The organism is Leptospira kmetyi serovar Malaysia str. Bejo-Iso9 (genome assembly GCF_000243735.2).
GTDB classification, from domain to species: Bacteria; Spirochaetota; Leptospiria; order Leptospirales; family Leptospiraceae; genus Leptospira; species Leptospira kmetyi.
In genome coordinates, this window is record NZ_AHMP02000001.1 from 371030 (window position 1) to 428200 (window position 57171).

General features: G+C 45.6%; 55 protein-coding genes and 1 pseudogene (1 of these 56 running past the window's edge). 19 read left to right on the forward strand and 37 right to left on the reverse strand.

The window, feature by feature from the left end:
- Window positions 1–17: 17 nt before the first annotated feature.
- The 9 genes and pseudogenes from LEP1GSC052_RS01695 to LEP1GSC052_RS01735 form a co-directional block, all read right to left on the reverse strand.
- Entirely contained in the window at window positions 18–638 is a 621-nt protein-coding gene (locus LEP1GSC052_RS01695; protein ID WP_010572226.1) for an LIC20036 family protein, read from the reverse strand.
- Window positions 639–815: 177 nt separating this feature from the next.
- Window positions 816–2135, reverse strand: a complete 1320-nt coding sequence (locus tag LEP1GSC052_RS01700; RefSeq protein ID WP_010572225.1) for an LIC20035 family adhesin — start codon at window positions 2133–2135, stop codon at window positions 816–818.
- Window positions 2136–2235: 100 nt separating this feature from the next.
- The gene (locus LEP1GSC052_RS01705; RefSeq protein WP_020985385.1) at window positions 2236–3303 is read right to left on the reverse strand and encodes a DUF1574 domain-containing protein; all 1068 of its coding nucleotides are present in this window, start codon (window positions 3301–3303) and stop codon (window positions 2236–2238) included.
- 91 nt (window positions 3304–3394) lie between these two features.
- Entirely contained in the window at window positions 3395–3763 is a 369-nt protein-coding gene (locus LEP1GSC052_RS01710; RefSeq protein ID WP_010572223.1) for a hypothetical protein, read from the reverse strand.
- Between the two features lie 59 nt (window positions 3764–3822).
- Complete coding sequence (locus tag LEP1GSC052_RS01715; protein WP_010572222.1) at window positions 3823–4245, reverse strand: SRPBCC family protein; 423 nt, start codon at window positions 4243–4245, stop codon at window positions 3823–3825.
- Between the two features lie 9 nt (window positions 4246–4254).
- Window positions 4255–5069 (reverse strand): annotated as a pseudogene (locus tag LEP1GSC052_RS01720) (SDR family NAD(P)-dependent oxidoreductase).
- A 142-nt stretch (window positions 5070–5211) separates the two neighbouring features.
- Window positions 5212–6489, reverse strand: a complete 1278-nt coding sequence (locus LEP1GSC052_RS01725; protein ID WP_020985456.1) for an NAD(P)/FAD-dependent oxidoreductase — start codon at window positions 6487–6489, stop codon at window positions 5212–5214.
- Window positions 6490–6513: 24 nt separating this feature from the next.
- A complete protein-coding gene (locus LEP1GSC052_RS01730) occupies window positions 6514–7065 on the reverse strand; it encodes a low molecular weight protein-tyrosine-phosphatase (protein WP_010572219.1) in 552 nt (183 codons plus the stop codon).
- A complete protein-coding gene (locus LEP1GSC052_RS01735) occupies window positions 7041–7787 on the reverse strand; it encodes an SDR family oxidoreductase (RefSeq protein ID WP_010572218.1) in 747 nt (248 codons plus the stop codon). Before LEP1GSC052_RS01735 ends, LEP1GSC052_RS01730 begins: the two co-directional genes overlap by 25 nt.
- 152 nt (window positions 7788–7939) lie before the next feature.
- Here LEP1GSC052_RS01735 and LEP1GSC052_RS01740 point away from each other — a divergent pair, with 152 nt between their 5' ends.
- Entirely contained in the window at window positions 7940–8956 is a 1017-nt protein-coding gene (locus tag LEP1GSC052_RS01740; protein WP_010572217.1) for a GGDEF domain-containing protein, read from the forward strand.
- A 165-nt stretch (window positions 8957–9121) separates the two neighbouring features.
- Here LEP1GSC052_RS01740 and LEP1GSC052_RS01745 read toward each other — a convergent pair whose 3' ends face one another.
- A complete protein-coding gene (locus LEP1GSC052_RS01745; RefSeq protein ID WP_010572216.1) occupies window positions 9122–9517 on the reverse strand; it encodes a cyclic nucleotide-binding domain-containing protein in 396 nt (131 codons plus the stop codon).
- A gap of 93 nt (window positions 9518–9610) precedes the next feature.
- Here LEP1GSC052_RS01745 and LEP1GSC052_RS01750 point away from each other — a divergent pair, with 93 nt between their 5' ends.
- Window positions 9611–10792, forward strand: a complete 1182-nt coding sequence (locus tag LEP1GSC052_RS01750) for an acyltransferase (protein ID WP_020985356.1) — start codon at window positions 9611–9613, stop codon at window positions 10790–10792.
- Between the two features lie 105 nt (window positions 10793–10897).
- Here the strand turns inward: LEP1GSC052_RS01750 and LEP1GSC052_RS01755 are convergent, their stop codons facing one another.
- Genes LEP1GSC052_RS01755 through LEP1GSC052_RS01765 form a run of 3 tightly spaced genes read right to left on the reverse strand, consistent with a single transcriptional unit; the run spans window position 10898 to window position 13144 of the window.
- Window positions 10898–11500, reverse strand: a complete 603-nt coding sequence (locus tag LEP1GSC052_RS01755) for an NADPH-dependent FMN reductase (RefSeq protein WP_010572214.1) — start codon at window positions 11498–11500, stop codon at window positions 10898–10900.
- Window positions 11501–11526: 26 nt separating this feature from the next.
- Entirely contained in the window at window positions 11527–12234 is a 708-nt protein-coding gene (locus tag LEP1GSC052_RS01760) for a ParB/RepB/Spo0J family partition protein (RefSeq protein WP_010572213.1), read from the reverse strand.
- A complete protein-coding gene (locus LEP1GSC052_RS01765; protein WP_010572212.1) occupies window positions 12227–13144 on the reverse strand; it encodes a ParA family protein in 918 nt (305 codons plus the stop codon). The genes LEP1GSC052_RS01760 and LEP1GSC052_RS01765 overlap by 8 nt, the downstream gene beginning before the upstream one ends.
- Before the next feature lie 205 nt (window positions 13145–13349).
- Here LEP1GSC052_RS01765 and LEP1GSC052_RS01770 point away from each other — a divergent pair, with 205 nt between their 5' ends.
- A complete protein-coding gene (locus tag LEP1GSC052_RS01770; protein WP_010572211.1) occupies window positions 13350–14459 on the forward strand; it encodes a putative porin in 1110 nt (369 codons plus the stop codon).
- Window positions 14460–14475: 16 nt separating this feature from the next.
- A complete protein-coding gene (gene hemH, locus LEP1GSC052_RS01775; protein WP_020985369.1) occupies window positions 14476–15576 on the forward strand; it encodes a ferrochelatase in 1101 nt (366 codons plus the stop codon).
- 55 nt (window positions 15577–15631) lie between these two features.
- Here hemH and hemG read toward each other — a convergent pair whose 3' ends face one another.
- The 10 genes from hemG to LEP1GSC052_RS01825 form a co-directional block, all read right to left on the reverse strand.
- Window positions 15632–16933, reverse strand: coding sequence for a protoporphyrinogen oxidase (hemG, locus tag LEP1GSC052_RS01780; RefSeq protein ID WP_010572209.1), 1302 nt, complete (start codon window positions 16931–16933; stop codon window positions 15632–15634).
- 48 nt (window positions 16934–16981) lie between these two features.
- Window positions 16982–17956 carry an LA_0442/LA_0875 N-terminal domain-containing protein gene (locus LEP1GSC052_RS01785; protein ID WP_040912642.1) on the reverse strand — a complete coding sequence of 325 codons (975 nt, stop codon included), beginning with the start codon at window positions 17954–17956 and terminating at the stop codon, window positions 16982–16984.
- 92 nt (window positions 17957–18048) lie between these two features.
- Window positions 18049–19398, reverse strand: coding sequence for an oxygen-independent coproporphyrinogen III oxidase (gene hemN / locus LEP1GSC052_RS01790; RefSeq protein WP_010572208.1), 1350 nt, complete (start codon window positions 19396–19398; stop codon window positions 18049–18051).
- The gene (locus LEP1GSC052_RS01795; protein WP_010572207.1) at window positions 19395–20417 is read right to left on the reverse strand and encodes a uroporphyrinogen decarboxylase family protein; all 1023 of its coding nucleotides are present in this window, start codon (window positions 20415–20417) and stop codon (window positions 19395–19397) included. The genes hemN and LEP1GSC052_RS01795 overlap by 4 nt, the downstream gene beginning before the upstream one ends.
- The gene (locus LEP1GSC052_RS01800) at window positions 20407–21099 is read right to left on the reverse strand and encodes a response regulator transcription factor (protein WP_010572206.1); all 693 of its coding nucleotides are present in this window, start codon (window positions 21097–21099) and stop codon (window positions 20407–20409) included. The genes LEP1GSC052_RS01795 and LEP1GSC052_RS01800 overlap by 11 nt, the downstream gene beginning before the upstream one ends.
- Window positions 21096–22031 (reverse strand): sensor histidine kinase, encoded by a 936-nt coding sequence (locus LEP1GSC052_RS01805; RefSeq protein ID WP_010572205.1) that lies wholly within the window; start codon window positions 22029–22031, stop codon window positions 21096–21098. Before LEP1GSC052_RS01805 ends, LEP1GSC052_RS01800 begins: the two co-directional genes overlap by 4 nt.
- A complete protein-coding gene (gene hemL, locus LEP1GSC052_RS01810) occupies window positions 22031–23362 on the reverse strand; it encodes a glutamate-1-semialdehyde 2,1-aminomutase (protein WP_010572204.1) in 1332 nt (443 codons plus the stop codon). The genes LEP1GSC052_RS01805 and hemL overlap by 1 nt, the downstream gene beginning before the upstream one ends.
- Window positions 23359–24312, reverse strand: coding sequence for a porphobilinogen synthase (gene hemB / locus LEP1GSC052_RS01815; protein WP_020985489.1), 954 nt, complete (start codon window positions 24310–24312; stop codon window positions 23359–23361). The genes hemL and hemB overlap by 4 nt, the downstream gene beginning before the upstream one ends.
- On the reverse strand, window positions 24281–25909 hold the full coding sequence (locus LEP1GSC052_RS01820; protein WP_020985394.1) for a type 2 periplasmic-binding domain-containing protein: 1629 nt from the start codon (window positions 25907–25909) through the stop codon (window positions 24281–24283). Before LEP1GSC052_RS01820 ends, hemB begins: the two co-directional genes overlap by 32 nt.
- Window positions 25894–26772: a Rossmann-fold NAD(P)-binding domain-containing protein gene (locus tag LEP1GSC052_RS01825; protein WP_010572203.1), complete on the reverse strand. Its 879-nt coding sequence runs from the start codon at window positions 26770–26772 to the stop codon at window positions 25894–25896. Before LEP1GSC052_RS01825 ends, LEP1GSC052_RS01820 begins: the two co-directional genes overlap by 16 nt.
- 108 nt (window positions 26773–26880) lie before the next feature.
- On the opposite strand from LEP1GSC052_RS01825, the gene LEP1GSC052_RS20820 reads away from it, so the two are divergent.
- Entirely contained in the window at window positions 26881–27102 is a 222-nt protein-coding gene (locus tag LEP1GSC052_RS20820) for a hypothetical protein (protein WP_020985494.1), read from the forward strand.
- Here the strand turns inward: LEP1GSC052_RS20820 and LEP1GSC052_RS01830 are convergent.
- Complete coding sequence (locus LEP1GSC052_RS01830) at window positions 27073–27933, reverse strand: HAD family hydrolase (protein ID WP_040912728.1); 861 nt, start codon at window positions 27931–27933, stop codon at window positions 27073–27075. The genes LEP1GSC052_RS20820 and LEP1GSC052_RS01830 overlap by 30 nt on opposite strands.
- Before the next feature lie 375 nt (window positions 27934–28308).
- Between LEP1GSC052_RS01830 and LEP1GSC052_RS01835 the strand changes: the two genes are divergently transcribed.
- Both LEP1GSC052_RS01835 and LEP1GSC052_RS01840 read left to right on the forward strand, forming a co-directional pair.
- The gene (locus LEP1GSC052_RS01835; protein ID WP_010572201.1) at window positions 28309–28866 is read left to right on the forward strand and encodes a DUF1564 domain-containing protein; all 558 of its coding nucleotides are present in this window, start codon (window positions 28309–28311) and stop codon (window positions 28864–28866) included.
- Window positions 28867–28982: 116 nt separating this feature from the next.
- On the forward strand, window positions 28983–29807 hold the full coding sequence (locus LEP1GSC052_RS01840) for a 1,4-dihydroxy-6-naphtoate synthase (protein WP_020985419.1): 825 nt from the start codon (window positions 28983–28985) through the stop codon (window positions 29805–29807).
- A gap of 62 nt (window positions 29808–29869) precedes the next feature.
- Here LEP1GSC052_RS01840 and metF read toward each other — a convergent pair whose 3' ends face one another.
- From metF to LEP1GSC052_RS01865, 5 genes are all read right to left on the reverse strand, one after another.
- Window positions 29870–30742 carry a methylenetetrahydrofolate reductase [NAD(P)H] gene (metF, locus tag LEP1GSC052_RS01845; RefSeq protein WP_040912644.1) on the reverse strand — a complete coding sequence of 291 codons (873 nt, stop codon included), beginning with the start codon at window positions 30740–30742 and terminating at the stop codon, window positions 29870–29872.
- A 10-nt stretch (window positions 30743–30752) separates the two neighbouring features.
- A complete protein-coding gene (locus tag LEP1GSC052_RS01850; RefSeq protein ID WP_010572579.1) occupies window positions 30753–33266 on the reverse strand; it encodes a discoidin domain-containing protein in 2514 nt (837 codons plus the stop codon).
- A gap of 25 nt (window positions 33267–33291) precedes the next feature.
- Window positions 33292–34185, reverse strand: coding sequence for a helix-turn-helix domain-containing protein (locus LEP1GSC052_RS01855; protein WP_020985471.1), 894 nt, complete (start codon window positions 34183–34185; stop codon window positions 33292–33294).
- 374 nt (window positions 34186–34559) lie between these two features.
- The gene (locus tag LEP1GSC052_RS01860; RefSeq protein WP_010572578.1) at window positions 34560–35405 is read right to left on the reverse strand and encodes a ParB/RepB/Spo0J family partition protein; all 846 of its coding nucleotides are present in this window, start codon (window positions 35403–35405) and stop codon (window positions 34560–34562) included.
- On the reverse strand, window positions 35389–36141 hold the full coding sequence (locus tag LEP1GSC052_RS01865; protein WP_020985386.1) for a ParA family protein: 753 nt from the start codon (window positions 36139–36141) through the stop codon (window positions 35389–35391). The genes LEP1GSC052_RS01860 and LEP1GSC052_RS01865 overlap by 17 nt, the downstream gene beginning before the upstream one ends.
- A 249-nt stretch (window positions 36142–36390) precedes the next feature.
- On the opposite strand from LEP1GSC052_RS01865, the gene LEP1GSC052_RS01870 reads away from it, so the two are divergent.
- The 4 genes from LEP1GSC052_RS01870 (at window position 36391) to LEP1GSC052_RS01890 (ending at window position 41272) form a co-directional block, all read left to right on the forward strand.
- Window positions 36391–37764, forward strand: a complete 1374-nt coding sequence (locus LEP1GSC052_RS01870; RefSeq protein WP_020985420.1) for a helix-turn-helix domain-containing protein — start codon at window positions 36391–36393, stop codon at window positions 37762–37764.
- Window positions 37765–37766: 2 nt separating this feature from the next.
- The gene (locus tag LEP1GSC052_RS01875) at window positions 37767–38780 is read left to right on the forward strand and encodes a hypothetical protein (protein WP_020985452.1); all 1014 of its coding nucleotides are present in this window, start codon (window positions 37767–37769) and stop codon (window positions 38778–38780) included.
- Between the two features lie 1209 nt (window positions 38781–39989).
- Entirely contained in the window at window positions 39990–40370 is a 381-nt protein-coding gene (locus LEP1GSC052_RS01885) for a phosphatidylinositol phospholipase (protein ID WP_010572575.1), read from the forward strand.
- 686 nt (window positions 40371–41056) lie between these two features.
- Window positions 41057–41272, forward strand: coding sequence for a hypothetical protein (locus tag LEP1GSC052_RS01890; RefSeq protein ID WP_010572574.1), 216 nt, complete (start codon window positions 41057–41059; stop codon window positions 41270–41272).
- 57 nt (window positions 41273–41329) lie between these two features.
- Here the strand turns inward: LEP1GSC052_RS01890 and LEP1GSC052_RS01895 are convergent, their stop codons facing one another.
- Window positions 41330–42778: a PP2C family protein-serine/threonine phosphatase gene (locus LEP1GSC052_RS01895; RefSeq protein WP_020985432.1), complete on the reverse strand. Its 1449-nt coding sequence runs from the start codon at window positions 42776–42778 to the stop codon at window positions 41330–41332.
- 162 nt (window positions 42779–42940) lie between these two features.
- Between LEP1GSC052_RS01895 and LEP1GSC052_RS01900 the strand changes: the two genes are divergently transcribed.
- A complete protein-coding gene (locus LEP1GSC052_RS01900) occupies window positions 42941–44407 on the forward strand; it encodes an MBOAT family O-acyltransferase (protein ID WP_040912645.1) in 1467 nt (488 codons plus the stop codon).
- Here the strand turns inward: LEP1GSC052_RS01900 and LEP1GSC052_RS01905 are convergent.
- Entirely contained in the window at window positions 44392–45924 is a 1533-nt protein-coding gene (locus LEP1GSC052_RS01905) for a hypothetical protein (RefSeq protein WP_010572570.1), read from the reverse strand. The genes LEP1GSC052_RS01900 and LEP1GSC052_RS01905 overlap by 16 nt on opposite strands.
- 188 nt (window positions 45925–46112) lie before the next feature.
- On the opposite strand from LEP1GSC052_RS01905, the gene LEP1GSC052_RS01910 reads away from it, so the two are divergent.
- The 4 genes from LEP1GSC052_RS01910 to pyk all read left to right on the forward strand — a co-directional run bounded on the left by LEP1GSC052_RS01910 (window position 46113) and on the right by pyk (window position 52321).
- Window positions 46113–47714 (forward strand): hypothetical protein, encoded by a 1602-nt coding sequence (locus LEP1GSC052_RS01910; RefSeq protein ID WP_135608511.1) that lies wholly within the window; start codon window positions 46113–46115, stop codon window positions 47712–47714.
- Window positions 47715–47780: 66 nt separating this feature from the next.
- Window positions 47781–48830, forward strand: a complete 1050-nt coding sequence (gene asd / locus LEP1GSC052_RS01915; RefSeq protein ID WP_040912647.1) for an aspartate-semialdehyde dehydrogenase — start codon at window positions 47781–47783, stop codon at window positions 48828–48830.
- Between the two features lie 12 nt (window positions 48831–48842).
- Window positions 48843–50810: a hypothetical protein gene (locus tag LEP1GSC052_RS01920; RefSeq protein WP_040912649.1), complete on the forward strand. Its 1968-nt coding sequence runs from the start codon at window positions 48843–48845 to the stop codon at window positions 50808–50810.
- 44 nt (window positions 50811–50854) lie between these two features.
- Window positions 50855–52321, forward strand: a complete 1467-nt coding sequence (gene pyk, locus LEP1GSC052_RS01925) for a pyruvate kinase (protein WP_010572566.1) — start codon at window positions 50855–50857, stop codon at window positions 52319–52321.
- Window positions 52322–52411: 90 nt separating this feature from the next.
- Here pyk and LEP1GSC052_RS01930 read toward each other — a convergent pair whose 3' ends face one another.
- The 4 genes from LEP1GSC052_RS01930 to LEP1GSC052_RS01945 all read right to left on the reverse strand — a co-directional run bounded on the left by LEP1GSC052_RS01930 (window position 52412) and on the right by LEP1GSC052_RS01945 (window position 54575).
- Window positions 52412–53332, reverse strand: a complete 921-nt coding sequence (locus LEP1GSC052_RS01930; protein ID WP_010572565.1) for a DUF1963 domain-containing protein — start codon at window positions 53330–53332, stop codon at window positions 52412–52414.
- Between the two features lie 306 nt (window positions 53333–53638).
- Complete coding sequence (locus LEP1GSC052_RS01935) at window positions 53639–53899, reverse strand: hypothetical protein (protein ID WP_010572564.1); 261 nt, start codon at window positions 53897–53899, stop codon at window positions 53639–53641.
- Window positions 53896–54279, reverse strand: coding sequence for an LBF_4227 family protein (locus LEP1GSC052_RS01940; RefSeq protein ID WP_020985415.1), 384 nt, complete (start codon window positions 54277–54279; stop codon window positions 53896–53898). The genes LEP1GSC052_RS01935 and LEP1GSC052_RS01940 overlap by 4 nt, the downstream gene beginning before the upstream one ends.
- Before the next feature lie 17 nt (window positions 54280–54296).
- Window positions 54297–54575 (reverse strand): DUF883 family protein, encoded by a 279-nt coding sequence (locus tag LEP1GSC052_RS01945; protein ID WP_010572562.1) that lies wholly within the window; start codon window positions 54573–54575, stop codon window positions 54297–54299.
- Window positions 54576–54817: 242 nt separating this feature from the next.
- Here LEP1GSC052_RS01945 and LEP1GSC052_RS01955 point away from each other — a divergent pair, with 242 nt between their 5' ends.
- Together LEP1GSC052_RS01955 and LEP1GSC052_RS01960 are read left to right on the forward strand one after the other, a co-directional pair.
- Window positions 54818–55231: a hypothetical protein gene (locus LEP1GSC052_RS01955; RefSeq protein ID WP_010572560.1), complete on the forward strand. Its 414-nt coding sequence runs from the start codon at window positions 54818–54820 to the stop codon at window positions 55229–55231.
- Window positions 55232–55237: 6 nt separating this feature from the next.
- Entirely contained in the window at window positions 55238–55528 is a 291-nt protein-coding gene (locus tag LEP1GSC052_RS01960) for a 4a-hydroxytetrahydrobiopterin dehydratase (RefSeq protein WP_010572559.1), read from the forward strand.
- Window positions 55529–55686: 158 nt separating this feature from the next.
- Here the strand turns inward: LEP1GSC052_RS01960 and LEP1GSC052_RS01965 are convergent, their stop codons facing one another.
- Window positions 55687–56412, reverse strand: a complete 726-nt coding sequence (locus LEP1GSC052_RS01965) for a response regulator transcription factor (protein WP_010572558.1) — start codon at window positions 56410–56412, stop codon at window positions 55687–55689.
- A 238-nt stretch (window positions 56413–56650) separates the two neighbouring features.
- Here LEP1GSC052_RS01965 and LEP1GSC052_RS01970 point away from each other — a divergent pair, with 238 nt between their 5' ends.
- A complete protein-coding gene (locus LEP1GSC052_RS01970) occupies window positions 56651–57070 on the forward strand; it encodes a DUF4279 domain-containing protein (RefSeq protein ID WP_205872866.1) in 420 nt (139 codons plus the stop codon).
- Here the strand turns inward: LEP1GSC052_RS01970 and LEP1GSC052_RS01975 are convergent.
- Window positions 57059–57171, reverse strand: the final stretch of a protein-coding gene (locus tag LEP1GSC052_RS01975; protein WP_010572556.1) for an anti-sigma factor antagonist. The gene runs 214 nt beyond the window's last position; the window shows 113 of its 327 coding nt (coding positions 215–327); its start codon lies beyond the right edge, outside the window — the gene reads right to left on this strand; the stop codon is at window positions 57059–57061. The two genes, LEP1GSC052_RS01970 and LEP1GSC052_RS01975, sit on opposite strands and share 12 nt — an antisense overlap.

A 57171-nucleotide genomic window follows, 5' to 3' on the forward strand; every position in this document is an offset into this window, starting at 1 on the left:
GCCTCCGCGAATGCGCCTTAACGTTTCGCATCCCAGTTGCCCGAGCTATTGTTGCCTCGATATGTTCCGCTGATCGAACGCCCTTCCAAAACGCCCGAATATTTTTGGGAGAATGGAACGTTGCTACCGATCTCGGAACATTTCGCGCCGACACAGGAACGAACGAATTGAATCTGATTTCCTTTCGTAAAAATTCCGCCGAGCGGTTCCGCTTTTCCTTTTCCCCAATTCGAGAATTTTAGAATTCCGTAAAGTCTTCCGTTCTTCCCTCCGAAAAACTGGAGAGTTCCTTTGTGCGGACCGACGGTCAGTTGATACGTTCCCACGAAAAGTTTATCGTTTGCGGAAAGTTCGGCGGAGTCCGAAGGTTTTTCTTCTGCTAAGAATTCTATCTTTTCCACCGAGTCCGTGGGAATCTCCTGATCCGGATCGGTGATCTTTAAAATCTTACGATCCATGGAAACGAGAATCCCCTGCGTGAAAGATCCGTTATACGTCACCTTTGCCGTTCTCCCGATATCCGAACCGGGGGCGCAACTTCTCAGAAGATAACCGATGATAAAAAACAAAATCGCCGTGGGAATAAAAATGGTAAGATCGCGTTTCCAAAAGGAGCGCGGAGAATTTTCAGTGCTCATACGATATTATCGGTGAATTTCGAAAAGCATTCATACCGGAAAACAAAAAAGCGGAAGCCTTTCAGCCTCCGCTTTCGATACGGTTTTTCGTTTTAAAACAAAGATCGATCAGACATCGGTCTTTGTTTTGAACGTAGCTGAAACGAATTCAGCGAACCGCGGGAAAATTCCTCAGGATTATTTACAACCCTGCATTTCTCCCATTCTTTTGTTTTCGTTTCCGTTGATGTAATAAACCTTACCGGAACCGACCGTCCAACAACCGTTCTTCTTGTTCGTGCCGACCATGATCGGACCTTCTCCGATTTTGGAACCGTTGTCGTCGTATTCGATCGCTTTCGCGTCGCTCACGATTTCGAACTGTTTATTTCCGTTTTTGTAATACGTAAACGGAATATCGGGTTTGTAACTCGCCTTCAGCTCGTTAGTCGCTTCGTCGATGTTCATGATCGAGAATTGAAGTTTTCCTTTTCCGATCAGTTGTCCTTCCTTGTTATACGCTTCCGCGGAGGACATCATGAATTCGTTCATCATCTCGCCTTTGTACGCGGGATTTCCGTTGCTCCAGTTAAACTTCCAAACTCCTTTGCGAGTATGTTCCCTTTGACCTTCCGCGAAGACGTTTCCGTTTTTATAATATTCTTTCCAATAACCGGAACGAAGAGCCTTCTTTTCTTTCGGATCTTTTTCCTTTTCGTCCGCGGGAGCCGGTTTCGGTTTGTAACCGCCTTCCATCTGAATCGCGCCGTTATCGTAATACGTTTTCCAGATTCCGGTTTTAAGATCGTCCTTATAAGAACCTTCGCTTTGAACCGTACTTCCGTCCTTGTGATAGGAAGTTTCCGCGCCTTGTTTCAGGCCGTTCGAGTAATTGGAAACTTTTTTCTTCGCGCCGCTTTGACCCGGTTCCGCGTAGTATTCCGTCCAAAGACCGTCTTTTTGATCGTCTTTGTAAGAGCCTTCCTCGTCCATCAGACCCTCGTTGTTCTTTTTCCAATAAGGTCCGTTCTTCTTATCCGCTTTGTACACGGTGCTTTCGGTTTGAGTTCCGTCGCGTTTTAATTTTTTCTCTTCGCCTTCCTTCAAGCCGCCGACGTAAGGAGTGTCGCGAAGAACTTCTCCGGTTTCATAAAGGGTTTTCCAAGAACCTTCGCGTTTATCGTCCTTGTATTCACCGGTACGAATGAGAACGCTGATTTTCTTTTTCGTAGCGGAATCTTCCTTCTCCTGATATTCTTTCCAAGCTCCGTTCTTTTTGAACTTCTTGATCTGATCCGGTTTTAAACCGTCGAGTTGTTCGGGAGTACAGGGTTTGCCGCCGCAATCCGTAACGACCGGACCTTCCGCCTTCATGTTGAAGGTTTCCTTATATTTTTCCACACGGATATTCGGAGGGAGAATTTGAATTTCCTGATCCTTGCCCTTATTTTCCACGCCGGGAATCGTAGAACAGGAAACGGCCACGACTGCGAGAAGAGACAAGCAGAGTTGTTTCATGATTATTCCTTGTAAGTTTAAAAACTTCCCACAAACGTTAAAGAGTCGAATTCAAAAGTCAAGAAATTCCGAAGCCGAGAATCGAACGGCTCCGCGAAATTTATTTTTTATCGAGATAGTAGTGAAGCAAAATGAATCGGATGAAGGGTCTATAACAATCCAAGGAAATATGACCGCTATCCGCATACGTGTTACAAGCGTAATAAGAATCCTTGCTCATATCCACCAGAGGAATTCCCGCCTTTTCGTGAAGAGGACGAACGATTTGAAACCACGGTTCGGGAATGTTCAACTCGTTTAAGACCTTCTCCATCGGCGCCGACGCCCCCGGTTTTACGAACAGAGCGTTCCATTTTTTTTCCCGAAGCAGATCCAGAATTTTCCCGTAAAAAGAATACTGCATCTCCGAAGGAGCATACGAAGGATAAATCCAACCCACTGTTTTGCGCGCCGATTCCTGGATCTTACCGAAATCCTTTTCGACATACGCGCCCGCCGGTGAAATCGAATTTCCCTTATCGGTTTTGAGCGTTGCGATCGTCATCGACTTCAACATTTCGCCGATTTCGAAGTTCTCGTTTTTCAGACGTTTGATTACGTTTCCGATATACGGCTTGTTGTAACTCACACCGAAGAGAAAATTCGCGAAGTAATAGTTTACGTTTTCCTTACCCAAGGTCCATGCGTATTTTAGAATGAAGATCGGATCGAAGCTGTTCGCTAAATTCGATTTTTTGAATGTAGTGCTGTTCTTGTTGAATTGAAACGGATCGCTTTCGATTACTACGAGATCCGGGTTCACTCCGCCCTTGGCAAGTCCTTCCAAAAAGTAGAGATAATACGCGGGAGTCGTAACCGCGGAAGAAAGATTGTAGATATCCCAATCCGGATAAAACGCCTGAAGCTCGGAATTTTGAAAATACAACATCCGAGAAGAACCCATGAGAATCATAAGTTTCTTTTTCTTTACAGGGTTTTTGGAATATTCTCCCTCGGAACCGTATTTGGAAACGATCTCCTGAAGAAGTTCCTTTTTGACGTCGTAGTAGATATACGTGAACTCTTGTTTTACGTAGTCGCGTACCTTATCCAAAAAGAAAATTTTATCGAATAGAAAGATTGCGAAAAAGAGAAGGACTGGATACCAGAGGAAGGGCTTGGACTTCAAGAGATTCTCCCGGTCGAAGAAGTTAATATGAAAAGAGCCGGTAAAGACACCGGCTCAGGTTCTTAGAGAAGCGGCTGACTGTCAAATGAAATCAGGCGGTCACCATGTCTTTCTGAGAATGTTTGCGTTTCTTCTGAAGATCCGCGAACCATTCTTCTGCGTGCTTATGATAAGCGACAAGACGTTTCACGTAGATTCTTCTTTCGGGAATCAAAACGCGTCTCGCTTCGTGAATGATCTCTTCAACGATCTTTGCGTGAAATGTGAAGTGACTGGAAAACAGATTGAAGTATTCACGATCGGAAGTTTCCCAAGGTCTGGAAGCGATGTCCGTAAAATACTGTTCCAACTGGCCGATGTCCTGCTCGAAGTCCGATTCATAGGGAGAATTGACGACGGCGATCGTATCGGTGAGGTCTGTGAGGGTTTGAAAGTAAGTCTCTAATTCAGGTAGTTCCACAGGTAAAATCACCTTTCCTATAGGTTCCTTTTACCATCTTTTTTAGAGGCCTTGCACGTTCAAGATTTTTTAAGATAATCTCTCAAATGTTTTCCTTCTTCTTCCCATCCGTCCGACGCGGCTTCGATCCAAACGTCGTATTTATCGCCTACGGGATAACCCGAATTCGTTACTACCAACTTGGAAGAATGATCGCCCAAGGAATGGAATTCCAACTTCAATTCGATTTCACCCGCGGGATGGTCCTGCCAAAGTAGTATCAATTCTTTTAAAGGAACTATCTTTTTATAAATACCGTTGGTTGTAAGATCGCCTTCCATTCCGAGTCTCCAAGTCCACGCAAAGTTAGCGCCTTCTTTCGGACGACCGGTGACCTTATCCGCGAGCCAATGAATCAATTCCTCGTTTACGGTGACCGCGTTCCAAACCTTCATCAGAGGATAGTCGAACTGAAATTCCTTTACTATGCTTCTAGTTTCCATGCTTTCCTTCTAGTGAAAATCTTTATAAAGTTTTTTGAATAGAGTTCGCTCCAAAAACGCGGGAGCGATATTGCGTAACCATTTTAGGAAGAATCCGGAACTGTCCATGATGACGAGTCTCGATTCGGGATCTTCCACCGCTTCGATCATTTTCAGCGCGACCTCTTGCGGAGATTTTATCTTAGAACTCGAATGTTGCGCTTCGTTCAAAACGTTCCCGTCTCCGTCGAGACCGGAAGCGCGCAGTTTTGTTTTCGTATAAGGAGGACAAAAAATGATAAACGACAAACCTTCTTCGGAGAGTTCGATTCTTGCGGCTTCCAAAGCGGCGTGTAACGCGGACTTCGAGGAAGAATACGCGCTTCTTCCCGGAATTCCGTAGAGCCCGCTCACCGTGGAAGTCGCGATCACGGAACCTCGGGTCAATTTGATCTGAGGAAGAAGTCTTTGGATCAGATAGATCGGTCCGAAAAAATTGATGTCGAAGGTTTTACGAAAGGTTTCTATGCGTGTTCCGTCAAACCGGGAATGTGTGGTAACTCCCGCGTTCGCAAAAAGAACGTCGATGCCTCTGTAGTCTTTGGAAATTTTTTTAACGGTCTTATCGATTTCCTTTTCCGAACTCAAGTCGGTGGGAATATGAATCAGATCCGCCGCCGTATTTCCACTTCGTTTTAACAAAGCCGGTTCCGTTCTGGAAAGATTGATCAGCTTACAATCCAGCCTGGAAAGAGTTTCAAGAACGGCTTCTCCGATTCCCGAAGATCCTCCGGTGACTACGATGGTCTTGCCTGTCCAGCACGAGGGGTTCATTTCCAGAGCATTCTTCCCGCAAGAAGGAAGTATTCAAGAATTTTTTGTCTCTTAAAACCGCACAAACCCGACAAACCTCTTTGATTCCGGGGGAAGAAGAGTGACGTTTATCGGGTTACAAACGTATATCGATTCCAATCGATCTACGGAGAATCAGGTCGATCCGTTGTTGTCCGCGCTGATTTCGTCTTGAATCACTCTCGCTTCGGCGCGGAACGCGATGTAAGACCAAACCCAAGTGATTAAAATCGTAACCTTATTCTTAAATCCGACCTGATAGAATAAGTGAACGAACAACCAAGCGAGCCAACCGAAAAGACCTTTCATCTTCAACACGCCGACCTGAGCGACCGCGTCCGTTCTTCCGATCGTAGCCATAGAACCCTTGTCGATATAATGAAACGGTTTTCTTTTTTTTCCTTTGAGATCGTTTCGAATCAAGTCCGCGACGTATCTTCCCTGTTGCATCGCAACGGGAGAAACTCCGGGCAAAGGACGCTCCAATCCTTTGGAATAATTGGCGATATCCCCGATGACAAAAAGTTCGGGATGACCTTCCACGTTGCAGAACTCGTCCACCATCACACGACCGCCTCGATCCAATGTTGCGCCTAACGTGCTTGCGATGGCGTTCGCCTGAACGCCCGCGGCCCAGATCACGGTTTGTGTGGGAATCGTTTTCCCTTCGAGTTGAACCCCGTGCTCGTTGATGTCGATCACTCGGGTCCCCACAAGAACCTCGACTCCCCTACTCTCCAGACGTTTTTTGGTGAATTCTCCCAAAGAAGCGTCGAAGGTCATGAGCAAACGGGGAGAAGCCTCGATCAAAGTGATCTTGGACAACGCGGGATCGATGGTATGAAACTCGTCTCGGATGATCTGATGCGAAAGTTCCGCGATGGAACCCGCGAGTTCGACGCCGGTCGGTCCGCCGCCGATAATCACGTAGTTTAACAGCGATTTGACGACCTCGGGATCTCCGGATAATTCGGCTTTCTCGAAGGAGATCAAAAGTTTATGACGGATTTTAAGCGCGTCCTTGAGATTTTTCAGGCCGATCGTGTGTTTTTCCCAGTGATCGTTTCCGAAATAACTGGATTTCGCGCCTGCGGACAATATTAGATAATCATAATTTGTTGAAGTGTTTTGATAGTAAACCGTCTTTGTCGCCGGGTCGATCTTGGTCGCCTCGCCCAAAACTACGGTTACATTCTTACTTTCCCCAACCAAAGAACGGGTCGGAATCGCGATGTCCGCCGGACTTAAAACCGCGGTGGCGACTTGATACAAAAGAGGTTGGAAGAGGTGATGATTCTTTTTATCGATGACGGTGATGTCGAGGTTTTCGTTTTGGGAGAGTTTTTTAACGGCTTGTAAACCGCCGAAACCGGCGCCGATGATGACTACTTTCTTTTTCTTGGATTCGCTCATGTGTGAGGAAGTTCCTCCGAAGATTTAGGCTTTTAAATCCAGTTTTCTAGAGAGGAGAAATTCCAGAAAGTCTTCTGCGGTGTCGGAGACAATATTTTGCACTTCGTCGAAGTCCTTCAAGGTTCCGTAATACGGATCGGGAACTTCCGAATCCTTTTTGGAATCCTTCTGAAAAAAACGAAACAGCTGAACCTTCTTTCTTTCCTCGTCCGAAGAAGCGAGATACAAAACGTCCTTTTGATTCGATTTGTCCATGGTGAGAATGTAATCGAATTCTCGGAAATCTTCCTTACGAAACTGTCTCGCCTTGTGAACGAGTTCGATTCCTTTTTTCCGCGCGGCTTGTCTCGTTCTAGGATCGGGCAATTCTCCGATATGATAGCGTGACGTACCGCAGGAATCCACGAAGAATGAGGATTCTAAGTTTCGTCTTTGAATCAAATCCAAAAACGCGCCTTCCGCCGCAGGAGAACGGCAGATATTTCCGAGACAAACGAATAAAACCCGAATCGGATTTCCTCCGTGCGGGTTTTGTTTTTCAAAAGAATGATTTATTTCAGAGTGATCTTCGACCATAAAAACTCGGGAATCCGTTTCATAAGATATCCCACGAAGGCCCATGGGAACCAAGGAACTGTAGCCGATAAAACATTGTTTTCAATTCTTTTATAAATTTTTTGTGCGCCCTTCTCCACCGGAACTACGAACGGCCTCGACTTCATCTGATTGTTGATCGGCGTATCGATAAAACCCGGATGAATCACGGTCACAGAAACTCCGAAACGTTTTACTTCACCTCTCAAAGCTTCCATATACGTGGAAAGCCCCGCCTTCGAGGAAGAATAACTCGCGGAACCCGGAAGTCCTCTGAACGAAGCGACGGAAGAGATCGCGACAATCTGACCCGAGTTTTGTTTTTGAAAGATCGGAAGAACCGCTTCGACTCCGGCCATCGCTCCGATCAAATTCGTTTCGATCACCGCGCGATCGGCTTCAAAACTTCTTCCTCCGTACGAAGAAGTCGTCGAAATCCCCGCGTTTAAGACGATTAGATCCAAACCTCCGAGTTCCTTTGCGAGTTTGGGAATCACTTTAAAATTCTGATCCGTATCCGCAACGTCAAGAGGCGCGAAAAGAATCTTTCCTTTGGCGCCCGCCGCTTTCAATTCTTCCGCGATCTTCTTCAAAGAATCCTTTCTTCTCGCGGTAAGAGCCACGTTGGCGCCCGCTAACGCATACAATTTGGCCAATTCTTTGCCGATTCCGGAACTTGCACCTGTGATGATTACATTTTTCATACAGGACTACTTCATGTTAGATTATAAGATGCTTCAAACATTAATTTCAACTCAGGAATCGTTTATTTAGTTTACTGAAAAAACCTTCGAACCGTAAGTTTGTAAAAATAGCCTCTTTCGAGAGGAAGTGCGAAAAAGAAGGCGGTAAGGTTATGGACCTGGACCAGCAAAATGAAATTACCAGACTGAAAAGTTTGGTGGAACTTTACGAAAGAATTTCCAGGCTCAGCGAAAGCGAACTTTTAGAAGCCGAAAAAACTCTCGAAGCCCAAGAGAACAACGCGGGAATGGCGAGGCTCGAATTGATCAAGATGAGCGAACAGCTCCGATCCATCCGAAACATAGGTCCCGATCTCAAAACCAAGGTCATATCCTTACTCCACGATCAGGAATCGGGTCTGAAAGAATTCAAAACCCGCATCATCGAACTTTCCGCGAACAATCCGTTTTTCTATTCCGATTTTTTTAGAATCATATCGCATCTCGAAATCCAAGAGAACGACGCGCGGGAACTCTGGGACGATATCTACAACCACGGCGAGAACATGAGTTCTTCCCTGGGAAGAAGCGTGAACTTCGTCGTGTCGATGTTGGATTATATCTTCAGCAAAAAAAGAATCATCGAAAACCCGAAGATCGTGGAACTCTATTCGTTCGAAGAGATCATCCTAAACACGGTCATCGACGAGACGAGCGGGATCTACAACCGAAGATATTTCAACATCATTCTCAACAAAGAAATCAACCGAAGCGCGAGATACCAAAGGGACTTTTGTCTTTTGATCTTCGACGTGGATAATTTCAAGATCATCAACGACACATACGGACACGGTTTCGGAGACGACATTCTCCGTTTGATCGCGGGAACGATGCTTTATTCGTTTCGTCAAGAGGACATCTGTTGTAGAATCGGCGGGGAAGAATTCGCGGTGATCCTTCCGGAAACTCCGAAGGAAAACGCGCTCGTCGCGGCCAATCGTTTTCGAAATTATCTTTTGGAAGCGTCCATGAGTCAGTACGGTTTGGCGGTTACGGTTTCGGGTGGAATCTGCAGGTTTGCGGAAGACGGAAAGGATACGAACGAATTGTTTAAGAACGCGGACGCCGCTCTTTACAAAGCGAAAAAAACGGGAAAGGATAAGTTCCTCGTCTTCTCTTCGGACTTATAAGAATTTTAAAAAAGAACGGACGTTTGGATCGGAACGGTTTTGTGATTTCTTCGTCGTTCGTTCGCGACTTCCTATCGTTGTATCGTTACGTGATTTCGTTGCGGTTTTCGCTTTTGTCTTCGTCTTCGGTGCGTTTGAGACCTTCGTTACGCTTACGGACTTCGATCAATCTTCGGGAACCTTATATTCGTATTCTCCCGAATATTCTTCCAGCTTGGATATAAGAATCGCGTTCGTATTCGCCAATCGATCCGCAAGAATACGAACCATCTTGGCCGAAAAATCGGGATTGTTGATTAGAAATTTCTCAAGTTGTTGTTTGCTTTCGATCACCGCGAGTTGACAATCCAAGATCGCCTTTGCCGTTGCGGTCCTAGGCATCGCGCGAAACAAAGCCATCTCTCCGAAAAAATCCCCTTTTTTCATCACGGCGAGACGTTGTACGATGTTCTTTCTCGTAAAAAAGACTTCGACCGAGCCGGAAAGAATCACATACATCGCGTTATTCGTTTCACCTTCTTTAAAAACGATTCCGCCTGCGGGGATCTGCACCTTGTTCATTTTTTAAACCGACCTAAAATATTTGCTTCTTTACCAAAAAATCGCATATTGACAGATGAATATTAATTCTACCCCGGAAAAGTACACTCTTTTATGATTTTCAATCTTCCACTTTTTATGGATACGTTCGGACTTTGTATCCTGATTCTCGCATGTATCGTTTCCGATAAACCTTCCCGGATTCTTTTTTCATCTCCGCCCAAAAACCAAACTCCGGGAGGAAGAAGCGAATCCGTGGACTTCATCCGGGGTCTTGCGATCACCGGAATCGTTTTTATCCACGTGAATTCGTATTATCAATACTTCGGTCCGAACGAAAACGCTTCGGCTTTGACTCTTGCTCTATCCAATCTTTCCCGATTCGGAGTTCCGGCCTTTATTCTTTCCTCGGGAATTTTTTTAAAGCCCACAAACCTTAGAGACTACTGGAAACCTAAGATCCTTTCACTTTTGCTTCCATATTTCATCGTAAGTCTTCTGGCGGCCTATGTGAAACTCGGAACCCTGCCCGCTCTTGGGGATTTTTTAATCGGAATCGCCTTGGGAACCTGGTGCGCGCCCTATTATTTCGTTCCTCTTTTGGTTTCGTTTTATGTAATATTCCCTTTTTGCGCCCGATTCCTGAGCCAGTTTAACACGAAAAAGGCGGTTTTAAACTTTTTATTTATCGCGCTTATACTGAACTTCGTATCGAACCACGTCTTTCGTTATTCCGACATCGCTTGGATAAAGACGATCGAACCGATTCTTTTCACGGGTTTTATTTTCTTTTTCGCCTTCGGATTGTTAGCCGGAAAGTGGTTTAAGGAACCGAAAAGTTTTCTGATTCTTTCGGAAGAGAAATCTTCTCCCCTCACCTACTCCCTCCGGAGAATTCTTTTTTTCGGCCTTTCGATCTATCTGATCGCGGTTTTTGCCGCGGGTTATCTTTGGAAATTCGATTCCTCCAATCACCTGATCTTTTATCCGCTCGCAGCCTTTCTTTTTCTTTTCTTTTGGGCGGAAAAGGCTCAGGAACAAAAGGGACATAAAACTTTGATCTCCGTTTTCGCCTTTGTGGGGAAAAACAGTATGGGGATTTTTTTGCTGCATCCGATTTTGATTCATCTGATGCACGCCTGGAGTCCTTTTGAATGGGGTCGGAATTACGCCTGGTTTTTGATTCCGGTTGTCGGTTTCGTCAACGTCGCGATTCCGCTCGGAGCTTGGCTCGCGGTTATGAAAGTTTTGGATCTGATTTTCAAACCGGGAAAACGCGGAAACTCCGCGAGTTAGAATCTTAGGTCGATGTTTTGGTCGGAGCTCCGGCCGAAAACGCATCGGCAACGGATCAAAACGAATTACGAAGCGGCCGTTGCCGTAGTTCCGACCGTTTTCGATTTACATTCCGTTTGAGAATTCTTTTTTAACCGTTACGCCCGAATCGCGGACGGTTTTTAACGCCTCTCCGTAACTCACGAGAACCTTCAGAGCGAAGTCGATTCGATCCCGGATATAAGAATCCTCTTTGCTCGCGGATTCGGGACCGTTCAAAACGTGTTCCGCGTCCCGAACTATGATATGTTCGGGGATATAACAAAGTTTCGTGTTCTTATAACTGCTCATCCGCAATTCCGCGATCGGATACGCGCCGCCTCGGCTCGCGGAAACCGCTCCGATCAACACGGGCTTATGACCGACAACTCCGTTGTTGCAATAAAGAATGAAATTTTTTAAACCGGGAGAAGCCATCCCCGAATATTCCGGCGTAACAAAAACGTATGCGTCCGCGCTTTTCAGCTCGGCTTCGATCGGCTTCCAGATTTTATCCCATTCTTCTCCGCCGTCCCAAAAGGAATCGTCCCAAACCGGAAGTTTATGATTTCCCAAGTCGAGGACCCAAGCCTGATGACCGAAGGATTCGAGACGACTTCCCATCCATTTTGCGACCTTTGCGGACTGGGAAATTTTCCGGTGCGGACCGGCGATGATAGCGAGTTTCATATTTTCTCCGTAATAAAAGGAATCGATTAGTCTTTGATTCCGTATTTCTTTTTAAGCGTGGAAAGTTCCTTTAGAAACTTTTCCCTTTGTTGAGAATTCAGTTTGGACAACTGAACCGTCACCTTTGCAGGCGCCGTTTTCCGGGGTGAAATCATTTCACCCCCTCGGCCTTCTTTTTGTTTTAAAAGTTCTTCCAGGTTTTTAACGGAAGCGTCCTTACCGGATCGGATCAGATCGGCGACCGATTTTTGATCGAGTCTTGCAATCGAACTGAGTTGTTTTACGTATCTTTCGGTAAAACCCAAAACCTTGGAAACTTCCTCTGCGGTTTTTCGTTTTTCCTTTCTTAAAAATTGAATCGCACGACCGACTTCCCAAGGATTGAGACTTTTTCGTTTTTCGTTTTCCGCGAGGGCCATTTCGAAACATCTGTCTTCCGAGGCGGAAGTTTCGATCGCCGCGATCGAGTTCCACTTGAGAATTTTCGCGGCTTGAAATCTTCTTTCCCCGGCGACGATCTGATATTTTTTTCCGGACTTCCTGACCACGATCGGCTCGATGAGTCCGAGACGTTTCATCGATTCGACCAGATCCGAAACTTCTTCCTTACCGAAAACCCTCGGTTGCGCCGGATTCGGCGCGATGTCCGAAAGAGGAATCTCCGATTTGGAAGATTCTTTTTCGCCGAAGGCGGTAAGAAGATCCATTCCCGCAAAATCGGAACGTTTAGCCATTTGAAATCCTCTCTATCAATTCGTCCGCCAACGATGAAAACATCTGCATCGCCTTGCCGTCGTATTCGCCCAAAAGTTTTTTCTTCGCTTGGGCCTGAGGAATCGACTCCCTTCTGTAAACGACCGTTTTAAAAACTTCGAAGTATTTTCGGATCGCGTCCGCGAGACCCGCGAGCGCGCGAGCGTCCTCGTATTGGTTGAGAACCGCGCCCAAAAGATTCAGAGAAGGATTGGCCTTCTTTTTGATTTTTAGAATGGTGGAATGAAGGTCTTTCAATCCTTGAACGCTAAACGCTCTCGTTTGGATCGGAATCAAAACGTGATCGGCGGCGATGAGCGCGTTCTCCAAAATCAAACCGAGAGACGGAGGACAATCGATAATGACGTATTTATACGAGGAACGGATCGGCTTGAGCGCGTCCTTGAGAAGTTCGAAGTCGTCCCTTTCATACGGAGTCGTAAAGTTCGCGAGATGAATCGAAGAAGGAAGAAGATCCAAACCGGGCGCGAGCTGGACCAAAAGGTCCTTTACAGGGACCGGCTCATCGCCCCGATAACCGAGGGAATGAAAGACGGATCTTTCCACGGAACCGAAAAAAAGTTGGGTGATATTGGCCTGCGCGTCCCAGTCCACGAGAAGAACCGGGGCCGACTTGGAAAGAGCCTCGGCGAGACAAACCGAAACTGTTGTTTTACCTTCTCCGCCTTTTTGATTGGAAACGGCGATGATCGCCGAATCGTAAACGGCCTCGTTCGATTTCTGAAAGTATTTTTCGATCGTCTCCCGATCGTATTTGCCTTTTCCGGACGAAGGAATTTTCCATTCCTTGACCTTTGACAAAAATTCTTCCTCGGAAGAAATTTCGTACTCATCTAAAATCTGTCGGGTTGTTAGAGCTTTAGAACTCATGAAAAGAACTCTCCCGATCAGAATCGCCCGAACACACGATCGATGTCAATTCAATACTATGTCTCATGGATTTCATACCGCTAAAAAACGGAATTGCGTGAGTAGGGTAGGGCGGCGATCCTGCCTTGATCCGCTTCTGCGACTATTTGAGGGTGAAATGATTTCACCCTTCGTAAGCGGCTTAGCTCGAAAATAAAAAAGGCTTATGAATAAGAAAAAACATTTAGTCAATACGATCCTCGTCTTTATCATTCTCAATTCTTCCTTACTTCGTTCGATCCAGGCACAGACGCTTAACGCGGGCGAACCTGATTTTCTAAAACCTCACGTCGAAAAGGAAAAACCGATCGCCGAAGAGGAAACGTTTTTAAAAAAGCTAATCCGCCAGTCTTCCTTTACAATTCTCGCGGGAAGAAACGGAGGGGACAACATCTTCGAAACCGGAACCAAATACGCGAATCTTTCGGGACTCAGAGGCGGCTCGAGAATCACGTATGAAAGGGACTTCAATTACGGCGGACTCGGGTTTACGCTTCGCTGGAAAAAATGGGAAGCGGATCTAAACGTAAAAACGACCGGTAGATACGTAAACGCGGGCGAGGGGAGGGACGAAGACTTTTATCTCGGCGATCCCACCGTCGAACGCGGAACCAAAATTTCAACGCGAGAATTTTCGTATTACGACACTCCCTACACGTTTATAGGATCCCGAAATTTTGCGGACGGGAAAGGTCGTCTTTCGATGAAACAGGATCGGCAATCCCTGATCTTAAGAAGATATTTCGGCGACGGCGATCCGGATTCGAGAAAGGAAGGAAAAGGCCTTTATCTTACCGGCGGTTTTCAATATACGTTTATGAAATACGTACTCTACGACGTGTTTCAGTTTTTCGATTCGAATCCGGTCTTTTTAAACAGAATCGGATTGGGCTTAAGCCTTTCCTATTCCACGTACGAATTTCCTTTGGGACTCGGTTACAGATATTCCAACGGAGAATGGATCTGGGAAACTTCGCTTTCGGGAATTTTCTGGAGCGGCCACTTCCGCGACTTTCACTATCAAAGGGCTCTCAATTTTATCGGAGACGTTTCCGGTTTCGGAGTCGACTTCAACATGGGAGCCGGAAGAATTTTCGGCAACTACGTCCTATTCTTAAAACTCAACGAACACAGACTTTTCGGGGACGGACATTTTTCCACGAAAGGCGGACTCAGCTACAACGATATTCTTTCCCAGCACTTGGGCCAATATAAGAATTATATGAACCTCAAGGAATGGAACGTGGAACTTTCCCTGACAGGCTTTCTCTATTAAAAAAGGAAACAAGGATTTGAAAAAAAGAATTCTTCTCATCAATCTCGGCGGACCGCGCAACACTTCCGAAATCGAAAAATTTCTGATCGATCTTTTCGAAGATCCGCTCGTTTTCGATCTTCCTCTTCCGGAATTTATCCGAAAACCTTTGGCGAGATGGATCGCAAAAAAAAGAGCGCCGAAAGTCGCGCAGACCTACGAGTCGATGGGATTCGGAGGAGGTTCTCCGATCGTATCCGAAACGTCGAAACAAGCCGAAGCGATCGCAAAGGAACTTCAAAAAATCACCGAAGAAGAATGGGACGGCCAGGTCACGATGACCTGCGGTTATCCCGATATCCGCGAACTCGAACGGGAGATTCTTACTCCGTCGCCGAACAATATTCTACTTTCCTTATATCCTCATTTTTCCAGATCCACGGTTCTAAGCACCGCTAAACTCGTGGAACAAACGCTCGGCTTCTGCCCGGTAAACAAGGAAGGTTGGGTTGCGCCGTTTCATTCTTCCCCGATTTATCTGGAAGCGATTCGGGATTTGATTCTGGATTTTTTCCAAGGCAAACTCGACGCGAAAGAATTTCTACATTCGGAATCTTTCGGAAAGGTGGAGAATTGGGAAACGATCGATCTCGTTTTTAGCGCGCACGGAATTCCTCTGCGGCTGATCCGAAAGGGCGATCGTTACAGGGAAGAAATCGAAACCAATGTGGAGAATTTAAAACGACTTCTACGCGAGAAAGGTTTTAAAGGAGAATGTCATACTTCGTTTCAAAGTAGGGTAGGGCCTTCGAAATGGACGGAACCGAATACGATTCACATGCTCGAAGAGCTGGGGAAAAACGGAATCAAAAGAGTCGCCGTATATCCGATCAGTTTCGTAAGCGATCATTTGGAAACTCTGGAAGAAATCGGGGAACAACTCAAAGAAGTCGCGCATGAAAGCGGAATCCGGGAATATCATCGAATTCCCGCGCCGGGTATTTATCCGAAATTCGTTGAGGCGATGGCTAAGATCAGCCTTGAATCGATCCGCGCTCCGAAAAACGAATGTCTTTGCGCGAAGTTAGGCGGACACAAGCCGGATTTTAAATCGGGAGAATGTACGTTCCGTTCTTAATTTAGAAAACGTTTTGTTATCAAGTTTTGTTAGGCAATTTCGCTAAGAAGTTTGGTCAGTATGCTTTGCCGTTTCGCATAACGTTCCAGGCCCTTTCCAAAATCGCGCTGAGCCCGATTCCGTAACGGAAATTTCCTTCCACAAAAACACCTTCGGGAAGACTGCGATCCAACTCCCTGTTGAACTCGAGTAAGGCCGCGTCGTAAACGGGAAGGGCCGATTTCCAGATCGTAACGTAGTGATTGAGAGGCGCGTCGTTTTCCGTCGCGATTTGTGACGTGATTTTTTTGCGATCCTCTTCCAAGATAGAAACGATTTCCTGTTCTTTCAGTTTGGAAATCTCGGGATCCAAAGCTCCTCCGAAGATAAACGTCTCCGAAGAATGGCCGTTCGTAACCCTTCCCGGAAAGATCGAAGAGTTCAACAACACCCCTCTCGCTCGAAACCCGGCTTCGGGCGGAAATAAAACTCCGAATCCGGTCTTTTTACCGAGTAAGGATTTTTTTCCGAACCGGGTCGCGGTTACGACTCCGAGAGTTCTACAAACCTTTTCGTATCTTTTAAAAACGGGATCGCTTGAGGCGAGAATCTTTAAGGTGGATTCCAAGCCGCAGGCCAACGTGATTCTTGCGTTCGGATATTTTTTTCGAAGAACGGATAGGGCAGGGGATTCTTCCGACTGAAGAATTTTGGAACCCGGCGAGGATTTGACTTTCGTTTCCATCGCGTTTAAAAGTTCTCCGAGTCCTCCTCGAAAACTCACGGTTCCTTTTCTTTGTTTGGGAACTTTCGGTTCCGACTTTTTCTTTTGTATCGCCGCACGTAGATTTTTCCACAAAGTTTCGTTCGAAGAAATCCATTTGCCGATCACCAATTCGGCGGACATGTCCTTTAGATTTCCTGCATATACTCCGGCAAGCCCCGGAGTCAACACGTCTCGCACGGCGGATTCCCCCAAAACGCGAACGCCCCAATGGTGTACGGATTCCTCCCTTAACAAACCGGCGGGCAAGAAAAAGAGTCCGTATAACAGGCGTAATACGCCCGCAAAGGAAAGAGGAATTCGTTTCGGAGTTCCGTCCTTCCAGATATATCTTTTTTTGGAAGCCTTTTGTGTGGGAATAATTTCAAGATTGAGCGCGGAAGCGAGTTCTTCCAATCGATACGAATTTAAGATTCCGTTTGCCGCCGTTTCCACAAGACCGAAAGGAGTTTGAACGGATTGAATCAATCCTCCCGAACGATTTTTCTTTTCGTAGAGAAGGACCGATTCTCCCTTTAAAACGGAAAGTGTAGCGTAAAGAAGTCCGGTAAACCCGGCGCCGACGACGATATGATCCGGTTGTTGTATGGCCACGGATCTATTTTTACGGAGACCTTAAAGATTGTAAATCAGCAATCTTTTTTAAAATTGATATCGATAACCGAACGTATACTTGGATTCCAAAGTCGCCGAGGAAGTGGCGCCCGAGCTGAAGGTTCCTGCGTTGACCATTGGATTGTAATCAAAGATCAAACCCTTCGAGGTTCCGTCCGAAATTCCCACCTTGGAAGAGATTTGTCCTCCGAAGATGAACGCGTCCGCCAAATTGATCAAATAAATTCCGGCCAACACTCCGATACTCGTTTGAAGATTTTTATAAGCCTTGTCGACGGCTTCTCTTCGATCCTGATACGGGCTGAACTGTTGGTTGTAAACGTAAAGAGTCAACGGATCCGAAATCGCCGGAGCCAGTTGAGGATTCGCGATTCCGAGAGCCGCGAGTGTGATCGAATCCTGAGAATACGGATTCCCGTATCCTTCGTAATTTTTTTTTGCGACGAGATACTTGCGATTATTCTCATATACCGCGTAACCTGCGGCCAAGAAAAGAGTCGGATAGATGATTGCTGCTAATTTTCTTCCGCTCGCCCATTGTCCCCATCCGGGCAGAGCCGCGGATCTTGCGAGCGCTCCGGTTTTGGATACGGCCGGTTTCGGAGGAGGAGCGGGTGGAAGAGGTTTGTTCTTTTCGGCTTCTTCTCTTTCCTTTCTAAGACGTTCCTCTTCATCGTGTTGTTTTTGAAGTTCGACGTTTCTTTGTTTGGAAAGTTTTTCGTCTTCCATTCTTTTGATTTCGGCGTTGCGGATTCTTTCTTCCTCTTCTTCGTCGATATCCTTATAGATGACCTTTAAGATTTCTTTTTTTTGTACGACTCGTTTTCCTTCCTTGGTTTGAATCGTAATCGTCTTTTGATTTTGAGTGACTACCTTTCCGCGAAAACTTCCGCCCTCGTGCAAAAGCACGGTCTCCGAAAAAACGGAGAACGGAATGATAAAAAAGAATGCGAAAATCAAAAAAAGGTTTTTCAAGTATGAAATCAAAACTGTCCTTCCCACAATAAAGTATACGACCCTTGCCGACGGGAATCGCCACTCATTATCAATAATTTATTGGACGACTTTTTGACCGAAAACCGGGCGACTTCCGTTTAAATCGCTCTTGAAAAAACTCTCGATTCCGGGCTTTTTCTTCTCAATCTGAGATCAAGACCCGTACAGACGTTTCTAAGAAAGGGCCAGCCCTTTTCGGTCAAAGTGAGAAGATTCCCTTCCCACCTGATTAAAGTATCGTCTTCCATGGAGGCCAAATACAGCCTTACATCCCGCAAAATTTGCTCCGGTACTATAACCTTTCCGGTTGTCGATAATTGCAAAATTAACGTTCTTTGTTCCAAATCTTCGGCGTCCAGTTTATGTCCTCTTAATGTTGCGAACCCTTCTTCATGGATATGTTTCTGATATTTTTTTACGATTTTCTCGTTTTGATGAAAACAATCCCAACTGTCCGAAATCGCGGAAACCCCGAGCCCCAAAAGCATATCCGTGGTCTTCGTGGTATACCCCATAAAATTTCTGTGCAAGGTTCCGTTCTTCGCCGCCTCGGAAAGCGAATCCGTTTCCAACGCGAAATGATCCATTCCGATTTCGAGATAACCCGCTTTCAAAAACATCTCTCTGGAAACTTCGTATAACTCGCGTTTTTCGGAACCAGAAGGAAGATCCGCTTCCGTAAACAACCTTTGCGCGGCCTTGATCCAAGGGACGTGCGCGTAACTGTAGAACGCAATTCGATCGGGTCTGAGTTCGAGCGTTTTTTCCACGGTGCGTTTCATGTTTTCGAGATTTTGTTTCGGAAGTCCGTAGATCAGATCGAAGTTCACAGAAGTATAACCGATCTTTCGGGAAAGTTCCGTGATCCTTTCGGTCATCTCGAAAGGTTGGGTGCGATTGATCAGCCTTTGTACTTCCGGATCGAAATCCTGAACTCCCAAACTCACTCTTCTAAAACCGAAATCGTGAAGAATTTTGAGCTGCGTGTCTCTCGTTCTGCGCGGATCAACCTCCAAAGAAAATTCGGGCTTCGGAACTACATTCATTCTTTCTAATATAGAATTGAGTAAAAATTCCAGATTTTTTTCGGAAAGATAGGTCGGAGTTCCTCCTCCGAGATGAAGTTCTTTCAGTTCCCGTTTTCCGATTTCGGGAACTTCCTTGAGATAATTAGAGAATTCCAATAAAAGCGCCTGGATATACGGATCTTCCACGGAATGATTTTTCGTGATCGAAGTGTTGCATCCGCAAAAGGAACACAAGGTTTCGCAGAATGGAATGTGCAGATAAAGAGATAGGGAAGAATCCTCCGGCTTCAGACGATTTCTAACCTTGTCCAGCCATTCTTCCGTGGTCGGATTTTCGGACCAATAAGGCACCGTTGGATAACTCGTGTATCTCGGAGCCGGTATATCATACTTTGCAATCAGTTCTTTTGCGGTTGTCATTGAAATGTCTCTCTTACGATTTCTACGAACGTTTTCACATTTTCTTCCGGGGTTTTCGGCATCACTCCGTGTCCGAGTCCGCATACCCATCCGATTCTTTCCTCAGGCGAAAGATCGCGATAGGGTTTCAGAAAGTCTATTAGAGTTTTCTTAAATTCCGCCCTTTCCATAAACAACAGGGTCTGATCGAAATTCCCTTGGACCATTCTTCTTTCGGTTTTTAAAATCTCTTTCAAATCCCATCGATGATCGAATCCGAAACCGGCAAGGCTGGAAATCTCGCGGATCATACGGAAATGCGGAGAAGCGGTTCCCCTTCCATAATATCCGACTTTTCCGGGAAAATGATCGGCTAAGGTTTTTACTCCGGGAATCACGATCTCGCGAAAAAATTCGGGAGAAAGATCTCCTCCGGCCGTATCGAAGATCAAAATCAGTTCGGCTCCGCCTTCGAGTTGAAGTTGGATGTTCGCCTTTAGAAAAGGGACGATCTTTTCCAAAAATTCGTTTCTGACCTCTGTGAGAGTTTTCGGAAGAGAAAGATTCCCTTCGTGTTTTCCGGAAACCGCGTACGTGAACAAGGTCCAAGGTCCGCCCACAAATCCGATGACGGATTTGTTTTTGGGAATTCTTTCCCGAGTCAATTTCATCGCGTCCTTTTGAAACTGCATAAAGGAAATTGAATCTTCCACGGACTTGAGTTTTTTCAGATCCTCTTTGGATCGAATCGCAAAACTCAAACTTGGACCCGCGTCCGTATATTGAAGTCCCATTCCGAGCGCTTCCAAAGGAAAAAGAATATCGGAGAAAAGAATCGCGGTATCGAAATCGAATTCGTCCACGGGCCCGAACGCGACCTCGGCCGCGAGTTCCGGAATCTTACAAAGTTCTTCGAAAGAATGTTTTTGTCTTAAGGCTTGATAGTGTTTGTGATAACGTCCCGCCTGTCTCATCATCCAAACGGGTGGAATCTTTTGTGCGATTCCGTGGATGGCGTTTTGATACCGCTCATTCGACATTTTTAATTTCTCCAGTCCATTGATAACCGACACCTCTTACGGATCGTATGACTTTTTCTCCTTCTTCTCCGAAGGCTTGTCTGAGTCTTACGATCGAGTTGTCTATGGTTCGGTTTGTGGGGAAACTTTCTTCTCCCCAAAGTTTATCCAATATTTCGGCTCGGCTTACGGTTCGATCTCGTTCGCTTACGAGAAAGTGGAGTAGGGCACAATCCCGTTTCGACAACGGAAATTCTTCCTTTCCTTTTTTGATTTGAAATCCCTGAAAGTCCAAGACGTAGTCTTTGTAAAAGAATCTGGTTTCTTCGATCGAATGTTTATGAGATTCTAATACGTGTTTCACTCGGATCAAAAGTTCCTTGAGATGAAACGGCTTCGGTATGAATTCTTCCGCGCCGAGTTCGAAACCTCGAAGTCTTTCCGGCGCTCCCGCTTGTGCGGTTAAGAATAGAAACGGAGGACAATCCTTGGTTTCCTTCAATTCTTCGGCGAGCGTAAAACCGTCCCCGTCGGGCAGACGCACATCCAAAAGAATGAGATGCGGCCTTTCGTCCTTTACCAATTTTTTTGCGGAGACCGCGGACACGGTCCAATGGACTTCGTATCCCTCTTTTTGAAGACGTTCCTGAAGAGTTTCTCCGAGAGAACGATCGTCTTCGACTAACAGCAGTTTGGCTTTCATCCTCGGTCGACCTCCGTTTCCGCTCCGGGAAGAATCAAATCCACTCGAAAGCCGCGCCCTTCCGGAGTTTGCGGAACGATCCTCATGAAACCCTTCATCTTCTTGGTTAATTTTTTTATGATATAAAGACCGATTCCGGTTCCGCTCGTGCTTCCGTGTCTTTGAAACGGAACTCCCAAACCTTTGTGTTTTCCGTCGAATCCGATTCCGTTGTCTCTTACGCTGATTAGAACTTCGCCTTTTTGTTTTTCGGAAATCACTTCGAGCACGGTCGCCTTTCCGTGTTTGATGGAATTTTCGGCGAGATTTTTAAAGATACTTTCCAGAGCCTTTCGATCGACGCGAACGGAAACGTTTTCCAAACGAGAAAGATCGATCTTCAATTCCGGAAAATCCTCGGCGATCGAAAGGAAAAGTTCGCGCACGTTCGTTTTTTCTATATAAAGAATTTCGGATCTTGTCAAACTTGCGAGATACATCGCGCGGTTCATCTGCGATTCGATTCGTACGGAATCCATCAGCAATCTTTGAATGAGTTTACTTTCGTGACGGTTCGGAAGTTCTTCCTGCAGACTTTCCGCCTGCAAACGAAGACTTGCGAGAGGGGTTTTCATTTCATGAGTCACCGTGGAAAAAAAATCGTGAATCATTTTGTTTCTGCGGATGTCCCGATACGAAAACCAAATCAACGTCGCGCCGCCGAGAAAAAGCATCAAAAGAAAAAACGTCCCTTCCATTTTGATCATTCTGCTTTGGCGTTCGAGCACGAGAAGACTTTCCGAAGTCGCGGAAGCGTCTAACTTTGCGCTGAGGCCCGCGACCGTGGTCGTGAGTTTCAGTCCGAGTAAAAACCACCAAACTCCGAGCGAAACCGTGACTAAAAGCCAAACGATCGCAAAAAGAATTCTAGAATTTTTCCGAAGAGAAGACATTAAAGTTCTTTCAAAGCCTTGTCCGCTATCTCCAGAGTTTTTGCGATGACACCGTCGTCGTGCGCCCAGGATAAGAATCCGACTTCGTAACCGGAAGGAGCGAGATAAATTCCGTATTTGAGCAAAGCGTGAAATACTTTTGCGAATCCTTCCTTGTGACCTTCGGGGATTTGATCGATTCTTCGAACCGGGGTTTGCGTTTTTTTTCGAAACCAAAACAGGGAAGAATGGGTTACCGCCTCCCATTCCTGATCGGATTTGCGGTTCAAAAGACGAATCATTTCGGATGTTAAGATTTTGGTCCGATCGTCTAATGCCGGATAAATGGAATCCCTTTGCGCTTTTTTTAAGGTGGCGAGCCCGGCTCTCATACCGAACGGATTTCCGCTCAAGGTTCCCGCCTGATATACGGGGCCGGAAGGGGCGACCAGATCTAAAAGATCCTTCCTTCCCGCGTAACATCCCACGGGAAAACCGCCCCCGATGATCTTTCCGTACGTTACGAGATCCGGTTTGATTCCGAGCAAACCCGCCATTCCCTGAAAACCGGTGCGGAATCCCGAAATCACTTCATCAAAGACGACTAACGTGCCATGTTTTTTCGCGATCTCGACGATCTGATTCAAAAATTCTTTTCTTTGGATCAAAAGTCCGTAGTTTGCGGGAAGAGGTTCGATGATCAGAGCGGCTATATTCTTCCCTTCGGTTTCAAAAACTTTTTCGACCGCTTTCTCGTCGTCCAAAGGAAGCACGAGCGTGTTTGCGATTGCGGTCGCGGAAATTCCGGCGCTGTCCGAGGAAGATTCTCCCGCAAGTCCGGAGCCCGCTTTTACGAGAAGCGCGTCGAGATGTCCGTGATAACATCCGTCGAACTTGAGAATTTTTTCGCGTCCGGTTGCCGCGCGAGCAACGCGAAGCGCGCTCATTACGGCTTCGGTTCCCGAGTTGACGAATCGGACTTTTTCGGCCCAAGGGATTTGGCTCGTGATAAATTCGGCGAGTTCGAGAGAATAGGGCTCCGCGGCTCCGAAACTCCAAGCAAGTCCCGCCGTTTCACGAACGACTTCTTCGACTTCCGGATCGCGATGACCGAGAATCAAAGGCCCGAAGCTCAAACAATAATCGATGTATTCTTTTCCTTCAATGTCGGTTAACGTGGCTCCGTTTGCGGAAGCGAAAAAAACCGGCGTGCCTCCGACCGAACGAAACGAACGTACGGGAGAATGTACTCCGCCCGGAGAAACCTTCTTCGCTCTTTCAAAAAGCTCTTCCGAGTTTTTTCCCTTCCAGGAATCGGAAATCAATTTCGAATTGGTTGTTTGACGACTCAAGATAATATCTCCTTGCCTCTTCTTGCTGCGTAGGTAATCAGATAAGCGGCGCCCGCTCTGGAAAAAATCTGCCAGGTTTCGCGCAAGGCCGCGTCGAAATCGCAGAATCCGTTTTGTGCGAGATAATGAATCGAAGCGTATTCTCCGCTGACCTGATACGCTCCGGTGGGAAGTCCGGTCTTTTCACGAATCGGACCGATGAGATCGATCGAAGTCATTCCCGGTTTAACCATGAGGAAATCGGCGCCTTCTTCTTTATCCCGGATCGAGGAAAGAATGGAATCTTCCCGATTGCGAACGTCGATCTGATACGAGGAACGATCCCCGTGTCCCGGAGCCGAATCCGCGGCCGCACGAAACGGTCCGTAAAAATTGCTCTTGAACTTGGTGGAATAACTCATAATTGGAATATTCGAAAATCCGTATGTATCCAAGGTTTCGCGGTGACTTTTCACTCTTCCGTCCATCATATCGCTCGGCGCGATTCCGTCCGCACCCGCCTGCGCATACGTCAACGCGATCTGCGAAAGATGTTTCACCGAAGAAGGATTATCTATGCTTCCGTCCTTATGCAGAAGTCCGCAATGTCCGTGAGTCGTAAGGGAACACATACAAGTGTCGATCCACAAAAACGCGTCCGGAAATTCTTTCTTTAAGGACGAGATGGAACGTTCGTAAAAAGATTTCGGAATTTCAGTATTGGATTTGAGCTCGGGCACCAAAAAAAGAATGAATTGTTTCACGCCCGCCTTGAGATCCGATTCCACCTGTTTCAAAACGGACGTCGGCGTATCCCGAAAAACTCCCGGAAGAGAATCCATTCTCTCCTTTTCCTTCAGCCCTTCCACGACAAAGAGCGGTTGTATTAGTTTTTTTGAATTTAGACTTTCCGAAGACGCGAGATCCCGGAGCGGGGCGTTAAGACGGATTCTTCTCTGTTTGGTTTCCAAGCTCTTTTCCTTTGAATTCTTTGAGTCCGAGACTTTCCAGCCAGGACTCGTAGTGTATAAAGATGGATAGGTTTGCGGATTCTCCCAGAACTTTTCGGATATGCGAGGAAGTAATTCCCGGTCCGCAGGCGTGAAATCGGTTTCTGATCTGCGGAAAAAGAGAAAGCGCCTTGTCGAATTGGGAAGCGCTCATCCAAAAAAGATGCGTTTTTTCGGAAAGATCAGGGTGATCTTCGGTTGCCTGAGTTTGATAAGTCAAAACCCGTTCGAGACCCGAAGCGACTTCGGTCGAACCAACGTGCGTGCACTTTACGAAATCCAAAGACTTTCCAAAAATGGAATGTTTCGGAAGCTCCTCTTCACCGAGCGCGTCCAAGGAACCGTGAACCCAAATATTGCGTTCACTGAGTTGAAACCAAGTTTTTAAACCCGACGTCCAGACAAGCCCCTTGTGTTGTAAGACGGGATCCAAATTCGGATACGCGTTGCCCCGAGTCACGAGCCAATCCTTTTCGATCAATTCTTCGGGAAGAATGATCCGATCCTCTTTGCCGTCCGCGGACAACGTAAACCCATGCAAAGAATCTAATGGAGTTCTTTTTTGTTTTACGGCCTCGCCCGGAACCGGATAGGCGTTTGCGAGCGCCGCCGCAGGCGGCGCGAAATTTACGAAGAATTGTTCTTCGATCTCCAACGTTTCGCCGGAATCCGTAAGTCCTCTTTGATACAAAACTTTTCCGTACGGCTTGTGAAGAATGGAAACTCCGATCTTCTGATGACAGCCGCCGCCGAATCGTTTGAGAATTTTACGCTCTTCTTCCACTGCGGAAACGACTTCCGCGTTGCTCAAGGCTCGGATCAGATCCAACACCCAAGAATCATCGGTTCGGGCCTCCGCCGCGATCGCGCCTTGCGCGGGAGCGGTGGGGTTTAACGAAAGAGGAAAGATTTGATAGACGGATTCCGCAAGAGCGTCCCTTAAGAACTTTCGTATTTCTTGATATTCTAATTCGTCCGAATTCAAAAAGTCTTCGGACAAAAGACGATCGAGCGCGGCTTTGGCGAGAACGAGCCCGTCCGCGTCCGATTCTTTCCATTTGCGGATTCTTGTCTGAATATTCCCGCGGACGGGCATAAACGTAAGATTCGAATTTTTATAACGGAAGGGCAGGGATTTACTTAAGAATTTTTTTAAGTTATATTCTCTTCTCGGAGAAGAGGTTTGTATTTTCAGCTCTTCGGGAGAATATTTCGAAAGAGAAGACTTCTTCCAAAGAAGAACGTCCCTTTGATCCGCGCGATCCAAAACGCCCACGATCGTCGTACCGGAATGACCTTCAAGATCCAAATCCTTCCAAGAATGAATCACAAGATCCACTTTTTTTTCCACGAGATCCTTCGTAAGATCCTGAGTGAAAACGCCTCGGGTTCCCATCTTCCAAAGAGGAGTTTGCAGATCCTGATCTCCCGAAGCTTCTCTAAAATGAAGTTCGACTTGGAGGTCCGGAAATTTTTTCTTTAGTGCACCAAGTACAAGGTAGGTTTGAAGTCTTGCGAGAGCGCTTTTGCGGGAACCGATCTTCAGAACGCGGGACAAGTCAGATCTTCCCAACCGAAAATGAACTGTTGCGCTTCGAGTTCTCTCTCTTCCACGAGTTCGTCGAGAGCGGGCTGAACCCTTTCCCGAATTTGTACGGCCCTTTCTTCCGTTTCACGCAAAGAATCCAACATCTCCGCAAAAGAAACGTAGGAAACCCGATCGGGCCATTTTGCTTCCAAAGGAACTTCCCGAAAATCCACGACGACCGTTTCCGGAGAAATCGAATCCAAGTAAGAATTTAAGTCCAGAGGCGCCGCGATTACGATCGCTTCTCCTGCGGAAGGTTTCCATTCGTTTAACAATTTGATTGCGGCGCCGGATTCATTCGAAAGTTCTAATAAACGTTTTTCGTTCCGGCCCACGAGGATCACGTTTCTGTTTTTCAACCAAGGGAGAATTTTCTCCGCAAGTTGTCCCGTTCCCAAAAGTGTAACGGAGTTTTGATCCTTGAGATATTTATTGGCAAGACCGCCGTACGACTGTTCGCCGATGTTTTGAAGATAACGCGAACGGATGCTTCTCGAGTCCTGAATCAAACTGTCTCTGAACTTTGCGAGATATTCTCCGAAAGCGGAAGAGGGGAGAGAATTATTTTTAAACTTATCCCGAAACTGAGCGAGAACTTCGGTCTCGCCCAACAACCTGGAATGAAGACCGGAAATGACTTCGAGTAAAAAACGATACCCTTCGTAACCGTCATACGTTTCTAAAGTAACGGGCAGGGGAGAAGGTTCTCCGTGAATCCGACTGTCTGTGATCCAGATCGTACGCATACAGGTCATCCAGGAATAAGAACCCGGAATCTCTACATTCTCTCTATCCTTTTGAACGGAATGATAAACTCGGAGAGTGGACCACATATCGATAAAAGAACTATACCAGTTTTAAAGCTTTGATTGTCAAAGAAGTGTCACTACAGCAAAAAAGTTTCTGTTGACTTTATTGAGACTGATTTTCAATTTAGATTTATGCACTTGGAAATTCAAACACAGGATTGGATCGTATATGCGATCGTGGCCGCGACGGCGATTCGTTTGTTTTTTCCTTTGGTCTCCGTGATCCGAGAATTCTCGAGCAAACCTTCGGACAATTCCGAAGAAGACTTCGGCTGTTACAACGGCGCCTGCAAGAGCTGCGATATAGGCTCCCCAAGCTCCTCTTCAAAAAAGAACAATCCCATTCTCCACTAAAGCGAGAGCGACCCCGTCCTCTTCGTTGCTGTATCGCGTAACGTGCCTCGCGGAATTTTTGATTTCGGGGATCGCATTCTTCATCGCAAAACCCGCGCCGCTATGAAGAAGCATTTCCAGATCGTTGCGTTCGTCTCCGAAAGAAACGACGCCTTTTCCGTCCAAACCTTTGAGAGAAAGAAAACGGGAAATGCCCGACCACTTGGAAACGGAAACGTTGATGATCTCCACACAATAAGAAACGCCCGGAATTTTCGTAAGAATACAACGCAACTCCACCGCTTCCGGGAGCGCGGAAATTTTTTGAACGAGAGAATCCAAATCTTCCTTACGAAGAGATAAAAAACAAATCACCAAAATTTTTTCGAGATCCGCCGAAAGGAAATCTCCGATCGATCTCGTTCTCGAAAGATCTCCACCCGAATAGTTGTGATAGGCCCCGTCGGTGATCGGAATTTCGGTGAGCATGTCGATTCCTTCTTCGAACTTATCCACGTGAAGAATCGGAGGCGTATGAAATTCTTTTCCTAAAAGAAGAATCTTTTGAACCAAACCGAGATCCAAATAACTTTCCGCAATTCTTTCCGCGTTCGGAGATTTGCGGAGAATCTGCCCATTGTTGGACACCACGTGAACTTCTCCCTTAAACTCTTTTGCAAACGAGAATGTGGAATAAAATCTTCTTCCGGTTGCGATGACTAAATTCTTTCCCTGATCGATCGCCTTTTGAAGCACCGAATGGGTGAGCGGGGAAATCCTACTTTTTGAATTGAGAAGCGTTCCGTCCAAGTCGACGGCGATCGTGTGAATTTGGGTCGGATCAAAAGACATGATTGTTTCAGTAATTCGGATCGAGTTTTTTAGAGAATGATTTTTTTCGAGTTCCTTGATTTGCCTGTCGGTTCTTTTTTGCGGTTTTTCGCGATTCACGGGAGGTGCCTTCTTTGGTTTGTTTTGTGGACGTTGTTCATTTCGTTTTTTGTCGTTTTTATAAATTTTTTGAAATCGGAGCTCCCGCGTTTTGAGTCGGTCTGTTGTAGGTGCAATCCCTTTGGATGCTTTCTCCCTAGTTCGATGCCGTTATCGTAAGCGACTTTGATGTTGCAATGCGCGCGGCGTTTGTCCGCTTACGATCTGCTCGTTGCCGCGGCGACGTCCCTTGGAACCGTAAAGGTTGAAGTTTGAAAAAAAGAGGAGCGTCCGCACATGGGGAGAATCATTCTTTCTGAAAATCAAAAGGTAAGAACAAGGCTCTCCGTGGACGGTGTTTCGTGCGTTGAAACGTTTTTGATTCCGGAAGAATATTTGGCTCGTTTGAGTTCGGAAGGTCGCAAACAACTGCCCGAAAAGATTCGAAGGCTTTTGAGAAGATGCGGGAAACATATTATTGCGATGCATCGTTTGAATCCAAAACCGGGAAAAACGATGCATCAAAGGGATTGCGGTCGTTTGGTTCGTTTTAACGTAAGAATGGATACTGCGCTCGGTGCAATTCTCGGTTCTTTCGCGGCATCTCACGGGGTGTCCCGCTGTTTTCTTGTGAATTATCTGCTTTGGATGGATGAAGTAGGGATCGCAGATTCTATCTTTGAAACCTTGAGTGTGGGAACTCCATCCTTCCACGACGTATACAGAAATATTCTGACCCTCGACTTAGCCTCGAACACGATCACTCGCGAATTCACGTTCGAACCAAACCCGATTTACGCCCAAGATTTGGATTTCAGGAGCTATTTCCCGCCGGATTCTTACAAATTTATCTAAACGTAAGACAAGGCCGCACGGAGGACACGTGCAACGCGCAGCCGGATACGACACAAACCGAACAAAACCCAATAAGAGACTTTTCTTTTTCCCCCGACCGACAAAAAAATGTTTTTATGGAATTCAGCTTAGCGTATTCTCCCTGCCCAAACGATACGTTCTTATTTTATCATCTCGCGCACGGAAAAGCGACCGACGACTTTCAAGTCAAAGAAGAACTCCACGACGTGGAAGAACTCAACCGCGCCGCGCTTGCCGCAAAATACCAAGCCACAAAACTTTCCTTCGCGGCGTATTTCTCCGTAATGGATCGATATTCCATTTTAGATTCCGGCTCCGCACTCGGACGCAACTGCGGACCGCTCCTCGTTTTCAAAAAAGGAAACAACCCTGGAAACCCCAAGGGCAAAAAAATTCTCATCCCTGGAGAATTGACCACGGCCAATCTCCTCTTGAAACTCTTTCTAAAAAACGACTTTCAACCGACGGCGATCCGTTACGACAAAATCATACCGCAACTTCTTTCCGGCGAAGCGGACTTCGGCGTTTTGATCCACGAAGAAAGATTCACATACGAAAAACAAGGGCTCGCAAAATTTCAAGACTTGGGAGAATGGTGGGAAGAAACGACCGGCAAACACATTCCGTTAGGCGCCATCGCGTTCCGAAGAGATCTCGAAAAAGAATGGAAGGAGAATTTCGATTCTTCCCTGAAACACAGCCTCGACCTCGCTTACAAAAATCGGGAAGCGACTTACGAATACATCCTAAAACATTCTCAGGATACGACCCGCGAAGTCGTGGACGCACATATCGGTCTTTACGTGAACGAATTCACACGTTCTCTCGGAACGGAAGGAAGAGACGCGATTCTCACCCTTTATCAAAAAGGCGTAGAAGCGGGATTTCTTCCCGCCGGAAAAGAAAAGAATCTTTTTTAAAAGAGAAAGATTTCGCCGGAACACCGAAGATACTTCAGGAGTTCCGACTTCGGCCTGAGGCCTTAACCTTTCAATTCCCTCACAATATCATAACTCGCATGAGATTGATTGAGAGTATAAAGATGAATTCCCGGCGCGCCCATTTCGAGCAGCTCCCTACATTGTTTCACCGTAAAGTTTAAACTTCTACGATAGAATTCTTCGGGACGATGTTCGACTTCCTGCAGATCCTCAATGAGAGAAGAGGGGAACTCACAACCCGCCAAGGAACGAAACCGTTCGATTTGAGAAAAAGAAGTGATCGGCATAATTCCCGGAATTACCGGAATCGTAATTCCGACCTTTCTCACGAGATTTAAAAAATTCTCAAAGATGGAATTTACAAAGAAAAGCTGAGAAACCAAAAAATCCGTTCCCGCTTCCACTTTTAATTTTAGATTGCGAACGTCTTCTTCCAATGTTTTTGCGTTCGGATGTTTTTCGGGATAACAACCGCCGCCGATACAAAAGTCCATTTTCTCGGAACGGATAAACGAGATGAGTTCCGTCGCGTTTGCAAAGCCGCCCTCGGTTTTTTTGAATTCGCCTTCGCCCCTGGGAGGATCACCGCGCAGCGCCATCAGATTGACGATCCCCGCGGAACGAATTCCCTTTAACGTTTCCAGAATTTGTTCCCGATTGGCGCCCACGCAGGTAAAATGAGAAGCCGTCGGAAAAGAATAATTCTTGGAAATCTCCGACGAGATCTGCACGGTTTTATCCCTTGTCGAACCTCCCGCGCCGTATGTCACCGTTACGAAGTCCGGATTCAAACGAGACAGTTCTTTTACCGTCTCCATCAACTTAGCCTCACCGTCCGGAGTTTTCGGAGGTAAGAATTCAAACGAATACACTGGCCCTTTTGCAGAGCCGTAAATCTCAGATATTTTTTTCATAAACTCCCGATTATTGAAAACAAAGAAGAATTTGGATCTGACCTCGTCCGCCTCGAAGAGGGGTTAAAGCCTTTCCAAACAAAGACCCCGGGCGCAAGGATTCCGCCGAAATTCGAACAGCATGACCGCCGGTCAAACCGGTCACGAGCAAACTTCCCGGTTGAATCGGATATGCCGACGCATCCGCATTCACCGTAACGACACCCGAAACCGCAACGAGCCAGTGGGCCCCGTCGGACGGAGCTTCGCTTCCGAACAACAACGCCGCCGATTTCACGGCGACGCCGATCGCATGTGTCGCGTTAGCCGTCTTCGCCTTTTGCAATCTTCCGTCTTCGCCCATTACCAAAATGTCGCCTTCGCCGATTACGTCGGATGGATTGATCGGGAAGAATCGAGCGATACAATCCGAATTCTTTCCTGTCGAAATTCGAACAGTTCCCGCAAACTCGGATTCTCCTTCGGCCAAAAACGCTTTGCCGGAACCGCTTTCTCCCAAAGAAGAGATCCCTTTTCCGGTCGCAAAAAGCGCGACTCCCGACCGAGAATGAAACATTCCGCCAAACCCGCGTTTGGCGAGACCCAAAACTCCGGCTCCGTCTTTTTCCGCCGAGGAAGAATCTCCTCTTACTCCGAACTTTTCTCCGTATCCGATCAGCCCCGCGTTTCTTGCCGAGCCTACGATTCCCGCGCCTTTTTCACTTTCGTTTTTGCCGTAGATCGGCGCGTGATTTTCGGGCGGAGGAGAAATGTTCGTATAAGCAGCTTCCGTGTTTCCTTTTACTCTTAAAAAGCCCGTATGAGAACTGAAATCATGATCCAAAGGAGCGTAGTCGTGCGTATGCGGCTTTGGGTCTCTTTTGTCGGACAACCTTGGATCGTCGGCAGAAACCACTTTGCCCGGAGCGTTGCTTCCAAGAGTTGCGATCTCTACGATTCCCGGATAAGAAGTCGTAGCGTTTCGAAGTCGTTTATCATTTCCTTGAACGACAAGACCTTCCTTTGATTCTCCCGACTGCGCCAACTGAACGATCCCGTAGGATTCTGCGGTGGCGATTTTTAGGCGTTTATCATTTCCCTGAACTGCGGATTCCGCAGAATCTTCTCCGCTTTTTGCAAAACGAACGATTCCCGGAAACTCAGTGTTCGCCTTTCGAATCCGAGGGTCATCCGCAGTCACAGCCTTGCCGGGTTCCGACGCACCAGGCTCGGAAAGAATCGCAAGTCCGTATTTTTTCGTTGTGGCGATTTTCAGTCGATCGTCGTTTCCTTGAACGACAACGCCTTCTTTGGTTTCTCCATTCTCCGCAAGTTCGACGATTCCAAGACTGGACACGGTCGCCGCCCGCAATCGATCATCATTTCCTTGAACGACTCGTTCCGCCCGATTTTCGCCATTCGATGCCAAGCGAACCAAGCCGTGCGCGAGCTCCGTAGAATGTTTGAGTCGTTTATCGTTTCCTTGAACGACGACTCCTTCTTTTTCTTCGCCGTCTCCGGCGAGTTCGACGATTCCTTTGTATTCGGTGGACGCGTCTCTCAACCGACGGTCGTTGGATTGAACGGCAACCCCTTCCGAATTCTCACCATCCACCGCAAGACGAACCAGCCCCGAACGCAATACGGTCGCATAGGGAAGGGGCTCCGCGGTCGGTTTATTGGTAAGATCGCTGAGATGCGGAGTCGCATACAATTCGAGCTCCGCGATTTTGGTTTGATAGAATTCCTGCGCCTTCTTTTCTTTTTGGCGAGCGACGAGTTTCAGATAACGCACGTTCGTCGGTAAAAATCTCCACTGATACCAAACCCCCGGTTCGGATAAGAATTGATTCTCTTCCAAAAGCTGATTCCAAGAAAGATCGTCTTCGCTGTAATATACGGTAAAACTTTCGGGAAAAAAAGTAGGATCGAGTTTCGGAGTTAAAAGTCGGAGCTCATTCACTCGGCTGATCGAACCCAAGTCGGTAAGAAAAAATTCTTCCGACGGTTTCGGATTTTCTTTCGATGCCCATCCGTAGTCGGGCCTTTGATCGATTAGATTTTCTTTGACCCAAAATCGATCCTGTTCGGAACTCACTTGGATCTTTACGATTCCCGAAATTCCAACCTCTAACTGCCCAATAGAAATCTTATATTTTCCCGCTCCGTCTCTTTCGGAAACCTGACTGATCAATTTTAAGAACTTTGCTTGAACCAAAGAAAAATTCCATTGACCCGTCTTCTGATTTAAACGCCTAAATCCCGTCTCTTGCAGAATCGGTTCCCATACGATTCCGTCGGTTGAAATTTCAAATCGAAACGTATCGGGGAAAAAGGCGGCCTCTTGTGAATTCGAATGAAGACGAATTTGATTGAGGCTCGAAATTCCATCAAAGTGTAATGTAAGCGCGGAAATTCCCGGAGAATCCTTCGTTTCGGAGTAGCGGAGCAGTTTTCCTTCTTTTAAATCGTAAGTCCCGGACGATTTGATTTCGCGGATTTTGATTTGACCGGGGTGGCTGATTCGAATTGATTCAGAGTTCATTCAAGATTTGTCCTGGTTTCTCTTTTTAATATTTTGCGGATGTAGTTCGGTTTTCTTCGGTTTTTGCGGAAAATATAACCAATATCGGAGGACGGATTTCCTCTGTGAAGTACTTTGCTATGATCATTCTCAAGGACTCCGGAACCGGGTCCAAGATGCAAAGCGTTCTTCCGTCCGGTTCCACTCGGACTCGTTCCAAGATTTCAACGCTGGACCGGGTCAATCGTTCTTTCGACCAATGTAAGAATCCCTTCCAAGTGGCTTCTTGTTCTTTTGGTCCTTCGTGGTTTTGATTAAATTCCGGCACGACGGCTTCGAGATCCGTTTTCATAAGATTCTTACAAATACCCTGTATATATCTTATATTTGCTTCCATTCCTCGTGCTTTGGCCTTTGCAAAAGCTTCCGACAAAATCGAAGGCCCGTATTTTTCTTCTAAATCCTCTAAACTTACATTCGTCTTTTTCTTTTGTGGTTCTTGATTCTGATTATTGGTTATGGTTATATTGATATGGTTTGGGTTTCCTTCTCCAGACCCCTGAGGACGCTTCTCCGACACCTCCGAGATTTCCCCGTTTCCACCCCCAGGGTGTCCAAAAATATACCCCTGCGGTGGAATTTTGGACCCTTTGTAGTTAAAGCAAAAGTAATAACGCGAGCTTGTATGCCCCGTTCCAGGTGTGACTTGAAGTAAACCCGCTTGGATAAGATCCCGTTTTCCTTGGATGATGGATTTTTTTGTTTTGAAGCCCGTTAGCTTCAGGAGAATTTCCGTGCTCGGCCAGACGGGCTTGAAATGCTGATCGCTAAATTTAAGCAGCACGAGATAGAGCGTCTTTGCCGCGGAAGATAAGCCGGCCCAGACACCCGATTCGATGATATCCGCAAAAAATTTGATGTATGGATAATGCTCGCCCATCTTCCTTTCGGGACCCTCCACTTAGGAAAGTACATTAATTTTAAGCAAAAATTCCGAAGGGAGTTGACATTATCTGACATAATGATACTTATGTCTCATCCAACAACATTCCTTCGGGAAAATCCGGCCCCTGGTTAGCCAGGGGAATTTTTTTGTTTCCGGATCCAGAAAATACGCCTTCGGCCCGAATCCTCTCGGATTTGAGCTTCGTACTATATTTCCGTTTACTATATTATGTCACATTAAACGACTCAATGCCGAGTTTGTCAACTCCATTGGTTCGTTTTCCTTGCTTTTTGAAAATTTCTTTTGCTAAGTACCTGTATGTACCTTTTTAATGTCGCTTAACAATATTATTAAACGACATTAAGGCGTTATACGGACTCGAATTTTTTGCGGAGTTCTTTTTTGACTAACTTAAGAATTTCGCCTAACAGCTCTTCGTTGTCCGAGCTGATTTGTATCAGGCCTTGTTTTTTCGTGATTTTGTATTCGGTCGATTTGGAACCGGAAGGTTTTGCGCTCGCAGGACTTGTTGTCTTAGGGGAGAATAAAGTATCTTCTTCTCGGTTGAATGACTTTGCGTCCTTGACGGTTTTGAGCGCGCCCGTTTGAAACAAATTTAAGAATTCGGAAAAGGTTCCTTTTCGGGAAGCGGCGACCGCTTGGATCAACAAGTTCTTGCTTTCGATTCCGGCGTCTTTGCAGAATCTCAATTCTTCCTTGGTTAGGTCCGAAATTCCCAGGAGTTCCGTCATGTAACTTCTGCTTTTTCCAAAAAGTGTTCCGAGTTCTTGGTCCGTATATTTGAACGATGTTTTGAGATGAGACATCGCTTCCACTTCTTCATAAGGGGATAAGTTTTCTCTTTGGAGATTTTCTATGATGGCAAGTCGAAACGTTTCTTTTTCGTCTCGGTCGAGAATTTTACATTCCACCTCGATCCACCCGAGTTGTTTGGCCGCGTGGTATCTTCTTTCTCCAGCGACGATTCTATAGTTTTCATCTTCGGGGTTTTGTTTTGTGACGATGATCGGCTGAAGAAGTCCGTCTTTGTCTAAACTTCTTGCTAAGTCTTCAACGCCTTTTTTTCGATCCTGTCTCGGCTGGTTTTCCGACGGGAGAATTTTTTCGAGGCGAATTTTTCGAACGGTTCCTTCCAGCTTTTCTGCTTGGAAGACATCCGCGAGCGAGCCTAGTCTTTTACTTTTTGAGCTCATTCAAAAACTCCTCTATGAACCCTTCGTATTCCTGCGCTTGTTTGCTGGTTTTGTTATATTCGAATACTGATTTTTTTGCGAGGTGGGATTCTCCAACCGCGACCCCGTCTGAAATGCTCGTCTCAAAAATTCGAAAGTATTTTGTTAAAACCGGAATGATCGTTTTTGTCAAAAGGGTTTGCGGCTTGAGTTGGGTTACCAGCGCGCCTAAAATTTCCAAATTCGGATTAATTCTTTTTTTGATACTCGTGATTGTTTGTTGAAGTCCCACGATTCCATCTACGGAAAATTTTTCCGCCTGAAGCGGGATGACTACGTAATTAGATCCCACCAGCGCGTTGATCGTAAAAATGGACAAACTGGGCGGGCAATCGATGATACAAAAATCCATTCCGTCAACGGCTTGAAGCGCATCCCTTAAAATATAAGGCGCGTCCACGGAACTTCCCGACAGGGTTTCCACTTCCGCTAAGTTCATCTTTGAGGGAGCTAAAAAAAGATTCGGTAGTTTTGTTTCGATCATGATTTCTTTGATCGTCATTCTCGAGTTAAAAACTCCGTGCATCGACTTGTCCAGAGTTTCCGGATTCGTAAAAATTCCGGTGGAATTTGCCTGAGGATCTATGTCGACGAGGAGGGTTTTTTTTCCTCTTCGTGCGAGCCCCATGGACAAATTGAGAGAGGTTGTCGTTTTTCCTTCTCCGCCTTTCTGGTTTGCTATGGATACAACTATCATGAATTCTACCTTATACTCTATTGTCGGACATCCGACATCGAATCCTTATCGAGACCGGATTTGATGGACGGAAATTTTGTTTTCGCGGGGGGCGATATCAAAGTGCGATTTTCGGTCTCGTTTCCAGATGGCTCTAAGGTTTTCTATCTTCAATCATTTATCTGAAATTGATGCTTTTTTCCTAAAAATTCTCCTTTGGGGATTTCGATGGTCGGACGTCCGACATTGCATCTGTACTTGGTTGACAGGATGCTTAATTTTAAACATCTTCCTTTTGTGCATCCGTCCTTATTCAATCTTTTGTTTTCGGAGAATTCTTCCCTTAAAAATAAAAAGGAAGAATTTGCGAACGCATTTGAAGAATGGGTTCGGATTTCCGGCGGGGTTTGCGGCGTTTTGACTTTGAGTTCCGACCGAGGAAAAAGTCTCGAGGAAGTTGCAAGTCTCGGATATAACGAGGACGGCTTTTTTTATTCTTTTTTGTCGAGGACGACCGGGAACTTGGATAAGTTGCGTCAGGGTTCCGACTTTTTCCCGACTTGGTTTTCATCCGCGGAGAACGATCTTTTTCATCCCGAAGCGGCTGGCTGTTTGGTCGCTGGGATTCGAGGAGATTCTTTTTTGGACGGGTTTTTTCTCGTCGAATTTTTGGACAAACCTTCGGACGCGGTTTTGGCTCTTTGGGCTTTGCTGACCAAAAAAATCTCGGAAAATTCTTCCCCAAATTTATCCATCTTGAAGGCGAATTCTTCCGCTCCGAACAAGCCCGATTTTGTTAAAAAAGAAGGCGTCGGAGAATTCTTAGCAGAAATCTGCGGTGTTCAGTTGTTGCCCGATTGGCTCCAAAGAAAAAATTCTTGGGTTCGAATTTTGGGACCTTCCGGTTCCGGAAAAAAATCTTTGGGCAAATGGTTTCATCGAAATCTAAATCCGGAAAAAGGAATTTTAGTGATCGGGTTTTTGCCCGAGCAGATTTCTAAGTTGGAAAAATCTCTGGAAGAATGGATTCGGATGACGAATTCCGGAACGATTCTGATCGAGGGCGCCGAGAAATTTACCTCGATCCAGCAGAAGTTCTTTTTTAAAATTCTTTCCGGCGGAGCCGAGAATGTTCGGCTTTTTTTTACCGAGAATTCGGGCGCTGAACCGACCGAAATTTTCAGACCGTTTCGGGAATTCTTGCTCCAAAGAACGATCGAAATTCCAAGTTTGTCCGAGCTGAATTCTTCCCAAAAGAATTTTTTGATTCGACTGATTTTGGAAGAACTGAAAGAATCCTTAGGCCGAGATGATCTTCGGTTGTCGGAAGAAAATCTCGAGAAGATTCTCCGTATGAATTTCGATAAGAATCTTTCGGGCCTGCGAAATCTTTTGGAAGAATCCATCCTAAGTTCCTCCGGTTCCGAAATCGGAATTCAGGATCGAAAAGAAGTTCGGGATCGGATTTTGACGATTCCGGATTCCGAGGATTTGGATCTTCGAAGGGCGGTCGAGGCGGTGGAGAGGCAAAAAATTCTCCTCGCGCAGAAATTATTCGGCGGAAATCAGATCCGAATGGCCCGTGCGCTCGGAATTTCCAGGGGCTCTTTGCAATATAAACTCAAACAATTGGAGATTGGTTAAAAGTGGATCTCGATTCTCTTTACGAAGAAAGAAAAACTCCCGGCGGATTTTTAGTAAAGGTTCGTCTTGCGAAAATGACCTACGTCGTTTTTACGCAAAAAGGGCCGGAAGTTCCTCGGGGCGCCAAAAATAATTCCATTGTGGTCGCGGTTCCTCGCGTCGTTTTTTTAGGGTCGGAATTCAATCTTTCCCATTTCCGTCTCGGAGAATTGAGCTTCGTAAACGTAAAACAAGGGAAACTCGTTATCCCGTATCAACATTCCAATTCCGGGAATGAGGTTCGCACTATTTTTTTAAACAGCGGAAGCGACTGCGACGTTCTTCCGGTTGTGGTTTATCATTTTCAGAATAACGAAGATTTGATCCGGTCCCGAGAAGAAGGGGTGGAAATGCACCACCTCGTTTTGGATGAATCGTATCCAAGACAGGATTTGATTACTTTGAAAATTCGTTTTCCGTCTTTGAACATGTTGATCGTTCGGAAAAAAGTCGCGGTTCATAAACCCGCCGAAGCCGCTCCGGTCGAAGGAAACAAGGGGAAAGAATCCGGGATTGTCGACTTCAACAAAGTCCGCGCGGCGGACATTATGGATTCCGGAAATCTGAATATTCATTCGGGGAACCCGGTTTTTTTGGCGCGGATTCATTTGCGGAGAATGGATCTCGAAAAAGTAAAACAACTTCTTTTGGACTTTCAACTCAAGCCGGAAGAGGTTTCGTTCATTCGAACTTTTTTTGCCGTAATGATTCGCAACGAATTTGAAAAAGACGAACTCAAACTGGCCAAACAAAAACTTCTCAACTTAGATGAAGGATTTCGTTTGGCGGAACTCATTCTTGAAATGAAAGTTCCCGAATTCGAGGTTGAGCTGGAAAAGAATTTCGGTCCGGAAATCGCGAGTATGTGTTATGCGCTTTTGGAAAAAGAACAAGACCGCGCCGAAGAAGAAGAAAAGGGAATTATTCTCTGGGAATGGAAGTTGAGAGTGAAGCGTCTTTTCCGTAAGAGCGCCTGAGAATCTGCTTAAAAAAACTCCAAAAAATACGAAAAAAAGCTTCCTTTTTCTCGAAAAACGGGCATATTAAAGAAAATTGCTATGTTTTTTCGAACAAAAACAAAATTTCTGGCACAGTTTTTGCTTATCGGCCTTTGCGGGTTCGGTCTGCAAACCGCCGTCTCCGCGTCCGAAAGTGAAACTTCGGAAGCCCGAGAAGTTTTTGTTCATCAAGCCGAAGTCGATCGAGTTTTGGTCGAACCGGTTTCGAATCTTTCTCCTTTAGATCAGGAAGATTTTTTTGTTTTGAATTCGAAGTCGGTTGTCGGAACAAAAATCAATCGCGTTGATGCGGCTCGAAAAAAAATCAAAGCGCTTCAAGAACAGGAAACTTCTTTTGTTTCGAGTAACCGGAGTTCCGACCTTTCCAAATTTCAGTGGGATCTAAATTGTTTTTCCGGAATGAGTCTGAATGATCTTGAGGATTCTTTTGTTTTTGTGGGAACTCCTGCTTTTAAAAATGCGTTAGGCTCCTTCGAAGACGGTTCAAAAAACTTTGCATCGTTTTCAGGCGAGAATCTTGTTGTTCCGGATTCGACCGAGGGCGTAGTTCCGACCTTCGAAAAAAACTGTCCTTTGATTTTTCTTTATTTTTCTCCAAAATTTTCTGCAAATGCAAAGATTGCGGCCGTTAGCTTTCTTGGGAGCGTCTTGGATTTCGCGATTTGGATCGGTTCGGGTGAGAATTCCTCAGGGCGGTCCTGTAGTTTGGATGAAAGTTCTAAGGAATCCTCCGTAGATTTGTGCTACCAACCGGAATTCTCGCTGAGGTCGGAACTACGTTCCACAAATGGTCAGGATCCCCCTAAGGCGAGCGTTGTAGATAACGCGGGAAGATTTTGGGGAGAAGAGGGCGGATTCTCAAATAGTAGCGTTGTGGTTTCCAACGATTCGAAAAGGACAGACGAGAAAATTTCTTCCGGTTATCCGACCTTAACGAGCGGTCTCAATTTTCTAAAAACGAATTCTAAGAAATTTGATTTCACCACTTCGAATTCGAAATTAACACCCAAGTATTTTTCTTACAAAACGTTCACGCGCGAAAATCTTCAAAACCCAAAAGTAACATTCGCGTTCTTTGATCCTAAAAGAATTCTTACGTAAAATTCTCTTCTTGTAGAAAATTCTAATTTTGTTTGTTTTTCAGCCTACGGTTGAAAATCTTTGTCCATGGCTTCCAAAGTGAAACGCTCTTCTTTTCAGAAATTGTTGAATGCAATGAAAAAGATGTCTCTCGAAGTAAACGATTACGAGATTTGCAAACGTCTCGAAACGATAATGATGACTAGTAAAGAAGACCTAAGCCAAGTGGTTGTAAAATCTCTTTTGGACAACCCGCTCGATTTTGACCCGAAAACACTGCCCGAACCTTACGGTCAGTACATCCGACACTTCGTATATATGGTCAAAAGAAACAAAAAGCAGGGGATTGATACGAACTTCGACGCACCTTCGGGAACAAAATCCGCTGAAAAACAAATCGCATCTGTCGTAGACCCGACAAAAGCTCCTTCCAAAAAAGCAAACTCCAAAAAGTCCGTAAAACGGTAAAAGAACCCTGTGCTCAGCACAGGGCGAAAATCAAAATTCGTAAATGCCTGGCATAGGTCAGATAATGCCTAAAAACAGATAAAACGTGCCCGTTTATTGCAAGATTTAGCCATTGCTCGGCAAAAGTAGAAATGCCTACTTTTAGGCATGGCCGGGTTTGGGCATTTCTTGTAAGCGTCAGGTTTTCTATGAGGTTGGCGATAGAATTTCGTTAGGAAAAGCAGACCCCTATATTATGTCTCTTCAGGAAAACTTGTCGCCTAAAATCAGGCAACTTAAGTCCGGTTTTACGGAATCGCTCCAGGTACGGATTATGAGCTAAGTGACATAATTTATATAATAAAACAGGCGAAAGTTCGAAGTTCGCCGTCTGCGCTTGAGTGTAGCCACTTTAAACGATGGAGATTTGCCGATGCCAAGACCCGATTTTGTATATAAATGCGAGGCTTAGTGCCGATCATAGGGCACAAAAAGAATTATGCAATGTAGCAGATCAAATTGGAGCAGAGCTTCTGTTTCGGAGAAAGAAGGACAGGATGCGGCTTTAAAGAAAGGATCGGAAGGAAAGAATATGCATAAATTAATGCCATAATGACATGTGTAGGAAAATTGCCTACTAATGCCAGGGAGACAGGAAAAAGGTTTTACGAATCTTCCTCGAAACAAAAGAATTGAGACCTTAGATTATGGCTGAAGTGATTAAATTGCGCGTGAAGTGCCACGCATGTTCTTATATGATCGAGGGCTCTGCCAAGTATGGGGCCGGGCATTATGTCCCAGAAGGCGTTGATTTCGAATTTGTTGCCATTGGAAAGATCGAAACGCCTAAAGGCAGGAGAGTAAAAGCTGAAATTTCAGCAAATTGTCCGAACTGTGGAGTGCGGAACAAGTGGACGATTTAGACAAAAATAAATGTTTTATAGTAATCTAAATATATTGATTAAAAATAATCCATTACATTACAAATCGATTAAAATTAGGCAAATATCATCTTCAGCCTTTTCCGCGCCCCTGAATTTCGTTAATTTGTTTTCGATGTTTGAAACGGCTGTTTCTTGTGAAATCGGCCCGGTTTCTCTGGATTCTTGGGTGAGCCAGCGATAGAATTCCCGATCGCCGAGCATTTTTTGATCAGGATTGTGTGTTTCAGGGATTCCGTCGGTAAAAATTGCGATTCTATCCCCAGGGGCAAATTTAATTTCTCGCTCTTTGTAGTCGAGTTTTGGAAAAATCCCGAGAACCTTTCCGCCGGGAGAAAGAAAACGGAGCTTAAAATTAGGCATTAATTGATTAAAAATAATCCCTTTATTATGCCCAGCATTGGCATATTTTAGAATTTTCTTTTTAAGATTCAGATAAATGTAGATCCCGGTAATGAAATTATCGTTTAATTTCCCGTAAACGTCATCGTTGAGTTTTCGCATCAGTTTACCGGGACGCTCCCAGTAACTGGAATTCTTCTCAAAACTCGTTTTCAAAGTATTGGAAAAAAGCGCCGCACCGATTCCGTGACCGGCGATGTCCGCAAGAAAGATTCCATACTCGGTGCCGGAAATCCGGCGGATCGTGTAAAAATCCCCGCCCACAGGAAGAACGGGTTTATAAAGAATTTGCATCTTAACCGGATCGTCCGGTCCGGGAAGATCCGCGCGGAACGATTTTTTCTGAATTCGTTCCGCTTGTTTGAATTCTTTTTCGAGATCGAGCTTTTCCTTGAGAACGCTTTCGTGTTCTAACTGCCGCGTATTGAGCAGTTCCTCAAGACGGTTGGAAATCACGGCGTGGAGATTCTGAATCAAGGAATCGGATTCCGAGCCGAGAATCTCCGTGGAGATCAGATATTTGAGGCGGTTTTCCGACCCGATTCTCCTCAAAAGATGAAACTGAAAATTCTTTTTAAGAAGTAGCTCGGCCTCGTAAATCTGCGAAAAATTCAGACCGGAACTTTCGGGAGAAAGAATTCTTTCGATCACCTGAGCCGGATTTTGATACGTAAAAGGACGTTCGGAAGTGAAAGAATAGAGTTTCCAGCGATAAATCTGGAACGTATCCACCACCCTTTGCAGGTTGAAAGTCCACGTTTTGGCGAGCCCTTGAAACCACGATTCCAAAAGGGAAACGCGGGAATAATCGCGGCCCGGATGTGGTCTGTGATAGTTTCCGAGTTCTTTTAAAATCGAGAGAATCTCCCTATGGATCGGCGTTAAATCGGGAAACGAAGCGTTTACGAACTCTGCACCGGAAAGAATTTTTTGAAGAGAATAAACCATGTCTTCGCGAAGAATCAAAAACATCGCGTGTTTCAGATCTTCTCGATCGATCTCTTGCAAAGGATTGGAATCCTTCGATCCGAGAAGTTTGAGTTTGGATAAGAACATTTCCACTTCGAAACGCAATTCTTCGGACATCGAATCCGGGATTTCCGAGATCGCTTTTTGAATCGAATTCAGGATTTCGTTCGATAAATCTTTCAGATTCTTTTCTCCTTAAGAGGTTCGTTGAATCGAAAAACGGCTGGAGGATTTCCGTTTTGCGGGAATTCTGGATTCGGACGCAGTTTCGACTTCACAATGAATTTTACGACTCCACAATACTTTCTTTTTTTTGCAATCGTTTGGTGCGTTCGATGGATTCTCGCGGCGATTTATCCGAAGAAGAATTCTTTCGTTCTTTATTTTTTACTTTCGGTCAGTTACTTTTTTTATCTTTCTTGGGATTATCGTTTCGGCGCGTTGATTCTTTTTACGACGGTCTTGGATTATTTCGTAGGACTCGGTATAGGCGCGCAAAACGCGCTCGGCGAAAGGGAGAATCTTCGCGCTCGAAGAATTCTTCTGTTTCTTTCCCTGTTCGGAAACTTGTCCGTGCTCGGATTTTTTAAGTACTTCCACTTTTTTACAGATTCGTTTTTCGCTTTGTTTCATTCTCTGGGTTGGAATATTTCCGCGCCCGCGTTGAAGGTGATTTTGCCCGTTGGAATTTCGTTTTATACGTTTCAGTCCTTGAGTTATTCGATCGACGTTTATCGAAAACAGATCGAACCCGAACGGAATTTTCTGCGATACGCCCTATTTCTTTCGTTTTTCCCGCAACTCGTCGCCGGTCCGATCGTGTCCGCGAGAATTCTTTTGCCCGCGCTTCGCGATCTATTTTCTTGGAAGAACGTTCCTCTTCGGGAAGGAATTTGGCTGATACTTTTGGGATTCGTGAAGAAGGCGGTGATCGCGGATCGAATCTCCGTGATTTCCGACTTCGCTTATCAATTTCCGGAAACGGTTTCTTCGCTCTTTGCGTGGATGGGCGTATTCTCTTATGCGATTCAGATCTATTGCGATTTTTCTGGTTATACGGACATCGCGATCGGTTCCGCTCTTCTGTTGGGAGTTCGTTTGCCCGAGAATTTTAGGCTTCCTTATACCGCGTCGAGTTTTTCGGATTTCTGGAGAAGATGGCATATCTCCCTTTCCGGTTGGTTGCGGGAATATCTGTATATTCCGCTCGGAGGAAATCGAATTACGGGATGGATCACCTATCGGAATCTTTTGATTACGATGTTGCTCGGCGGGCTTTGGCACGGAGCCAGTTGGAATTTCGTAATCTGGGGATTTCTGCACGGGATCTTTTTGGCGATGGAAAGGTGGTTTCGCGACGCTGTACGTTTTCCCTGGGAAAAAAATTCGGGTTTGGATCGAAGTTTAAAATTCCTATATCAGATTTTTGTAATTCTTTCCGTATGTTTGATTTGGATTTTTTTCCGCTCTAAAACCTTCGAAGGGGCCGCGGGGCTTTTGACGACGTTATTCTCCTTTCGTTCGGGAATCGAACCCACATATACGATGCAGAGTCATTTTTTGACCGTTTTATTCTTTATGGGTTTGGCGACGTGGATCGGGAAAAAGGAAGAATCTTCCGGATCTTTCTCCTTTTTTAGGGAGAATCTTCATTGGGCGATCTTTGCGTTTTTAAGCGCGCTCGGTTTTATCGTCGGAGTTGTTTTGACCGTGGAAACAAAACCCTTTCTTTACTTCGTTTTTTGAAAGGGTTTGCGTAAGGCTTCTCGGATTTTTTGAGAATCCTCGTAGAAGTAAAATTCTTTCGAGCCGCATTGCGTTTTATCGGAAGGTTTTCCGTAGACTTCCAGAATCCGATCTTCTCCTAAACCTTCGGTGAGAACCGCGATCGTTCCCGGATAATCCTTGAGATACCATTCTCGGTTGGAAATCGTATGCGAACCTTCTAATGTTCCATAGGCGACGTGAACCGCGGGGATTTTCGTTTCGGAAAAAACTCGAATTCTTTTTGCGTTCCAGAAATCGGAGACGACCAGAGAAATCGGTCGATTTTTGGCGATTTTGTCCACACAGGACGCTTCCTGTGGTATCGTCCGGAAAAGTCGCAAAAGCGCATTTTCGGGGTTTTCGGGAGATTTTTGTCCGAGGAACCAGACGGAAAGAAACAAAACGAAGATGGAGAGAGTTAAACCTCGTTTCGGAAAACCCGCCACAAAAACGAGAAAGATCGGACTCAAGATCAAGGCCGGTGCCGCATAACGTAGGCTGTATTCGTCGATGTATGTTCCGGTCAGAATGGGCGCAAACGTTAGAATTGCAAAAAAGAAAAACAAAAACGAAGTCGATTTCGTTTTATACATTCTTGTTAATGCGAAGAAGAGCGCGATCGTAAGAATCGAAATCAAAACCGCCGGAACCGGAATCGCCGACGCACCCCCGGAAGAAAACCAAACCAAAGCCTCGTCTTTAAAACGGGAAATATCTCGAACGATTTGCGCGAAGGATAAAACCGCCGGAATTCTTCCCGATTTTTCGATGAACAAAAACGATTTAAGAATCGAATGAAGGATCAAACCTATGATCCCCGCGACCAATAATCTCTTGGAACTTTCGGGAAAGAAACGTTTCCATACGGAACCGGCAGAATCTCGGTGTAAAAATCCGGCTAAAATTCCGGGAATCACAAGTTCCACAAAAAGGATCCGATCAGACGCGATCGTCAACGCGATCCAAAAAGACAAGATCCATACTTCACGTTTTTTGAATGTTTTGGAAAGCAAGGGCCAGGCATATAAGGTCACCAAAAAGGCGCTCGCGTGTATGGAAGGAAGAAAGAGAATATAAAGAGTCGGGAAGTTTTTTGCGGCTAAGAGTAAAAACGAAATCGAAACCAGAACCCAGGATTTTACGCGACGCGCTTCTTTGCGGGAAAGAGGTTTTCTCTTTTTTTCTTCCCGGAGATAAATCCAAAAACGTTCCGTCAAAACCGTAAAGAGAATCGTTTGTAAAAACGCGAAAACGACGAGCGCTTTCCCGGCGCTTCCGAAGATCCAAAGGAGAATGGAAACGATCGGAAAGTCCGGAAAAAAATACGGAGAAGGAGTAAAGGACCAGAATAAAAAATTTCCTCCGTCTCGGAATACGTCGAGAGCCACGGTCGGAATGTAGAGAATGTCCGAGTTGAGATAAATTCCTTCGGGGCTGAACGCGAGGGAATACAATAAGGAAATAAAAAATAGAATCAGGCTTAGAATGTATTTCAACGTGGTATCCGAAACGCCGCGAACCGCAACGATGTTTTCTTGAGTTTTCTTTATGCAAGTTTCTTCGGGTTGAAGTCAAGACAAAGCGGAAAAGAAGTTCCTGGACAAGCCCCGCAATTCTGGAAATTTGTAGCTTCAGAGTTTTGAAACAGAGGAAGACGACTTTGCAACAAAAGGACAACGCGGATTTGAAAAACAAAAAGCCCGGACAAGTCGGTCACGGCGCGCTTTTAGTCGCCGGAATCCTCGTATTATTCCTACTCGATTTTCTTTTTTTTAGGATTCTGATCTGGAAGGTTCCGAACGAATCCCCTTGGAGTTCCAATCACTTCTATAATTTTTTATACGAATACTTTTCGCTGAAGGAAAAACAAAAACGTCTTCCTCGGATTTTGATCGTGGGCTCGAGTATCGCTCATTATTCTTTCGATCGAGAATCCTTTCGAAAGGAAATTTTGGAAAAGACGGGAAAGGATACGGAAGTGGAATTTCTTTCCTACGCGGGAATGACTCCTTTGGACGCGTGGCTTTGCCGTAAGAAGATCGTGGAACTCGAACCCGACTTCGTCGTATTTCCGATTAATTTTATCGATTGGAGATTACACCGCGCGTATTCTTTGAACCCGGAATATAAGAACGAAACGATCGATCGTGAAATTCTTCTTTTGGACGCGCTGAATTTTTTTGAGGCCCCTCAGTCCCGTTTTATCTTTCCGTTCGAAACGGCTCTTGAATTTTTTTCCGAACTCGGATTTGCGAAAACGAGCGAATATCTCGCGGCGTCGGTGTTCGGATTTTACGGATATAAGGATGTTTTTTGGAAGAATCTTCGTTCTCTTTACGATCATCGGTTCGGAAGAAACACGAGTTATCACGGTTACAACGGGGTTCAAATCCGGGAACGAGTCACTTCTCTCGGATGGACCGGCAAAAATTTTTCCTTTCGACCGACTCCGGGAATGAAAAAAAACGGATTTCTCGTTCAGATCGTTCCGGAAATTCTTTCCTCGGGGCCTTTGAAAATCATATTCAAAAAAAAGAATGCGATTCAGTCGTTTACGTTTTCGGAACCGGGATGGAAAAAGATTCTTTTTGAAGAATCCTTTTTGTCGGAAGACCAACGCGCTCCCGATCTGTCGTCGGAGGATTCGGATGGGACGGTTTTTGCCGAACTTTCCAATACCTGGGTTCCTTTTTACGCGGAAGGCGAGAATAAGGATTGGAACTACGACCGGCTGGGAGTTCGTCTTCAGCAAACTTTCGGGACGGATATTCCCCGAAACGGCATGCAATACACGAGGGAAGAGCGTCTCGAGGATTTGCGTTACTTGAATATGAGTGATTTGGAATATTCTAAATACTTTAACTTTAGGCTTTTGGACGATTATGCGCAAAGGCCGGGAATCGGTTATCTGATCGCGCTGAGGGACGCGAAGTTTCGGATCAAGGACGAGAAGTTCGTTCCGGTTCTTCATTTCGAATATCTGCAGAAGTTCTCCGGATTTTTGCGCGAGAAAAAAATTCCTCTCTGGATCGTGAACAATCCCGAAAATCCGATCAGCTTGGGCTGGTATCAGGATTCGAATTGGTATCGGGATCATCTTTCTTTCTTGCAAGGGCTTGCGGGAGACGAAGTTTCGTTCAGCGATTTACGGAATTCTCTCTCGATGCAAGACTTCAGCGATTATCATCATTTTACCTTTCCGGGAATGATGAAGATGAGTTCGATTTATGCGAAAGAATTCGTCAAAATTTCTGAAAGACAAAGGGCCAATCCTTTAAAACCTTGATAAACAAGCCGTATTCGGCCAAATAACAAAGATTGTGAGGGCGGGTTTTTCCGTTTAATTAAAATTATGAGCAGGGTCAAAGTTGCCGTTTTAGGCGCCACCGGTTCCGTAGGTCAGCGATTCATTCAATTGCTGGATAATCATCCGTACTTTGAGGTTACACACCTCTGCGCTTCCGAGAACAGCGCGGGCAAGACGTACGGTGATGTAATGAAGACGAGATGGAAAATCTCCTCCGAAATCCCCGCTTATGCAAAGAATATCGTCATTACAACTCCCGATCCCGATAAAACGAAGGGTGTCGCATTAGCATTTTCCGGTTTGGACGCGAGTATCGCGGGCGAAGTGGAAACGAACTACGCGAACGCGGGAATTCATATCATCTCCAATTCCAAAAATCATAGAATGGACCCGACGGTTCCTCTTCTTTCCGCGGAAGTGAATGCTTCCCATTTGGATGTTCTGACTTCTCAGAAAACCAAAGGAAAAATTATTACGAACTCGAACTGCACCATCATGGGCGTTACGATTTCTCTCAAACCTCTTTATGATCGTTTCGGAATCGAATCCATTATGCTTTTTTCCATGCAGGCGATCAGCGGCGCGGGTTATCCCGGCGTTCCTACGATGGATATTTTAGGAAACGTGGTTCCGCATATCGGCGGCGAGGAAGAAAAAGCGGAGATCGAACCTCTGAAATGTTTGGGTAAAGTGGAGAATGGTAAAATCGTTCACGCCGATTTCCCGATTTCCGCGCATTGCAATCGTGTTCCGGTTTTCGACGGTCATACCGTTTGTGTTTCGGTTAAATTTAAAAAGAAACCGACTCAGGAAGAAATTCTTTCCGCTTGGAAAGAATTTTCCGGCGAACCTCAGAAGTTAGGACTGCCTTTGGCTCCGAATCCTCCGATTCTTTATAGAGAAGAAGCGGACAGACCTCAGCCGAGATTGGATCTCGAAACCGGAAAGGGAATGACGACCGTGATCGGACGTTTGCGTCCCGATCCGATCTTCGATTGGAAATATGTCGTCTTGAGCCACAACACGATCCGTGGAGCGGCGGGAGCGGCATTATTAAATGCAGAACTTCTTTACAAAAAAAATTTCCTTGGATGATACTGTCATTCCATGTTGGAACCTCAGTCTCCTGAACTCAAAGTAGCGGATTATAATACTGCATTGCAGTTGACTCAGTCACTTGAGTCCAGGGGCGATTTCCAGTACAAGGGAATTCACAAACTTCTGCTCGTAATCGGCGATTGGACGGATAAATACGTAGCGAACAAAATTCTTCCCAACGCCGATCAATTAGCGAGAGAATTGAATCTTGAAAAAGACAAGATTCTCCAATATCTCAAAGAACTCTGCACGAAATACAATCCTCCGATCGTGAAAAAAATCTGCATGGTGGATTTTAATCCGACCGGAGACGCCTCGGACGGAAAGATCGAATCCTATCTTCGATTGAATCCCGTGTTTGCAAGGCCGCAACCGACGGACGCTTCGACAAGTCATCGATATGTGGACGGGGTAAATCTCACCACGTTTTCCTCGATTCAACGTTGGGCCAAGGAAAAGAGGGTTTTTCCCGGCAAGGAAGAATTTATTAAGCGAATTCATTCCGCGATTCTCGAAAACAAACTCACGGATACGTACGCTTCCACCGAAATCGGAAGTCTGTTCAACGATCCTTTGGACGTTACTCCCGGTTTAAAGCAGGTTACGGTGAACATTCATCTCAAACCCGTTCTCAAAAAACTGGTCGAACAAAAAACACTGTTCTTTTTCAGAAACGAACAAGCCCTCAATCCGGGCAATCGCTCCGTTTTTTATTACAACGTTCAGGAAGAGATTCTCGCGAGAATCGAAGCATATAAGACTTTTCTAATGGATCGTCTCGTGCCCGAACTGCAGAAGATCGGAGCCGTGAGCGCGTTGACAGCCGAGGAAAAGGAAAACACCCGAACCTTGGTCAATTCCATTATGCCTTATCTGAGTCCCGCCTACGGCGATCAAAAAACCGCCATGGAAGAACTTCTGGCTCTCATTCACTTCGAAGAGGAAGACAAGGAGAAAAAGGAAAAGGAAGAGAAGAAGGTCAAACTCAACGAAATCCTGGATTATATCAAATCGGCGAACCGTCTCGTGGATCTGAACTTTCTCCGCTTTCGAGGACAACAGATCGAAGAGGACATACGCGCGCTCGTCGCCAATCACGAACAGATTCTTCACACCGAGTTCGCTGACAAAAACGCTTTGTACAACTACGTTCTCCATAAACTTTCCGTCGCGGGCGCGATCGAAGCCGCGAGAAAAATTTTCGCTTCGACCGGAAACGACAACGAGATCCGAATTCTCGATCGAATGAAGATCAAGGATTTCTTAGATAACCGCGAGGCCGCGGCCGCTTTCGATAAACTCGAATTATCCAGTCTGTTTAAATATCTTCCTTTTTTTACGAGGCTTTGGAGAAACATCTTCGGAAACGCGACCGTTCATAAGTTCGAAGCGGAACAGATCCGCGCACACAACGCGGTCGAACTCAACAAACGAGTCATCGAAGCGCGCACCAAAAAGATTCAGGAAGACGCTTCCAAACTCGCCGAAAAACGGGTTAAGGAAAAAGAAGCAAAAGAACTCGCGGAGAAGAATGCGCGCAAACAAGCCGCGGCTCAGTCGAAGGACGACAAAATTCCTTCGGCTCCGGTTCACAAGGAAGTCGATCCGCAAAACGCGAAACTTCTGGAACGGGTTCTCGATATTCTGGACGATTATTGGTCGAGCAGACAATATCCGGATCGAAACATTCTTCTTTACGAGATGGACGGAGAGATCGACGAGGAAGGTCTGATCAACTTTCTCAAAAAATTCGGGAAGAACGAAATCTTCTCCTTTATGGTGAGAAATCAGGAAGAACGATATACGTTTCCGATTCTCATCACCAGACGTTATCTCAAGAAAAACGGAAGGGACTTGATGGAAAAGTCTTCCTCGATCATCAACGAACAAAAAGACGCGAGTATGCCCGATCAGGATTTGTTCGACTTCTGTATTTCTCTCGACGATTTTCTGAAGAAAACCCTGCCTAAAATCTGATTCCAGATTGTCCTGAGTCCCGCTCTCCCGAATAAAGGTACTACATGAAGAGCGAATCCTCCGTATTTAGAAAAACCAAAATCATCTGCACGATCGGGCCCGCGACCGCCGATAAAAAAATGATTCAGGCTTTGGCCGAGGCGGGGATGAACGTGGCGCGTTTGAACATGTCCCACGGGAATCACGACTTTCATAGAAGTATCATTCGCAATATTAAGGCTCTCAATAAGGACGTTCTGAAAAATCCGATCGCGATTTTGTTGGATACGCAAGGTCCGGAGATCAGAACCGGAGATCTTCAAGTGGATCATCTCGATTTGAAGGTCGGAGAAACGTTCACGTTTCATATCATTCCCGGAGAAGAATCCGAAGAACAATCCGTGTTCGTAAACTACAAGGACATCGTGAAGGATTTGAAAGTCGGAGATCCGGTCACAGTGGACAACGGACTCATCAACTTGGTCGTGGAAGAGATCAACGATTCCGCTTTGAAGTGCAAGGTTCTCGACGGAGGAAGACTCGGTTCGAGAAAACATATCAATCTTCCGGGGATTCGGGTCAATCTTCCCTCGATTACCGCAAAGGATCATAAGGATATTCTTTTCGGACTCGAAGAAGACGTGGACTTTATCGCTCTTTCCTTCGTACGTTCGGTCGAAGACATCAATCAGTTAAAACAAATCATAGAAGAAAACGAAGGCCACGCGCAGATCATCGCGAAGATCGAGGATCAAGAAGCGGTTCGGAATATGAAAGAGATCGTCGCCGCGTCCGACGGCGTGATGGTCGCAAGGGGCGATCTCGGCGTGGAGGTTCCGATCGAAGAACTTCCGATTCTGCAAAGAGCCATCATCAAAGAATGCGCGCTCAGAGGAAAACGTGTCATCGTCGCGACCCACCTTTTGGAATCGATGATCAACAATCCTTCTCCCACGAGAGCGGAGGTGACGGACGTAGCAAACGCGATCTACGAAGAAGCGGATGCGATCATGTTGTCCGGCGAAACCGCGGCAGGAAAGTTTCCGGTTCGTTGTGTAGAGATGATGGACAAGATCGCACAACGTGTCGAGAAAACGGGCGGTGTGGATTACGTTAAGGATAAGATTCCTCAGGACAAAAAAGAACAGATGGCGAGATCCGCTTCCGAACTTGCGGATTCTTTAAAGTGCCCCGCGATCATCGTCATTACGAGAAGAGGAACGACCGCGCTCAACGTCGCCGGTTTTCATCCGCATTATCCTTTGATTTACGCGTTTACGAATATGACCACGGTTCGCCGTAAGCTATGGCTGACCCGCGGCGTGATTCCGTATCGAATCGACTTTTCCAGAGATCCCGAAAAGACGATTCGACTTGCGATCGAAACCCTAAAAAAAGCGGGGAGAATCGAAGATGGAGATCAGGTCGTGATCTTGTCGGATATCATCGCGGGTGAAGATCGAGTCGAAACGATTCAGATCCGGGAAGTGAAAACGTATCCCGCGGTGGACGCTTCCGACGTTTCCAAGTAAGGAAGAAGCCTCGCGTTTCGAAACGGCTCAATTTCGTTGAAAGAAAAGCCGTTGAATCTGAAATATCGTCTAACGTATCGTACGATCGTCTCACGTTCCCGAATAGGTCGAATACGCCTTTTCGAATTTTTTGTTCTTCAGGTCGTTTCGATCGATCCAAATATGAAAATGACCTTCTCCGATTTCGGAATGAAAGATTAGAATTTCTGAATTCTCCTCCGAAGTTGAATCGGCGTCGTTGTTCGAATTGTATTTTTCCTCATGTTCGTCTTCTTCGTTCTCTTCTTCATCGTCTTTGAACTCTTCGTCGTTCATAATTTCGTCTTCTCCCTGCCAAAACAAGGGTCTTCCGAAAATCCGAAGGCTCGGACTCCAAGTCGAAAGTTCCGCGTTTAAGATTTTCTTCAACTGTTCGTAGAGATCTTCGGGAAGAGCCTTTGCGATCGTTCTGTAGTCGTATGCGTCTCCCGCCACATAGAATAAAAATTGAGGACTGAAGGAAAGTCGATACGTTACGTCCCTGTATTCTTCCAAGTAGTATTCCGCTTCGGGAAGAGAATCCTCGTTCGGATAATCGACAATTTTGAGTTTGTCGATCGGACCTTCGTGGAATTTCACGATGAATTCTCCCTCTACCGTATCAAAAATATAGAATATTCCATTTTCAGGAAATAGGTTTTCGATGTCGTATTTTTTGAAATCGGTGAGATTGAGTTGGGCAAAGAAGTAGGTTTTCGCCGGCCAGAAGCCCGCGTCGGGAAGATGGGGAAGTCCTTTGATCTTGGAGGCTCCGAGTGGAATTTTTTCTTCGGAGGTTTCTTTCTCTTCGATGTCTATGTAGTAACTTAATGCTTTGGAAAGAATTTTCGGAGTCACTTTTTCGTCGTCTCCGAAGTAGATCGAAGAGGATCCGTCGTAGTAAGTCCCTTCCGCGGGAATCTGATCCAAAAGACCTTCGGGATAAGGATATTCGAGAACGAGTTTTTTCGCTTTGGAGATGGGATTGCTCATGGATTTCCTTTTGTTTGTTTTTATAATTCGAAAACGTTATGCGCCTTACGAACAAACAATCAACAAGGATGCAAGCGAAGTATTGAGCCGGAAATGTAGGAGTTCCTACATTTTGACGCGGGGAAAAGGGGTTGCGGAAAGTGTGTTTTTCTGATAAGGGAGATTTTATCGGGATTTTCTCCCACAAGCCCGCCACCGCCACCCAATTCAGGGTGGGGCGCCGCCGTTTCACTATAAGATCAACTCGAACAGAATTCTCTCTGAGGACCGCATTCTATATAGGAGTTCCTACAAAAGTTCGATCGACTAAAGTTCCTCGGGCGGATCCACGTTATCCGGAACCTTGAGAAAGGATTGTAAAAATTCTCCCATGCCCAGTTTTTCCAAAGCGTCCACGATCATTCCCGTATAATTGATCGAAGACTGGAATTTTTCGAACTCCAAACGCACTCTCAGTTTTTGAATGTGAAGATAGAGTTTCAATTCTTCCATGCTCATATCGGAAGGATCCTTTCCTAAAAAACGATCGCTTCCGTCGAAAGGATTCAGATCCGGAAATTCTTTCATGAACGATCCTTGATCTTAAGAGAAGAAGCGGCCAACCAAAGGAAGATAACGGAGAGAAAAAAACTGGCGCCGCCCGTTCCGAGACTTGCGATGAGAAAATCCCCTCCGGAAATTCTATACAAGAATACGAATAACGCTCCCAATAAACCGAACGAACCGAACGCGAGAAAGAACAAACCGATCTTGAGAAAGATGTAGGCTTGGATTCCCGCTTGAAATCGTTTTGTTAAGAATTTTTGACCGTAGAGAAGTAGGGTTTGGAAGTATTCCAGAATGGAATCGACCAAAGAGAGGAAATGCGATTTGAGATCGTTTCCTCTTTTCGTATATTCGTTGTCATACGATTCCTGCGAGGAATCCTGTTTTCTTTTTTTTGCCATCGGTTCCCGGTGGATGATTATTTTCTGCGGATCAGCATTCCGACAAGAAGCCCGAGTCCGAGTCCCACTCCGAGTCCGATCAACGCCGCTTTCTGAGGATTTTCCTTGATGTAGGTTCCGGTTTCATCAATAATTTGTTTCGCCTTTTCGGACGTGTCCCCGGAGATCTGTTTGATCTTTTCCTTGAGATCGGAAACGTGCTCCAAGTATTCTTCGCGGGCTTTTCCGGTAATTCTTTTCGCTTTGTCTTTTAAGGATTCTACTTCTTCATTGAAATCTTCCGCTCTGGATGTCATGGATGATTCCTCCCGATTCTTTTTGTAAGTTTTCCATCTGTGGAATCAACCACTTTCGCCGTTCCGGGATTAGGTTTTTCTCTCGAATTTTGGAGTCTAAATAAAAGAATGGAAGAATCCATTCCAGAAAAGGCGGAATGACCGGAACCTTTCCGTTCGGAAAAGAATCGAACGAAAACGAACCTTCGTTCCCAAGTGAAAATCTTTCGCGTAACAATCAATCCTAAGACCAGGACAAACGTATGAATTGGATCAGCAAGCTGGTTCGTCTGAGAAGACGTCAAAAGCAAAGAATCTTCAATAAGGCGTATCGCCAAGCCCTGAAATTGATGAAAAGGGAATTCAAAGCCGAAAGGGATCGACATCTTCAAGCGGAGAAGGAACTCGAAAAGTATTATAGAAAAGACGTGGATACCGAGGCAAAAAAGACTCGGAAGAAAATCCAGGAATTGGACAACTTCAAACTTCTTCTCGAAAGAAGGGAGATGGAATTGGATTCCAAGATCGTATTCTTGAACGAGCAACTTCAAAAGATCGAAGAGCTCAAAGCAAGAATGGACGGCGCGGTCAATCTTATGGCGAGAGCAGGATCACTTTCCAACGGCGCGGTCGACGACGCGGAAAAAATCAAACAAACCCTCAAAAAGGTTTTCTAAGTTTTTATGAACTCTTCGGAACTGAACGATCTCAAGGAAAAGATTCCTTCGGGATGGGAAGTGCGGTTCCGAGAAGAGGCTCCGTTCTTATCAAAGACGTATTCGTTTAACGATTACTTAGGCGGTGTAAGGTTCGTCGATTCGCTCGCGGATCTCGCAGAAAAAATGGATCATCATCCGGACATTCTTCTCGTGTATCGAAAAGTAACCGTGGAAATTTTCACTCATTCCAAAAAGACGATCACCGATTTGGATCTTCGTTTCGTTCAAGAAACGGAGAAGGTGTTTCATTCGTAAATCGCGCTGGTATTTGTTTCTTAAAAAATCGACGCATCGTCTTCGCTTAACAAAAAAGCCCGGTAATGAACCGGGCTTTTTACTTTTGAACTCAATAAAATGCCTCCCTGTAAGGAGCATCCGAGTTCGCTTTATAGGGCTCGTTTTTTAAACGGAAATCAATCGGGGATTACGATATTGTCGTAGTTGTCCGTAAAACGATAGCCGATTCCCCAGATCGTTTCGATCCATTCCGGTTGTGCGGAATTCTTTTCGAGTTTGGAGCGGATTCTTTTTACGTGAGAATCGATCATTCTTTCAAAGCCGTCCCACTCCATTCCCCAAACCGCTTCGAGGATCATTTCTCTGGAAAAAACCTTTCCGGGAGAAGCCGCCATCAGTTGCAGAATATCGAATTCTTTTCGGGAGATGTTTACGATGTTGTCCTTAAGGGTCACTCTTCTGCGGACGGGATCGATCTTCAAAGAACCGCGGATGATTTCCCCGCTCGCGCCTACGTTCGGTTTGATTCCCGCTTTTTTGTCCCATCTACGAAAAAACACATCCACTCTTGTTTTGAGTTCTCGAGCGGAAAAGGGTTTCGTAATGTAATCATCCGCGCCCAATTCCAGTCCCATAATCCTGTCGATTTCTTCGTTTCTTGCCGTAACGATGAAAATCGGAGTGTTTTCGTCGTTGCGTCTTACCGTTCTGCAAACTTCGATTCCATCTATGTCGGGAAGGGAAAGATCTAAGATAACCATGTCGGGATGATTGGCTTTGTAGAATTTGAGACCTTCTTCGCCGCTCGTTTGAAGAGTAGTTGAGTAGTGCGCCGAATCCAAGGATTTTCGGATTAAATTTCCGATATCCGGATCGTCTTCGATGACTAAAATTGTTTTCATTACCAAGCCCCCGTTAGAGATTAGAGGATAAAATTACCTTATCTGCAACAGATAAAACCGATGAAATGTTAATAAAGGAATTTTTTTTATTCGCCACAATTTTACCAGATTCTCAAGCGAATCATGAATTCGAGAATTCGAGTTTCTTCGACGAACGATGATAAAACTATGGTTTGTGGTAATTTATAATCAAATATTATATAAGTTTGAAAGTGTGTAAAAAATTATGAGCAACGCGTTGTCTTATCCGCTCACGTGGGCGATTCTTTCGGTGAACGAAGACGGTCTCGATTCGGAGTCCGTTACTCGTCAATTGGACCTCAAGCCCGATTTTAGTACTCCGAGAGCCGCGACGGACAAGGAAGGAAAACCACTGAGCTTCGGTCATTGGCAGTTGCACTCGACGTTGGACGCGCAAGCTCCATTAGAAGATCATATTCTTCAAATATTGGAAAAGGTTCTTCCTTCCCGGCACAAGGTGAAGGAGTTCGCGGTGAAACATCCTCTTTGTATGTATGTCTCGGTCGAGTTCTCGGATTATTCCCAAAAGGAAACGGAGATTTCTCCGAAGCTTCTTCTTCTATTGGGAAACTTAGGAATCAAACTGATCTTTCAACCTTGGAAGAGGGACGAAAAAAGAAGACGTTCAGAAGATTAGAATGGCTTTGTCCATTCTATAGAATTGGATCAGCTTCTTAAACGAGGCGCTGGCTCCGGAGATCACCAAGGTTCTGTTTTTCAATCGAAGATCGAACGCAA

Coding starts and splice junctions, on each gene's coding strand:
- LEP1GSC052_RS01795 (WP_010572207.1), bottom strand. CDS start 20,417: ATGTCGAATGAGCGGTATCAAAACGCCATCCACGGAATCGCACAAAAG.
- LEP1GSC052_RS01760 (WP_010572213.1), bottom strand. CDS start 12,234: ATGGCTAAACGTTCCGATTTTGCGGGAATGGATCTTCTTACCGCCTTC.
- LEP1GSC052_RS01770 (WP_010572211.1), top strand. CDS start 13,350: ATGAATAAGAAAAAACATTTAGTCAATACGATCCTCGTCTTTATCATT.
- LEP1GSC052_RS01920 (WP_040912649.1), top strand. CDS start 48,843: ATGTTGGAACCTCAGTCTCCTGAACTCAAAGTAGCGGATTATAATACT.
- LEP1GSC052_RS01735 (WP_010572218.1), bottom strand. CDS start 7,787: ATGAAAAATGTAATCATCACAGGTGCAAGTTCCGGAATCGGCAAAGAA.
- LEP1GSC052_RS01930 (WP_010572565.1), bottom strand. CDS start 53,332: ATGAGCAATCCCATCTCCAAAGCGAAAAAACTCGTTCTCGAATATCCT.
- LEP1GSC052_RS01835 (WP_010572201.1), top strand. CDS start 28,309: ATGGGGAGAATCATTCTTTCTGAAAATCAAAAGGTAAGAACAAGGCTC.
- LEP1GSC052_RS01945 (WP_010572562.1), bottom strand. CDS start 54,575: ATGACATCCAGAGCGGAAGATTTCAATGAAGAAGTAGAATCCTTAAAA.
- LEP1GSC052_RS01960 (WP_010572559.1), top strand. CDS start 55,238: ATGAACTCTTCGGAACTGAACGATCTCAAGGAAAAGATTCCTTCGGGA.
- LEP1GSC052_RS01865 (WP_020985386.1), bottom strand. CDS start 36,141: ATGATAGTTGTATCCATAGCAAACCAGAAAGGCGGAGAAGGAAAAACG.
- LEP1GSC052_RS20820 (WP_020985494.1), top strand. CDS start 26,881: ATGCACTTGGAAATTCAAACACAGGATTGGATCGTATATGCGATCGTG.
- LEP1GSC052_RS01850 (WP_010572579.1), bottom strand. CDS start 33,266: ATGAACTCTGAATCAATTCGAATCAGCCACCCCGGTCAAATCAAAATC.
- LEP1GSC052_RS01805 (WP_010572205.1), bottom strand. CDS start 22,031: ATGTCTTCTCTTCGGAAAAATTCTAGAATTCTTTTTGCGATCGTTTGG.
- LEP1GSC052_RS01750 (WP_020985356.1), top strand. CDS start 9,611: ATGATTTTCAATCTTCCACTTTTTATGGATACGTTCGGACTTTGTATC.
- LEP1GSC052_RS01940 (WP_020985415.1), bottom strand. CDS start 54,279: ATGGCAAAAAAAAGAAAACAGGATTCCTCGCAGGAATCGTATGACAAC.
- asd (WP_040912647.1), top strand. CDS start 47,781: ATGAGCAGGGTCAAAGTTGCCGTTTTAGGCGCCACCGGTTCCGTAGGT.
- LEP1GSC052_RS01895 (WP_020985432.1), bottom strand. CDS start 42,778: ATGTCCGAAGAATTGCGTTTCGAAGTGGAAATGTTCTTATCCAAACTC.
- LEP1GSC052_RS01870 (WP_020985420.1), top strand. CDS start 36,391: ATGCTTAATTTTAAACATCTTCCTTTTGTGCATCCGTCCTTATTCAAT.
- pyk (WP_010572566.1), top strand. CDS start 50,855: ATGAAGAGCGAATCCTCCGTATTTAGAAAAACCAAAATCATCTGCACG.
- LEP1GSC052_RS01890 (WP_010572574.1), top strand. CDS start 41,057: ATGGCTGAAGTGATTAAATTGCGCGTGAAGTGCCACGCATGTTCTTAT.
- LEP1GSC052_RS01765 (WP_010572212.1), bottom strand. CDS start 13,144: ATGAGTTCTAAAGCTCTAACAACCCGACAGATTTTAGATGAGTACGAA.
- LEP1GSC052_RS01730 (WP_010572219.1), bottom strand. CDS start 7,065: ATGGTCGAAGATCACTCTGAAATAAATCATTCTTTTGAAAAACAAAAC.
- LEP1GSC052_RS01965 (WP_010572558.1), bottom strand. CDS start 56,412: ATGAAAACAATTTTAGTCATCGAAGACGATCCGGATATCGGAAATTTA.
- hemN (WP_010572208.1), bottom strand. CDS start 19,398: ATGACAACCGCAAAAGAACTGATTGCAAAGTATGATATACCGGCTCCG.
- LEP1GSC052_RS01855 (WP_020985471.1), bottom strand. CDS start 34,185: ATGGGCGAGCATTATCCATACATCAAATTTTTTGCGGATATCATCGAA.
- LEP1GSC052_RS01725 (WP_020985456.1), bottom strand. CDS start 6,489: ATGAGCGAATCCAAGAAAAAGAAAGTAGTCATCATCGGCGCCGGTTTC.
- LEP1GSC052_RS01745 (WP_010572216.1), bottom strand. CDS start 9,517: ATGAACAAGGTGCAGATCCCCGCAGGCGGAATCGTTTTTAAAGAAGGT.
- LEP1GSC052_RS01715 (WP_010572222.1), bottom strand. CDS start 4,245: ATGGAAACTAGAAGCATAGTAAAGGAATTTCAGTTCGACTATCCTCTG.
- metF (WP_040912644.1), bottom strand. CDS start 30,742: ATGAAAAAAATATCTGAGATTTACGGCTCTGCAAAAGGGCCAGTGTAT.
- LEP1GSC052_RS01840 (WP_020985419.1), top strand. CDS start 28,983: ATGGAATTCAGCTTAGCGTATTCTCCCTGCCCAAACGATACGTTCTTA.
- LEP1GSC052_RS01885 (WP_010572575.1), top strand. CDS start 39,990: ATGGCTTCCAAAGTGAAACGCTCTTCTTTTCAGAAATTGTTGAATGCA.
- LEP1GSC052_RS01860 (WP_010572578.1), bottom strand. CDS start 35,405: ATGAGCTCAAAAAGTAAAAGACTAGGCTCGCTCGCGGATGTCTTCCAA.
- LEP1GSC052_RS01955 (WP_010572560.1), top strand. CDS start 54,818: ATGAATTGGATCAGCAAGCTGGTTCGTCTGAGAAGACGTCAAAAGCAA.
- LEP1GSC052_RS01800 (WP_010572206.1), bottom strand. CDS start 21,099: ATGAAAGCCAAACTGCTGTTAGTCGAAGACGATCGTTCTCTCGGAGAA.
- LEP1GSC052_RS01825 (WP_010572203.1), bottom strand. CDS start 26,772: ATGTGGTCCACTCTCCGAGTTTATCATTCCGTTCAAAAGGATAGAGAG.
- LEP1GSC052_RS01695 (WP_010572226.1), bottom strand. CDS start 638: ATGAGCACTGAAAATTCTCCGCGCTCCTTTTGGAAACGCGATCTTACC.
- LEP1GSC052_RS01740 (WP_010572217.1), top strand. CDS start 7,940: ATGGACCTGGACCAGCAAAATGAAATTACCAGACTGAAAAGTTTGGTG.
- LEP1GSC052_RS01935 (WP_010572564.1), bottom strand. CDS start 53,899: ATGAAAGAATTTCCGGATCTGAATCCTTTCGACGGAAGCGATCGTTTT.
- LEP1GSC052_RS01700 (WP_010572225.1), bottom strand. CDS start 2,135: ATGAAACAACTCTGCTTGTCTCTTCTCGCAGTCGTGGCCGTTTCCTGT.
- LEP1GSC052_RS01830 (WP_040912728.1), bottom strand. CDS start 27,933: ATGTCTTTTGATCCGACCCAAATTCACACGATCGCCGTCGACTTGGAC.
- LEP1GSC052_RS01900 (WP_040912645.1), top strand. CDS start 42,941: ATGAATTTTACGACTCCACAATACTTTCTTTTTTTTGCAATCGTTTGG.
- LEP1GSC052_RS01755 (WP_010572214.1), bottom strand. CDS start 11,500: ATGAAACTCGCTATCATCGCCGGTCCGCACCGGAAAATTTCCCAGTCC.